General features: G+C 69.7%; 41 protein-coding genes and 1 pseudogene. 28 read left to right on the forward strand and 14 right to left on the reverse strand.

Annotated elements, in window-relative coordinates; genetic code table 11:
- Together D8Y23_RS08030 and D8Y23_RS08035 are read left to right on the forward strand one after the other, a co-directional pair.
- Nucleotides 1–1,470: pseudogene (locus D8Y23_RS08030) on the forward strand (DNA-directed RNA polymerase subunit beta'); the annotation flags it as partial.
- A 173-nt stretch (nucleotides 1,471–1,643) separates the two neighbouring features.
- Nucleotides 1,644–2,243 (forward strand): hypothetical protein, encoded by a 600-nt coding sequence (locus tag D8Y23_RS08035; protein ID WP_128217636.1) that lies wholly within the window; start codon nucleotides 1,644–1,646, stop codon nucleotides 2,241–2,243.
- A gap of 7 nt (nucleotides 2,244–2,250) precedes the next feature.
- Here D8Y23_RS08035 and D8Y23_RS08040 read toward each other — a convergent pair whose 3' ends face one another.
- Complete coding sequence (locus D8Y23_RS08040; protein WP_128217637.1) at nucleotides 2,251–2,844, reverse strand: hypothetical protein; 594 nt, start codon at nucleotides 2,842–2,844, stop codon at nucleotides 2,251–2,253.
- 127 nt (nucleotides 2,845–2,971) lie between these two features.
- On the opposite strand from D8Y23_RS08040, the gene D8Y23_RS08045 reads away from it, so the two are divergent.
- From D8Y23_RS08045 to D8Y23_RS17205, 18 genes are all read left to right on the forward strand, one after another.
- On the forward strand, nucleotides 2,972–4,021 hold the full coding sequence (locus D8Y23_RS08045) for an ABC transporter (RefSeq protein ID WP_128217638.1): 1,050 nt from the start codon (nucleotides 2,972–2,974) through the stop codon (nucleotides 4,019–4,021).
- A gap of 11 nt (nucleotides 4,022–4,032) precedes the next feature.
- Nucleotides 4,033–4,518, forward strand: a complete 486-nt coding sequence (locus tag D8Y23_RS08050; protein ID WP_128217639.1) for a hypothetical protein — start codon at nucleotides 4,033–4,035, stop codon at nucleotides 4,516–4,518.
- Nucleotides 4,519–4,572: 54 nt separating this feature from the next.
- Nucleotides 4,573–5,235 carry a spermidine/putrescine ABC transporter substrate-binding protein gene (locus D8Y23_RS08055; RefSeq protein ID WP_128217640.1) on the forward strand — a complete coding sequence of 221 codons (663 nt, stop codon included), beginning with the start codon at nucleotides 4,573–4,575 and terminating at the stop codon, nucleotides 5,233–5,235.
- Nucleotides 5,236–5,337: 102 nt separating this feature from the next.
- A complete protein-coding gene (locus tag D8Y23_RS08060) occupies nucleotides 5,338–6,474 on the forward strand; it encodes a serine/threonine-protein kinase (RefSeq protein ID WP_128217641.1) in 1,137 nt (378 codons plus the stop codon).
- Nucleotides 6,471–12,446, forward strand: coding sequence for an Ig-like domain-containing protein (locus D8Y23_RS08065; RefSeq protein ID WP_128217642.1), 5,976 nt, complete (start codon nucleotides 6,471–6,473; stop codon nucleotides 12,444–12,446). Before D8Y23_RS08060 ends, D8Y23_RS08065 begins: the two co-directional genes overlap by 4 nt.
- A 27-nt stretch (nucleotides 12,447–12,473) precedes the next feature.
- Nucleotides 12,474–13,439: an AAA family ATPase gene (locus D8Y23_RS08070; protein ID WP_128217643.1), complete on the forward strand. Its 966-nt coding sequence runs from the start codon at nucleotides 12,474–12,476 to the stop codon at nucleotides 13,437–13,439.
- Nucleotides 13,440–13,483: 44 nt separating this feature from the next.
- Entirely contained in the window at nucleotides 13,484–14,860 is a 1,377-nt protein-coding gene (locus tag D8Y23_RS08075) for a DUF58 domain-containing protein (protein ID WP_128217644.1), read from the forward strand.
- Nucleotides 14,857–17,349 (forward strand): transglutaminase-like domain-containing protein, encoded by a 2,493-nt coding sequence (locus D8Y23_RS08080; protein ID WP_128217645.1) that lies wholly within the window; start codon nucleotides 14,857–14,859, stop codon nucleotides 17,347–17,349. The genes D8Y23_RS08075 and D8Y23_RS08080 overlap by 4 nt, the downstream gene beginning before the upstream one ends.
- Nucleotides 17,346–18,932 carry a DUF5684 domain-containing protein gene (locus tag D8Y23_RS08085; protein ID WP_128217646.1) on the forward strand — a complete coding sequence of 529 codons (1,587 nt, stop codon included), beginning with the start codon at nucleotides 17,346–17,348 and terminating at the stop codon, nucleotides 18,930–18,932. The genes D8Y23_RS08080 and D8Y23_RS08085 overlap by 4 nt, the downstream gene beginning before the upstream one ends.
- The gene (locus tag D8Y23_RS16750) at nucleotides 18,929–19,651 is read left to right on the forward strand and encodes a hypothetical protein (RefSeq protein ID WP_164878168.1); all 723 of its coding nucleotides are present in this window, start codon (nucleotides 18,929–18,931) and stop codon (nucleotides 19,649–19,651) included. Before D8Y23_RS08085 ends, D8Y23_RS16750 begins: the two co-directional genes overlap by 4 nt.
- Before the next feature lie 295 nt (nucleotides 19,652–19,946).
- Nucleotides 19,947–20,315, forward strand: coding sequence for a 30S ribosomal protein S12 (rpsL, locus tag D8Y23_RS08095; RefSeq protein ID WP_013584051.1), 369 nt, complete (start codon nucleotides 19,947–19,949; stop codon nucleotides 20,313–20,315).
- A 5-nt stretch (nucleotides 20,316–20,320) separates the two neighbouring features.
- A complete protein-coding gene (gene rpsG, locus D8Y23_RS08100) occupies nucleotides 20,321–20,791 on the forward strand; it encodes a 30S ribosomal protein S7 (protein ID WP_128217648.1) in 471 nt (156 codons plus the stop codon).
- A gap of 87 nt (nucleotides 20,792–20,878) precedes the next feature.
- Nucleotides 20,879–22,993 (forward strand): elongation factor G, encoded by a 2,115-nt coding sequence (gene fusA, locus D8Y23_RS08105; protein ID WP_128217649.1) that lies wholly within the window; start codon nucleotides 20,879–20,881, stop codon nucleotides 22,991–22,993.
- A 160-nt stretch (nucleotides 22,994–23,153) separates the two neighbouring features.
- Nucleotides 23,154–24,347, forward strand: a complete 1,194-nt coding sequence (gene tuf / locus D8Y23_RS08110; protein WP_077050668.1) for an elongation factor Tu — start codon at nucleotides 23,154–23,156, stop codon at nucleotides 24,345–24,347.
- A gap of 199 nt (nucleotides 24,348–24,546) precedes the next feature.
- Nucleotides 24,547–25,209 (forward strand): hypothetical protein, encoded by a 663-nt coding sequence (locus tag D8Y23_RS08115; protein WP_128217650.1) that lies wholly within the window; start codon nucleotides 24,547–24,549, stop codon nucleotides 25,207–25,209.
- Nucleotides 25,210–25,602: 393 nt separating this feature from the next.
- The gene (locus D8Y23_RS08120) at nucleotides 25,603–26,388 is read left to right on the forward strand and encodes a helix-turn-helix domain-containing protein (protein WP_128217651.1); all 786 of its coding nucleotides are present in this window, start codon (nucleotides 25,603–25,605) and stop codon (nucleotides 26,386–26,388) included.
- 78 nt (nucleotides 26,389–26,466) lie between these two features.
- Nucleotides 26,467–26,751 carry a hypothetical protein gene (locus D8Y23_RS08125; protein ID WP_128217652.1) on the forward strand — a complete coding sequence of 95 codons (285 nt, stop codon included), beginning with the start codon at nucleotides 26,467–26,469 and terminating at the stop codon, nucleotides 26,749–26,751.
- 71 nt (nucleotides 26,752–26,822) lie between these two features.
- Nucleotides 26,823–28,709: a DUF4012 domain-containing protein gene (locus D8Y23_RS17205; protein WP_128217653.1), complete on the forward strand. Its 1,887-nt coding sequence runs from the start codon at nucleotides 26,823–26,825 to the stop codon at nucleotides 28,707–28,709.
- Nucleotides 28,710–28,733: 24 nt separating this feature from the next.
- On the opposite strand, the gene lepB is transcribed toward D8Y23_RS17205, so the two are convergent.
- Both lepB and D8Y23_RS16755 read right to left on the reverse strand, forming a co-directional pair.
- Nucleotides 28,734–29,453, reverse strand: a complete 720-nt coding sequence (gene lepB / locus D8Y23_RS08135) for a signal peptidase I (protein ID WP_164878169.1) — start codon at nucleotides 29,451–29,453, stop codon at nucleotides 28,734–28,736.
- A complete protein-coding gene (locus D8Y23_RS16755; protein WP_164878170.1) occupies nucleotides 29,450–30,529 on the reverse strand; it encodes a hypothetical protein in 1,080 nt (359 codons plus the stop codon). The genes lepB and D8Y23_RS16755 overlap by 4 nt, the downstream gene beginning before the upstream one ends.
- Before the next feature lie 255 nt (nucleotides 30,530–30,784).
- Here D8Y23_RS16755 and D8Y23_RS08140 point away from each other — a divergent pair, with 255 nt between their 5' ends.
- Together D8Y23_RS08140 and D8Y23_RS08145 are read left to right on the forward strand one after the other, a co-directional pair.
- Nucleotides 30,785–32,980, forward strand: a complete 2,196-nt coding sequence (locus D8Y23_RS08140; protein ID WP_128217655.1) for an acyltransferase family protein — start codon at nucleotides 30,785–30,787, stop codon at nucleotides 32,978–32,980.
- Between the two features lie 144 nt (nucleotides 32,981–33,124).
- Nucleotides 33,125–34,087 (forward strand): glycosyltransferase family 2 protein, encoded by a 963-nt coding sequence (locus tag D8Y23_RS08145; protein ID WP_128217656.1) that lies wholly within the window; start codon nucleotides 33,125–33,127, stop codon nucleotides 34,085–34,087.
- Here the strand turns inward: D8Y23_RS08145 and D8Y23_RS08150 are convergent.
- Nucleotides 34,065–35,072 carry a nucleotidyltransferase family protein gene (locus tag D8Y23_RS08150; RefSeq protein ID WP_164878172.1) on the reverse strand — a complete coding sequence of 336 codons (1,008 nt, stop codon included), beginning with the start codon at nucleotides 35,070–35,072 and terminating at the stop codon, nucleotides 34,065–34,067. The genes D8Y23_RS08145 and D8Y23_RS08150 overlap by 23 nt on opposite strands.
- 263 nt (nucleotides 35,073–35,335) lie before the next feature.
- Here D8Y23_RS08150 and D8Y23_RS08155 point away from each other — a divergent pair, with 263 nt between their 5' ends.
- Complete coding sequence (locus D8Y23_RS08155) at nucleotides 35,336–35,914, forward strand: DUF1972 domain-containing protein (protein ID WP_240663831.1); 579 nt, start codon at nucleotides 35,336–35,338, stop codon at nucleotides 35,912–35,914.
- A 53-nt stretch (nucleotides 35,915–35,967) separates the two neighbouring features.
- Entirely contained in the window at nucleotides 35,968–36,105 is a 138-nt protein-coding gene (locus D8Y23_RS16760; RefSeq protein WP_164878173.1) for a hypothetical protein, read from the forward strand.
- 97 nt (nucleotides 36,106–36,202) lie between these two features.
- Here the strand turns inward: D8Y23_RS16760 and D8Y23_RS08160 are convergent, their stop codons facing one another.
- The 8 genes from D8Y23_RS08160 to D8Y23_RS08195 all read right to left on the reverse strand — a co-directional run bounded on the left by D8Y23_RS08160 (nucleotide 36,203) and on the right by D8Y23_RS08195 (nucleotide 46,748).
- Nucleotides 36,203–38,461: a hypothetical protein gene (locus D8Y23_RS08160; protein ID WP_128217658.1), complete on the reverse strand. Its 2,259-nt coding sequence runs from the start codon at nucleotides 38,459–38,461 to the stop codon at nucleotides 36,203–36,205.
- A gap of 41 nt (nucleotides 38,462–38,502) precedes the next feature.
- Nucleotides 38,503–39,966 (reverse strand): lipopolysaccharide biosynthesis protein, encoded by a 1,464-nt coding sequence (locus tag D8Y23_RS08165; protein ID WP_128217659.1) that lies wholly within the window; start codon nucleotides 39,964–39,966, stop codon nucleotides 38,503–38,505.
- Between the two features lie 28 nt (nucleotides 39,967–39,994).
- A complete protein-coding gene (locus D8Y23_RS08170; protein ID WP_128217660.1) occupies nucleotides 39,995–41,050 on the reverse strand; it encodes a polysaccharide pyruvyl transferase family protein in 1,056 nt (351 codons plus the stop codon).
- A gap of 129 nt (nucleotides 41,051–41,179) precedes the next feature.
- A complete protein-coding gene (locus tag D8Y23_RS08175) occupies nucleotides 41,180–42,466 on the reverse strand; it encodes an O-antigen ligase family protein (protein ID WP_128217661.1) in 1,287 nt (428 codons plus the stop codon).
- 1 nt (nucleotide 42,467) lies between these two features.
- Nucleotides 42,468–43,376, reverse strand: a complete 909-nt coding sequence (locus D8Y23_RS08180; protein ID WP_164878174.1) for a glycosyltransferase family 2 protein — start codon at nucleotides 43,374–43,376, stop codon at nucleotides 42,468–42,470.
- 50 nt (nucleotides 43,377–43,426) lie between these two features.
- Nucleotides 43,427–44,485 (reverse strand): glycosyltransferase, encoded by a 1,059-nt coding sequence (locus D8Y23_RS08185; RefSeq protein WP_128217663.1) that lies wholly within the window; start codon nucleotides 44,483–44,485, stop codon nucleotides 43,427–43,429.
- A complete protein-coding gene (locus tag D8Y23_RS08190) occupies nucleotides 44,482–45,627 on the reverse strand; it encodes a glycosyltransferase family 4 protein (RefSeq protein ID WP_128217664.1) in 1,146 nt (381 codons plus the stop codon). Before D8Y23_RS08190 ends, D8Y23_RS08185 begins: the two co-directional genes overlap by 4 nt.
- Nucleotides 45,624–46,748 (reverse strand): glycosyltransferase, encoded by a 1,125-nt coding sequence (locus tag D8Y23_RS08195; RefSeq protein ID WP_128217665.1) that lies wholly within the window; start codon nucleotides 46,746–46,748, stop codon nucleotides 45,624–45,626. Before D8Y23_RS08195 ends, D8Y23_RS08190 begins: the two co-directional genes overlap by 4 nt.
- Before the next feature lie 59 nt (nucleotides 46,749–46,807).
- Here D8Y23_RS08195 and D8Y23_RS08200 point away from each other — a divergent pair, with 59 nt between their 5' ends.
- On the forward strand, nucleotides 46,808–47,809 hold the full coding sequence (locus D8Y23_RS08200; protein WP_342672111.1) for a GDP-mannose 4,6-dehydratase: 1,002 nt from the start codon (nucleotides 46,808–46,810) through the stop codon (nucleotides 47,807–47,809).
- Nucleotides 47,809–48,711 (forward strand): NAD-dependent epimerase/dehydratase family protein, encoded by a 903-nt coding sequence (locus D8Y23_RS08205; protein ID WP_128217667.1) that lies wholly within the window; start codon nucleotides 47,809–47,811, stop codon nucleotides 48,709–48,711. Before D8Y23_RS08200 ends, D8Y23_RS08205 begins: the two co-directional genes overlap by 1 nt.
- Before the next feature lie 13 nt (nucleotides 48,712–48,724).
- Here the strand turns inward: D8Y23_RS08205 and D8Y23_RS16765 are convergent, their stop codons facing one another.
- A complete protein-coding gene (locus D8Y23_RS16765; RefSeq protein WP_164878175.1) occupies nucleotides 48,725–49,327 on the reverse strand; it encodes a low molecular weight phosphatase family protein in 603 nt (200 codons plus the stop codon).
- The gene (locus D8Y23_RS08215; RefSeq protein WP_128217669.1) at nucleotides 49,324–50,751 is read right to left on the reverse strand and encodes a polysaccharide biosynthesis tyrosine autokinase; all 1,428 of its coding nucleotides are present in this window, start codon (nucleotides 50,749–50,751) and stop codon (nucleotides 49,324–49,326) included. Before D8Y23_RS08215 ends, D8Y23_RS16765 begins: the two co-directional genes overlap by 4 nt.
- Nucleotides 50,752–50,908: 157 nt before the next feature.
- Here D8Y23_RS08215 and D8Y23_RS16960 point away from each other — a divergent pair, with 157 nt between their 5' ends.
- Together D8Y23_RS16960 and D8Y23_RS08225 are read left to right on the forward strand one after the other, a co-directional pair.
- Entirely contained in the window at nucleotides 50,909–52,294 is a 1,386-nt protein-coding gene (locus D8Y23_RS16960; protein ID WP_205796950.1) for a hypothetical protein, read from the forward strand.
- A gap of 171 nt (nucleotides 52,295–52,465) precedes the next feature.
- On the forward strand, nucleotides 52,466–53,344 hold the full coding sequence (locus D8Y23_RS08225; RefSeq protein WP_164878176.1) for an AraC family transcriptional regulator: 879 nt from the start codon (nucleotides 52,466–52,468) through the stop codon (nucleotides 53,342–53,344).
- Nucleotides 53,345–53,494: the final 150 nt, after the last annotated feature.

The following is a 53,494-nucleotide window of genomic DNA, read 5'->3' on the forward strand; positions in this document are numbered from 1 at the left end:
ATGCGAGGGCTCGTGAACAACCCCAAGGGTGAGATCATCCCGCGTCCGATCATCTCCTCGTACCGCGAGGGTCTGTCGGTCGCCGAGTACTTCATCGCGACGCACGGTGCCCGTAAGGGTCTGGCCGACACGGCTCTGCGTACGGCCGACTCGGGGTACCTCACGCGTCGTCTGGTGGACGTCTCGCAGGACGTCATCATCCGCGAGGAGGACTGCGGTACGTCGAAGGGCCTCGAGCTCCCGATCGCCGCGGTGGACACGACCGGCACCCTGGTCAAGGACGCCAACGTCGAGAACTCGGTCTTCGCTCGCACGCTCGCCACGGCGGTCGTCGACGCGCAGGGCACGGTTCTGGCCGAGGCGGGCGACGACGTGGGCGACGTGCTCATCGACAAGCTGGTCGCCGGTGGCGTCGAGACCATCAAGGTCCGCTCGGTCCTCACGTGCGACTCGGCCGTCGGTGTCTGCGCGAAGTGCTACGGCCGTTCGCTCGCGACCGGAAAGATCGTCGACATCGGCGAGGCCGTCGGCATCATCGCGGCCCAGTCGATCGGTGAGCCCGGTACCCAGCTGACGATGCGTACCTTCCACACCGGTGGTTCCGCGTCGGCCGACGACATCACGCAGGGTCTGCCCCGCGTGCAGGAGCTGTTCGAGGCGCGTACCCCCAAGGGTGCCTCGCCGATCGCCGAGGCCGACGGCCGCATCACGATCGACGAGACCGAGAAGGCCAAGAAGGTCATCCTCACGCCCGACAACGGTGACGAGCCGGTCGTGTACCCGGTCCTGAAGCGTGCGACCCTCCTCGTCGAGGACGGCCAGCACGTCAAGGTCGGCGAGCCCCTCCAGGTCGGAACGCTCGACCCCAAGGAGGTCATGCGCGTGCAGGGTGCCCGCGAGGTGCAGAAGTACCTCGTGAACGGCGTCCAGGGCGTGTACCGCTCGCAGGGTGTGCCGATCCACGACAAGCACATCGAGGTCATTGTTCGCCAGATGCTGCGCAAGGTCACCGTCGTCGACCACGGCGACACCGACCTCCTGCCCGGGGAGCTGGTGGACTTCAAGCGCTACCAGACCATCAACCGCGAGGCGGTCGGCGAGGGCAAGCGTCCCGCGTCGGGTCGTCCCGAGCTGATGGGTATCACCAAGGCGTCGCTGGCGACCGAGTCGTGGCTGTCGGCCGCGTCCTTCCAGGAGACCACCCGCGTCCTGACGCAGGCGGCCATGGAAGGCAAGAGCGACCCGCTGGTCGGCCTCAAGGAGAACGTCATCATCGGAAAGCTCATCCCCGCCGGAACGGGACTTGCGAAGTACCGCAACGTCACCGTCGAGGCGACGGAGGAGGCCAAGAGCGAGCGGTACCCCAACCGCATCTTCGCCTCGGACGGCGCGTACAGCGACGCCGACCTGAGCTACGTCGATTTCGACAGCTTCTCGACGGACGACTTCACGCCCGGCACATATAACTGATCGAGGGATGCCGCACCCCGGTGCGGCATCCTGATCTCCCGAAGGCCCCCGGCTCGCGCCGGGGGCCTTCGTCGGTTCCCGGCGGGTTTCGAGTCCGTGACGTCTCGCGAGCCCGGCGTGTCGCCGCGCCGACGCGCGGGGGCGGGTCGCCTACCGTGGTCGGGGAGGAACGGATGGCTCGAGTCGCGGGACGCAGCGTCTGGATCGCGTGGCCGGTCGGCGTGCTGTGCGCCGCCGTGATCGCCGGTCTCGCCGTGCTCGCTGCGCCAGGACTCCCCGGTGCGGTGACCTTCGTCGGTGACACACTGCGGGCCGGTTCGACGACGGCCCCGTGGACGGACGCGCCGCGCGTGCCGGGGCCGGCGACGACGTGCCGCGATCTGTACACCCAGCCGATGTGGTCGACGCTGGTGTGGTCGCCCGAGGCGCTGCTCACGCAGCGTCGAACCGGAGCACTCTCGACTCCCGAGGCGGTCGCGGCCGCCGGGTCCACGCCCGTCGTCACCTGCCACTGGCGCGGGGAGTCCGGGCGGTGGCTCGAGACCAGCGTCGCGACGGTGTCGGCCGAGGGGGCGGCCGCCGTCGCGGCGACCCTGACGGGGCAGGGCTTCGCGTGTGCGGCCGACGGCGATGCCACGCACTGCGAGCGCACCGCCGGCGACGTCGTCGAGGTGCATGACCTCCGTGGCGACCGGTGGGTGTCGTCGATGTTCGCGGGATGGATGCCGGACGGTTACGCCGCGATCGTGGCATCCCGCGCCGTCGGCGAGTAGCCCGCTGTCAGCCGAAGATCGCGGCGATGATGCTCGCGGTGTACCCCGTGGGGGCGAGGTTGGAGTACTGGGTGTCGACGAGCACGTCATCGCGCCAGAACAGTGTGCGGCCGTCGTTGACCGGGTAGGTGTCGTTGATCCAGGTCTTCTCGCAGCGTGTGCCCTCGTCGGGGGTGTAGCAACTGAAACCCTGGGTGTTCACGAGGTCGTTGAGCATGTCGAGCGCGGGCCCCCGGTCCTTGCGGGCGATGACCGTCACGAGCCCCGTCGTGTCGGCACGCGGGTCGCGCCAGATGCACACCAGCGATCCGTCGGGCTGAACGCCTGACGGGCCCAGAGCCGGGTCGTTGAGGGGGGTGGATCCGAGCTGCGACAACACATCGGGCGTGAGGATGGCGCGGCAGTCGGTGGGGATGGCCGCGGGGGCGGTCGTGGGGGTGAGCGTGGGGATCGGAGTGCCGTCGGGCGTCCGCGACTCGATGGGCGACGGCGCGCTGGGCGCGGAGTCGGAGCCCCCGTCCGGGGCGCACGCGCTGAGGGCGAGGACGGCGGCGACCGCGAGAACCGCGGCGCGGGCCGCTGCAGGAGGTCGTCCGGTCATGCCGCCCACCCTAGGCGGAGCCGCCGACACGGTCGAGACCGACACACGACGGCACGCCTCCACGACGGGGACCGCGGCGCGGGTTAGCCTGGCCCGGCACCATATCTGCGCGCGTGAGGAGACCCCGATGAGCGACCCCCAGTCGTACGGCGACCCCGTCGACGAGCCCAAGGAGGAGGCGCACGACGTTGTCGGGCGCGCCCACGAGGGACTCGCCGACGCCGAGGCCGCCCGCCGCGACGCGGTCGACCCGGAGGCCGCAGCCGCGGCCTGGGACGAGCGCGAGTCCGATCGTGACGCGGCGACGCCCGCGGCCACGACCACCGTGCACGACGCCTCGCCGGTGGAGCCGCAGAGCCAGACCCCCGTCTCCGCTCCCGCCGCGCCTCGATCCGTCGACATCGACGACGAGGACGCCCGCTGGGCGGCCTACGCCGCATCGGCCGAGCCCGAGACGGGCGACGCGCCTGCCGCCGCGCAGCCGACCGCCGAGCCGGAGCGCCGCTACGATGTCGCCACACCCGCGGTCGCGGGCGCGACGGCCGCCGGCGCCGCAACGGCGACCACCGCCTACGCATACGCGGACGAGACGCGCCCCGTCGGCGCCGCGCAGCCGATCTTCGTCCAGGCTCCCGAAGCTCCGCGCCCGCGCGGCAACCGGGGTGCCGCGGGTGCGATCGGGCTTCTCGCCACCCTCGTGTTCGCCGTGCTCTTCCTCGCCGCGACCCTGGGCCTCGGGCTCCTCCTCGGCACGATCCAGACGGCCGACCTCGCGGACGCGGCCCTCACGGCGCTCACGACATGGACGCTGTGGGTGCCCACGGTCGCGTTCTTCGTCGGCTTCTGGTTCCTCGGCGCGATCATCAACCGCGGCGGCTGGGGCCACTGGGTCGTCTGGGGTCTGCTCGTCGGCGTGATCTCGTGGGGCGGCTACCTGCTCGGCGCTCTCTTCCAGGCTCCGTTCTGGATGCTCACGGCCCGCCAGGGCGTGGACGTCCTCGAGCAGAGCGTCCTCGCCCCGCTGGCGATCGTGGCGTTCGTCCTCGGTCGGGAGCTGACGATCTGGTTCGGCGCCTGGGTCGCGAAGCGCGGCCGCCGCGTCACCGAACTGAACGACGAGGCGCAGCGCGAGTACGAGCGCACGCTCGAGGCCGGCCCGCAGCTCTCCCAGCGCTGAGATCGGATGCCATGACCGATACGCCGCGACCGGCGGGGGTGACCCCGCCGGTCGCCGTCGTTTTCGCGACGGTGACGTTCCTCGCTCTGGCCATCGGTGGGCTGGGGGTCGCCAGCCTCGCGCTGGACGCCGACGTGATCCCCGTGCGCGGCCTCGGGCCCCTGCCCGGGGTGGCGGGGATGGTTCTGGCTCTCGCCGTGTTCGCCGGGGTTCTGCTCTGGGGTCTGCGCGCCGACCCGCCCGGTTACCTGACCGCGGTCCCCTGCGCGATCGGTGCCTACGTGGGCGAGACGCTCGGCATCGCCGTCGGTGCCGCGCTGACCGGGGGCGACGCCGCCGGTGGTCTCGCCGCCGCGGGCGCGGTGGCGCTGGGATGGCCGGGTGCCGTGATCGCGGCAGCGGCGCTCCTCGCCGGCCTGTTCGGCGTCCTGCTGGTGCGCAGCCGCCGCGAGCGCCCGCAGTGGGGCTGGGAGCGCGACGGCGAGGACGACCGCTGATCCCCCGGCCGTGGCATCCCTGCGCATGCCGGGTTGTCGCACTAGCGTAGGACTGTGGAGCGGTCGCTCGAGACGCAGGTCGGCCAGGCGGTGGACGCCTGGCTCGCGTGGCTGCCCCGGTGGGAGCCGGCGAACCACCGTGGACGCATCGCTCCGTGCCGCCGCTGCTTCGGCTCGCCGGTGCTGTCGGCCGCCGGACTCGGTTCCGATGTGCCGCACGGGGTGCAACACGGGCTGTCGACGCGGGTGAAGACGATCGTCGACCACGCCGTCGCGGAGTACACCTCGCGAAACCTTCCGATGCTGCAGACCGAGCTCGATCAGCAGGCCACGCGCAACCGCCGCCGCTCGTACCGCCCGGCGGAAGGGCTGGAACCCGAGTTCGAGGGGATGCCACTGGACCCCGAGCCGGAGCCCGGGGCGCCGTTCCTGTTCACGCTGTCGGGTCTGGCCGCCGAAGAGGATGCCGCGATCCCGGCCCTTCCCCCTCTCTCGGATGCCGCCAAGGCGGCGCTGCGCCAGGAGGTCGGACTCGCCGACGACTACGCGAACATGATCGGGCGCGAGGTGTGCGCCGTCCTGCTGCACCATCGGCTGCGCATCCAGGCGGCCGTCGCCGAGTACGTCGAACCGCAGGTTGCGGCGATGCTCGACGACCTGTCGCGCTCGCTCGACGCCCCGTTCGATCCGCGCGACCCGGGTCCATTGGCATCCTGAGTCCCGTCCACAAGGCCGCCGACCCCGGCGGAGGGCTTTGTTAGAGTTGCCGGGTTGTCCGCGCGAGAGGTGAGCGGGCGCGAGTTCCGGGGAGGGGGCACCATGCCGCAGCGCCTGCCCTCGTCGCCCCCGATCCTGCCGGGCCTGGCGTACATCCGTCCCCTCGGGTCGGGCGGTTTCGCCGACGTCTTCCTCTACGGGCAGGACATGCCGCGTCGTGACGTCGCCGTGAAGGTGCTGCCGAGCGATGTGCGCGATCCCGACCTGCTGCGCATGTTCAACGCCGAGGCCGACGTGCTCGCCCACCTCTCGGCGCACCCGTCGATCGTGACGGTCTACCAGGCGGGGATCTCGGCCGACGGCCGCCCCTACATCGTGATGGAGTACTGCCCCGGCTCGCTCGCGCAGCGGTACCGGGTCGAGCGGATGCCGGTGGCCGAGGTTCTGTCCATCGGCGTACGCATGTCCGGAGCGCTGGAGTCGGCGCACCACGCCGGACTCGTGCACCGTGACGTGAAGCCCAGCAACATCCTCGTGACGACCTTCGGCGCTCCCGTGCTGGCGGACTTCGGCATCTCCTCGTCGCTCCTGCGGCAGAGCGCCGACGAGATGCTCGCGATGAGCGTCCCGTGGAGCGCACCGGAGGTGGTCGCCGAGCAGACGGCCGGCACCGTCTCGAGCGAGGTCTGGAGCCTCGGAGCAACCGTCTACTCGCTGCTCGCCGGGCACAGTCCGTTCGAACGGCGCGAGCGCGGGCAGAACTCGCGCGAACAGTTGCGCCGTCGCATCGCCCGCGCGTCCTACACCGAGATCGCCCGCACCGACGTGCCGCCGTCGCTGCAGGCGGTGCTCGCTCGGACGATGTCGCGCAATCCCTCGGATCGGTTCGCGAGCGCGCGCGAGGTGGGGGAGGCGCTGCAGAAGGTGCAGGCCGAGCTCGGGCTCCCCGCCACCCCGCTCGAGGTGCCGGCGGCGGAGTGGGCACCCACCGCGCGCGCGGTCGATTTCGCGGACGGGAGCCTCCGCGGCCCCGCCCGTTCCCGCATCGAGCGCGACTCCGTTCGCAAGTCGAGCGCTCCCTCGGGCGTCGCCGGTCTCGCGCGCGACGAGGACACCGACATTTCGGCTCCGAGGCGGTCGCGGCGTCGGTTCCTGCCGTGGGCGCTGGCGGCCGCCACCCTGGTCGCCGCCGCCGCGGTCGTCGTCGCGGCGCTGCTGGCCACCGGGGTGGTGCGATGAAGCGCCGGAGAATCGCGGGGCTGACGTCCGGCGTCGTCGCCGCGGTGCTCGTGGTCACGGCCAGCATCGTCTGGCCCGGTCTCGACGCGCAGGAGACCCCCGAGGTCGACACGTCGGTGTGGGCGCTGCAGACCGGCGACGGTCAGCGCTACGCGCGCGTCAACACCACCGTCGGCGAGCTCGACACCGTGCGGACCGCCGGGAACCCGAGCCAGGTCGCGCAGGGACCGGACGGCGCGTACCTCTTCACCGACAGTTACAGCAAACTCGCGCGCATCGACGAGGCGCAGCCCATCGACCTGCAGGAGGAGCAGCTCGAGTCCGCCCCGGACACCCCACCGGGCACCACGTCGGTCGCCACGGCGGGCGACTACGTCGTCTACCGCACCGACACCGGTGCGCTCTACGCCAGCCGGCTCAGCCGGGCGGGGCAGTCGGTGACCGAGCTCGACCCGTTCGGGACGGCGGGCGACGACGATGCGCGCACCTACACCGCCGATGCCGTGGCCGTCGACGAGAGCGGCATGCTGTTCGCCTACTCCGCGGTCGACGGTTCCGTCATCCGGTACGACATCGATGCCGATGAGCTCCGCGGCCGCGACGCCCTCGCGGTCGACGTCGCGTCGCCCGTGCTCACCGCCGCGGGGGAGCAGTGGGTGCTCGTCGACGCCGAGGAGGGGCGCGCCTGGGTCCGCGGTCGCGAGGAGCTCGACCTCGGCACCGCCGATCAGCTGGTCGTCGGCGATCCCGATCCGGCCGCGCGCACCGTGTACCTGGCCGACGAGCAGTCGCTGTGGAGCATCCCGGTCGACGGGAGCGAACCGCGCCGAGAGGTGGGCGCGGGTGGCAACGTCCTGGGCCAGCCGGCCAAGCCCGTCACGCATTCCGGCATCACCTACGCGGCGTGGCTCCTGCCCGGCGACGCGCGCGGAACGCTCTGGCGGTCCGACGCGGGCGAGACCGACCTCGACTACGGCGGGGCGACGATGCCCGACCAACGACGGCCGGTGTTCGTCGCTACCGACCACGCCGTCATCCTGAACGAGACACGCACCGGCTGGGTCTGGACGGTTCCCGACGGCGCGCTCGTCGCCTCGAGCCAGAGCTGGACGCTCGACGACCGCACCGAGGAGGCCGCGGTGCAGAGCGAGGAGCAGCTCAGCGTCGTGCTCGATCCGAAGCCCCCCATCGCCGAGCCGGACGCGTTCGGCGTGCGCGCGGGCCGCCTGGTCACGCTGCCTGTTCTGCTGAACGACCACGACCCGAACGAGGACGTCCTCAGCATCGTCGGAGAGAGCGTCACGGGCCTCGACCCCGGCTTCGGAAGCCTTTCCGTGACCGACGACGGTCAGCGGCTCGCGGTCCGCGTCTCACCGGATGCCACGGGTGCGGCGACCTTCTCGTACGCGGTGACCGACGGGACCACCGCCGACGGTCTCACCTCCGCGTCGACCACCGTGACGCTCACCGTGACGCCCGACACGGCGAACGCGGCCCCCGTCTGGTGCGGCGTCGAGAAGTGCCTGCAGCCGTGGCCTGCGCCCGAGGTCGCGCGCGGCGGCACCATCACGGTCCCCGTCCTCCCCGGCTGGGTCGACCCCGACGGCGACCCCCTGCTGCTGCTGTCGGTCGAGAATCCGAGCGGCGTGGGCAGCGTGGCATCCACCCCCGCCGGTGACGTCGTGTACCAGCACGCCGACGACGGGTCGGGCGGTGAGCAGACCGTCCAGCTCGACGTCACCGTGGCCGACACCGCAGGGGCGACGACGACGAAGCCGCTGCTGATCCGCGTGGCCCCCGATCCGGCGCTCGCGGTGCAGTCGTTTGCGATCGTGGACACGGCCGGCTCGGCGCTGACCGTCGATGTCGCCCCGCACGTCACGGGGACCGCCGGCGATGTGACGATCGGGGCGGTGCGGGTCCTCGACGACGCGGCCGCGACGGCGACGGTCGTCGGCGGGACGACGACGTTCGATTTCACCGCCGCGCAGCCGGGCGTCTACCGCGTCGACTTCACCGTGACCGGGGCCGGACGCGACGCCACCGGCACGGCACGGATCACCCTGCTCCCGGCCGACGCCCCGGCGCAGCTGTCGACGGCCCCGGTGGTGGCCTTCGTCCGCCCGCAGGAGGATGCCACGCTCGACGTGTTCGCCGCGGTCTCCAACCCGACGGGGCGCGTGCTGTTGCTGAGCGATGTCGTCGCGGCCGCGGAGGAGGGTGCTGCGCTCGCCGTCGACACGGTCGGACAGAACGATCTCCGCGTCTCCGGGACGACGGCCGACGGCGGCGCCGGGCTCCTGGGCACCGTGGCGTACACGGTCAGCGACGGCACGGACGACGATGGGTCCCGCGTGGTCGGCGAGGCGACGGTGTATCTCCTACCGCCCGCGCCCGAGATCGCCCCGATCGCGGTCGACGACACCGTGACCGTCCGCGCGGGAGCGCAGGCCGACATCCCGGTGCTCGACAACGACGTGTCCCCGGCCGGGGGACGCCCCACCCTCGACCCGGCATCCGTGCAGGTGAGCCCGTCCGCCGACGGTCTGGCGTTCGCCTCGGGCGGGGTCCTGCGCTACCTCGCGCCCACCGCCGCGGGATCGTACGAGGTGACCTACCGCGTCTACACGACGGGCACGCCGTCGCTGTGGGACGAGGCGACCGTGCGAATCACCGTCCTCGGTCCCGAGGCCAACCGCGCGCCCGTCCCCGACACCCTGCAGGGTCGCGTCCTCAGCGGCGGGACGACGACCGTGCCGTTCCGCAGCTTCGGGGCCGACCCCGACGGAGACGCGGTGGTGCTCGATCGCATCGTGACGCAGCCCGACCGGGGCACGGCCTCGATCTCGGCCGACGGCTCGGCGATCGTGTACTCCTCGGTTCCCGGCGACCGCGGCCAGGTGTCGTTCCGCTACCGCGTCGCCGACCCCTCGGGCGCGACGGGCGAGGGCACGGTCCGCATCGGAGTCCTGGATGCCGAGGCCAACCCGAGCCCCATCACGTTCACCGACTACGTGCAGGTGCAAGCGGGTGCCGACAGCCGGATCCGCGTGAGCCCGCTCGCCAACGACATCGATCCCACGCAGGGGCGGCTCACGCTCACCGGTGTACGCCCGGACCTCCCGGAGAGGCTCGTCGACGGCGACGACAACCCCGAGTACGCGCGACTGGAGGCGCTCGTGGAGAGCGTGTCGGCGACGGGCGTCGTCATCCGCGCGGGCGAGGCCCCCGCCACGATGTCGTTCCTCTACGACGTCGAGTCGGACTCGGGGAACACCGGACGCGGTCTCGTCGTGGTCAAGGTCGTGCGCGAGAGCGTGCCCGACTACCCGGTGGTCTCGGACACCGTCCTCACCGTCGAGGACCGCGACGAGTTCCTCTCCGGCGTCGACGTGCTCGGCGGCCGCGTGACCTGGTCGGGCGGCGACACCGGCGACCTGCGCGTGTCGCTGTGGGGCGAGCCCGCCGATGTGCGGGTCGCGGGCAGCCTCATCTCCGGAGAGCTGCCCGCGACCCGACGCATCATCCCCTTCGCGGTGACCGGCACCGTCGGCGACCAGGAGGTCACGACGTACGCGTTCGTGCGGATCCCGGGCGACGACGATCTCACATTGGCCCTCCGCCCGGGGGCGGCGCAGCGCGTCGACGAACTGGCATCCGTGGACTTCGACATGGCCGCTCTCGTCGCGGTCCCGCGGCGGGCGACCCTGGAGGTCGGCGCGGACGTGTCCACGACCGGCGTGCGCGCCGACGGGCGCTGCAGCGTGAGCGGCACCGTGGTCCGCTACGACGCGGGCACGGGTTCGCCGTGGACCGACGCCTGCCGTGTCCCCGTGCGCGTCGCCGGCACCGAGGAGTGGACCGTGCTGTCGGTGCCCATCGGCATCGTGGCCCGTGAACCCCAGCCCGAACTCCGCCCGGGCTCGCTCACCGTCGGACCGGGTGAGACCGCGACCTTCGACCTGCGCAACATGACGAGCTGGCAATTGGGCCGTGAGGATTGGGCCGGCATCCGTTACACCGTCGAGTACGCGGGCTCGGCGTTCTCGTCCGTGACTCTGGACGGCTCGGTCGTGACGGTCACGGGCGCCGATCGCGCGGTGCCCGGCAGCGAGAACGCCGCGATCGTCTCGGTCACCAGCCACACCGCGGTCGCCCCGGCGCGGCTGTTGCTGCGGGTCGGAGCCGCGCCCTCGACGCTGCCCCAGGGCGGCACGACGACGCTGCAGTGCTCCCAGGCGTCGGGCTCGAGCTGCACGATCGACGCGGTCGGACTCCCCGGCGAGGTCAATCCGCTCCCGCGCACTCCGCTCGAAGTCGTGAGCGTCCGCCCGACGAGTGCGTGCACCGGAGTCGGCTTCGACGTCGCCTCGTCATCGAGCGTGCGGGCGTCGTGGACCGCCGATGCGCCGGGTGCGACGTGCGCCGCGAGCGTGACGCTCCGGGACGCCCAGAGCCGCTCGACCGCCGGGACCCGCGACGCCCGCGTGGTCCTCGACCTGCAGGGCTTCCCGCGCGCACCGGCGAGCGTGCGCCAGACGGCGTACGCCGACGGATCGCTCACGCTGCGCGTGGACGCGGGCGAGGCGCGACGCGCCTACCCGGCGCTCACCGGCTTCCGGGTGCGCTTCGGCGCGCAGGTCGTCGCGGACTGCGGCGCCGACGGATCATGCCCCGCGATCGCCGCCCCCAACGGCGAGAAGCGCGAATACGTCGTCACCGCGGTGAACGGCGTCGGCGAATCGCGCGGCTCGGTGCGCACGACCGCCTGGGCCTACGACCCGCCGGCTCGGCCGAAGTCGGGCGATTTCACCCCGGTCGTCACGCGCGACGGCGAGGGCAATGTCGCCGATCTTGTCATCCGGGGCGTGGAGTCGTCCGAGACCGGCCAGCTCGAGGTCCGCAGCAGCGCGGGCGAGACGCGCACGATCGGCGTCGGGCGCAACGACACCGACGTGCGCATCAGCGGCTTCCGCGTCGGCAGCAACTCCCAGAGCGAGATCACGGTGACCCCCACCTCGCGTTTCGAGGTGCCGACGGGGCTCGGGGGCTCCGCGCAGGGTGGGGCGCTCACATTCTCGGCGCACGGGGTCGGGGCGCCTCTCGAGCCGAACATCACGATCACCTCGCGCTCGACGGGGGACGGGATGTCGACCGTCACGGTCGAGGGCACGGCGCGGCAGAACGGCACCGACTCCCGACTCCGCTACGGCATCGCCGAGGGCACCGCGTGCCGCGTCGGCGACGGCGGTCCGCGTCGCGAGTTCCCGAACAAGGAGGACGGCGTCGCCTACACGTTCACCTTCTGCGTGGAGTCCGACTTCGGCGGCACCTCTTACGGGACGAGGAGCGTGACGCAGGAGGACTACCGCGTCGCGCAGGACACCGCCGCTCCGCGCGGGTACACCTTCACCGTCGGGGCCGAGCCCGGGACCGCCGTCGAGGACGGCCGTCCGGTCGCTCGCTGGCGGGTCTCCGACCTCACGGCGGGGAGCAAGCCGCCGCGCTTCAACAAGGCCGTCTACACCAACTTCGACGGCGACCGGTCGTCGGTGTTCGGCTCGGATCCGAACATCGGCGTCTACTTCCAGCACGAGATCTGGGGTACGACCTCCGAGACCGGACGAGTCGCGCCCGCTTCCGGCAGCGCGCCGTATCAGGTGCAGGCAACCATGCGGGTGGCATCCTGCGTGGGTGGCGAGCGGCTGGACGTGGCGACGAACTCGAGCAACGACCTGGCCGCGATGACCCTCGACCGCGACGCGATCCGGTACACCGACAAGAACGGCACCGTGCTGCCGACGGGGGGCTCGAACCTCGTCCCCGTCGGCGCCACCCGAGTCGAGAACGTCCGGGTGACCGTGGACTGGTCGGCGCGCGGGTGGGGCCTGGACTCCGTCGTCCTGGAAACCCAGGGTCCGTGCAAGCCCGGCACGCCCGACCGCGAGCCCGAAGCCGACCCCGAACCCTGATCCCCCCACCGAAAGAGACCTGCTGCCATGACGATCACCCAGGAACAGGCGACCTGGTACGCCCAGACCTTCGCGCAGATCGCCGACAACGTCGAACGCGCCGTGCTCGGTAAGCGGCACGTCGTCGAACTCGTGCTCACCGCCATGCTCAGTGACGGGCACGTGCTGCTGGAGGACGTACCGGGTACGGGGAAGACGTCGCTCGCCCGCGCCGTCGCGCAGTCGGTTCAGGGTACGAACACCCGCATCCAGTTCACCCCCGACCTGCTGCCGGGCGACATCACCGGCATCACGGTGTACGACCAGAAAGAGGGGACGTTCGAGTTCCACGCCGGTCCGATCTTCGCCAACATCGTCCTCGCCGACGAGATCAACCGCGCGAGCCCGAAGACGCAGTCCGCCCTGCTGGAGGTCATGGAGGAGGGCCGGGTGACCATCGACGGCGTCTCCCGCGAGGTCGGCGTTCCCTTCCTCGTCCTGGCCACGCAGAACCCCGTCGAGCAGGCCGGCACGTACCGGTTGCCCGAGGCGCAGCTCGACCGCTTCCTGCTGCGCACCTCGCTCGGCTACCCCGATCACGCGGCCACCGTGCGCATCCTCGACGGTGCCCCGGTCGCCACCGCGGATCTCCGTCCGATCATCACGCCGCAGGCGCTCGTCGGCATGGCCGACCTCGCCGCGAGCGTGTACGTCGACGCGCTCGTGCTCGATTACATCGCCCGGATCGTGGATGCCACCCGCTCGGCCGACGAGGTCCGGCTCGGCGTCAGCATCCGCGGCGCCCTGGCGTTGACGCGCGCGACCCGCGCGCGAGCCGCAGCACAGGGGCGCACGTACGCCACCCCCGACGACGTCAAGGCGCTCGCGGTCGCGGTGCTCTCGCACCGGTTGATCCTGCACCCCGAGGCGGAGTTCGACGGGGTGACGCAGGAGGCCGTCGTCGGTCAGGTGCTTCTGGACACCGTGCCGCCCACCCAGCGCGAGAGCGCCTGAGCCGTGGCCGTCCCCCCGCTCCTCCTCGCGCGAAGGGTGCCGCCGTGCCCGACGTGAACCTCACCGAGTCGCGGCTGACGCGCACCTCGGCGGGGACCGTCGGCACGGGTTCGCGCACGTCGATCACCTCGACGTCGACCCGGCGCACGCGCCGCCTCGTCCGAGCGGCCGTCCGCGCGGCCGAGATCGGGCGCACGCTGGCCGACGGGGTCGGCTCCGCGGTGCGGTGGGCCGGCCGCACGGTGCGACCCGCGGGTGCGGTCGTCGCGAGCGCGGCGACGGTCGGGCTGGTGCTGGGGCTCGCGTTCGGCTGGGTCGAGTGGATGATCGCCGGGTCCGTCGCGCTGCTTCTGCTGATCATGAGTGTCCCGTTCCTCTTCGGGGCGCGCGCCTACGACGTCGACCTGACGCTCACGCACGAGCGGGTCGTCGCCGGCCACGGGGTCACGGGCGAGATCGCCGTCCGCAACGACAGTGCGCGTCCCGCCCTGCCCGGTCGCCTCGACATCCCGGTGGGGCGAGGGCTGGTGGAGTTCGCCGTTCCGCTGCTGCGGCCGGGGCACGGCGTGACCGAACCGCTCGAGATCCCGCCCCTGCCGCGGGGAGTCGTGCGCATCGGGCCCGTGACGACGGTGCGGAGCGACCCCGTGGGGCTCCTGCGGCGCGAGCACGCGTTCGACGACGTCCACGATCTCTTCGTCCATCCGCGCACGGTCGCGCTCCCGTCGACGAGCGCCGGACTCGTGCGCGACCTCGAGGGCAACGCGACGCGTCGGCTCGTCGACGCCGACATGTCCTTCCACGCGATCCGCGAGTACGTCGCGGGCGACTCGCGCCGTCAGGTGCACTGGAAATCCACCGCGAAGACCGGGCGCCTGATGGTGCGCCAGTACGAGGAGTCGCGCCGGTCGCGCATGGCCGTCGTCCTCGCCGCTGCGACCCAGGAATACGCGGATGCCGACGAGTACGAGCTCGCGGTCTCGGCCGCCGCTTCGCTCGGCCTGCGTGCCGTGCGGGACGCGCGCGACATCGACGTGGTGACCGGATCGGAGATCCCCCGCGTCGTCCGCGGACGTCTGCGCGCCATCCGGCATGTGCCCGCGGTGACGCCCCGAGCGATGCTCGACGGGTTCAGCGCGATCGCCCACCACGAGAACACCATGCCCGTCGAGGACGTCTGCCGACTGGCATCCGAGGCGAACGAGAGGTTGTCCATCGCGTTCGTCGTCGTGGGGTCGGTCGTGTCGATCGCGCGTCTGCGGCAGGCCGCCCTCGCCTTCCCCGCGGACACCGCGGTCGCGGCCGTCGTGTGCGACGAACGTGCCCACCCGCGCATGCGCAGCGTCGCCGGGCTCACCGTCCTGACCATCGGCACGCTCGATGACCTCGCCGGCCTGCTCGTGCGGGGGGCCACCTCGTGAGCGCCCCCGCCCGGCAGGCCGACTCCGCCCGCCGTTCGCGGGCCGTCGCCGCGGGGCTGTTCACCGCGTTCTCCGTCGGCCTGGCGGCGGTGGCCGCGTGGCCCGTGTACGCCTCGTGGGCTTTCGTGGTGCTCGTGGCCGTGGCGGCACCGGTGGCGGCGGGGGTCGTGACGCTGGCTGCGTGGCGCCGCTGGTCCGGGTGGGTCACCGTCGCGCTGATCGCGGGCGCTTTCGCGCTCCTCTCGGTGCCGGTGGCGGTCCCGTCGCGCCTCGGTGGGCCGCTGGAGATCCTCCGCGGTCTCGGCGAGGCGTTCTCCGGCGTCATCCTGGGGTGGAAAGACCTGGTCACGGTCGAACTGCCGGTCGGCGACTACCGCAACCTGCTCGTTCCCGCTCTCGTGGTGTTCCTCGTCGGGACGGCGGCGACGCTGGCGCTCGCACTCCGCGCCGATCGACTCGCCCCCGTCGCCGTCGTGAGCGGTCTTGCGATGAGCGGCTTCGGGCTCTTCTTCGGCCGCACGTCGACGAGCGCGCCGCTGATGCTCGGCCCGCTCACGTTCGCGGCCCCGGTCGAGACCGGGATCGGTGTGGCCGCGATCCTGTCGGCCGTGCTGTGGCTGGCGTGGCGCACCCGTGATGAACGGACGCGGGCGCTGCGTCGGGCGAGCGAGAGCGGTGCCATGGTGCTCCCGCGACGTCGCTCCCGCACCGATCAGCGGCGCACTGCTCTGGGTGCCGCGATGATCGTGGTGGCCGTCGTCGCCGCCGTCGCGATCGTGCCGTGGGCGGCGAAGGATGCCGATCGCCGGGTGCTCCGGTCGGCGGCGGGGCCGGAACGCCAGATCGCCGAGGCGGTGAGCCCGCTGTCCGAGTACCGGACGATGTTCTCGGACGCGCGCGCCGACGACGTCCTGTTCCGCGTCGACAGCGCCGCGACGGCTCCGGAGCGCATCCGGGTCGCGACGCTCGACGCCTACGACGGCGAAGTCTTCCGCTCTTCCGGGTCGCGGCAGGGCACCTTCGTGAGGGTGCCGTCGAGTCTCCCCCGGGTGGACGGGCGCGAGGTCGAGGCCGGCATCCGGATCGATGCTCTCGACGGGATCTGGATGCCGACGGCCGGACGGCTCCTCTCGGCGACGTTCGAGGGCGACCGGCAGAACGTGCTCGCCGACCGGTTCTACTACAGCGTGGACGCCGAGGCGGGCGTTCAGATCGCCGACGGAGGATGGGCGTCCGGCGACCGTTACGCGATCTCGGCGGTCGAGCCGACCGACGCCGACCCCGCGACGTTCGTCCCACCCGGCGCGGACGGCGTCGTCGGCGGCGACAACCTGCGGCGATGGGTGGACGAACACGCCACCGGGGAGTCCGGTGCGGATCTGGTCGCCCTCGTCCGGTTGCTGCGCGACCGCGGCTATCTCAGCCACGGGCTCGCACCCGCCGCCGGTGCGCCCGCGCCGGCGTGGACGGACGACCTTCCCGGGTATCAGCTCCAGCCGAGCGCCTCGGGCCACTCGCTCGCGCGCATCGACACGATGTTCCAGCGGTTGCTGGAGCGCGAGGACGACCCGCGCGCCCAGTCGTCGGGCAATTTCGTCGCCGCGGTCGGCGACGACGAGCAGTTCGCCGTGGCCGCGGCGTTGATCGCGCGGGAGCTCGGATTCCCGGCCCGCGTCGTCGTGGGCACGCGTCTGACCTCGAGCGACTCCGGCGTCGCCGTCTGCGCGGAGGGGGAGTGCCGCGCGCGCGATCTCAGCGCGTGGACCGAAGTGCAGGATGCCGACGGCCGGTGGGCGGCGATCGACGTGACCCCGCAGTGGGAGCTCTCGCCCAGCCTCGAGGTGACGCAGCAGCGCGATCCCGAGAACGTGACCGAGGTGCGGCCGAACACGGTCGACGAGGTCGTCCCGCCCGACCCGGTGCAGGAGGACAACGCCCGCACCGACGACGAGGCGAACGACGATGGCCTAGATCTCGCCTGGCTGTGGCCGATCCTGCGGGTCGTCGGGATCGCTCTCCTGGCGGTCCTCGTCCTCTTCGGACCCTTCCTCGTCGTCGTCGTCGCGAAGGCCATGCGGCGCCGCGGCCGCCGGCGCGACCCCGACCCCCGCGTCGCGATCGCGGGAGGGTGGGACGAGTACGTGGATGCCGGGGTGGATGCCGGCCGCGATCCGCGTCGGTCCGCGACGCGCCGCGAGATGGCCGAGGCGTTCGACACCCCGTCCGGGCTCCGTCTGGCTGACGACGCCGATCGGGCGGTCTTCTCCGCGCGGACGGTCACCGCCGACGAGGCATCCCAGTTCTGGCGGATCGTCGACGAGGAGCGCCGCGCGCTGACCCGTCAGCGCGGCTGGTGGCAGCGCGTGCGTGCGGCCGTATCGTTGAAATCGTTCCTGCGGTTCTTCGCCCCGCGCCCCACGCGCCGACGGCCGCCGCACCGCGACGAGAGGGGGAAGCGCCCGCCCGCAGGGCGGCGCGAGACGACATGAATGATTCCACGGGTGTGATCCTGGGGGCGCTGACCCTGCTCCTGTTCGTCATCGTCTACGTCTGGTACGCGCTGGCGTTGGCCGCGGTCTTCGCCAAAGCCGGCGAGGCGACGTGGAAGGCGTGGGTTCCGGTCGTGAACGTCGCGACGATCCTCGCGCTCGGTGGCTTCTCACCGTGGCTCGTGCTGCTGAACCTCATTCCCCTCTTCGGTACCGTGGCCTTCGCCGTCGTCCTCATCGTCGCGATCCACCGCGTGAACCTCGGATTCGGTCGCGGCGCCGGCATGACCGTCCTCGGCGCGTTCCTCGGCGTCGTGTGGGCCAGCGTTCTGGGATTCGGCTCGGCGCGATGGCGGAACGGGACCCCGGGTGCGCGTCGTTCCGGTGGCATGGACGAGAACTCCGCCCCCGTGCGGCGCGGGCAGGACTTCGCCGGGCCCTACGTGCCCCTCGTCGGCGGGTGGACTCCCGAGCCGGCGTCGCGGGCCGACGCGGGCGAGGACGCGCCGGTGCCGGGCCCCGCGTCCGAGGCCATCGTGCTGCCGTACGCCGCTGTGTCTCCCTCTCTCGCCGACGCGCCGCCGCCTCCCACCGACTGGGCTCCGCGCGGACCCGCCGACGCGCCCGACTTCGCACCTCCCGCCGGTGACGCCCGCGCTCCGCTGCCGTTCTCCGAGCGCCCGGTGGTCGCCGATGACGCACGGGCGTCCGTCTCGGAGGCGCTTGCGGCCTTGCGCGCGCCGACCGACGGCGATGTCGCCCGCGACGAGCGCGCGCGCACCGCGGAGCACGACGAGCAGGGCGAAGGCGAGCCCGATGTCTGGAGCGCCGGTCCCCTCACCCCTGCCGTCCCCTCGCGCTCGCGGACGTCGGCCGAGACGCCGGCGGTGACCGGCGCCCCCGAGGAGGCCCCCGCCGACGACGCGGCACCGCGTCCGGAGCCGTGGCGCGCCCCGTCGCCGGCTGAGGGGGATGACGCCGGCCCGACGACCGATGAGTCGCTGACGCGACCCGCGCCCGTCGCCGGGCAGGTCTGGCCCGCCCCCGCGCGCACGGATGAGGGCCCGGGGGAGGAGTTCCCCGAACTCTCGGAGGCCGTCTCGGCGGTCTCCGACGCTCCGCAGGCGGGCGCACCCCGATCGGCGCGCACCTCCGTGTCGGCGCTCTACACCCAGCCGGAGTTCCCCGCCGAACCGGACGACGCCGAGTTCGACGCCCTCGACCGCACCGTCGTCACCCGTCGACGCCGGATCCCGTGGGCCCTCGTGCCCCCGAGCGGCGCACCCGTCGACCTGACCTCCGACGTGGTGATCCTCGGACGTCGGCCGGCTCCGGATGCCGCACACCCGGATGCCCAGCTCGTGGCGATCTCCGACGAGACGCGCACCGTCTCGAAGACGCACGCGCGCCTGCAACTGCGGGGCGACGTCTGGTTCGTCACGGATCTGGACTCGACCAACGGTGTGCTCTTCGCCACGCTGATGGGAACCGAGGTCGAGGCACCCCCCGGCGAGGAGATCGAGGCCGGGGAACGGTTCTTCCTCGGCGACGCGGAGGTGCGTCTGACGCGGAGGGAGCCGTGAGCGGTCCCTTCGACGTTCCCGATGACGCGGACGACGTCACGCTCTGGGCCGGGCGCCTGCGTGCGTGGCCGACCCCGCCCGTCGAGTCCGCAGCCACGGACGACCCGGACGATGTCGACGACGACACCGCGGTATCGCCCCGCAACGCTCCGGCGGACGACACGGTGCGGGTGCTACGCGACGCTCCGGCGGACGACACGGTGCGTGTGCCACGTCCGCAGCCGGTGCCCCCCGCGCCCGAGGTCGTCGACGACGAGACGGTCCGCGTTTCGCCCCCGGCTTCGTCGCGTGGTCCCGTCGAGAGCGGAATCGTCGACGAGACGACCATTCCCGGTCGGCGGCGTGGTGTCGCCCCCGACGACGAGGCATCCACGGACCCCGACGACGAGGCATCCATGGGCAACACCGCGGCCGGCACCCGCCGCGCTCGATCCCGTCCCCGCGTCGAGGAGCCCGAGATCCCGTCCGGCGATCCCGTGCCGACGCCCCGGGGTGCGCGGATCCCGACCACCGATCACGAGCTCTACCGGCCCCGCGCCGACCAGGCGATCCGCGTGACCCGCACGGCCGTGCCCGCTCGGTCGACCGATGCTCCGGATGCCGCCGCGGTGCGCCCGCGGGAGGCTCGGGGTACTCGGGGGCGCGGAGCGCTGCTCGTGGCGGCGGCCGTGCTCGTCCTCGCGGTGGCGGCCGTCGTCGTGTTCCTGGTGATGGGCTGAGCCTCACCCCGCGCACGTTTGCCCGCACCCTCCCGGGCGCGTATCATTGAGCGGGTGTGCGTTCACGCGCGCCGTGCGTCATGCCCTCGGGTCTGCGGCACGGAACAACGCTCGCACCATCTCAGGGAACGGCCTGCGAACAGGCCACCCCCACGGCATATCCACCACAACCACGCCCGATCATTCTGGCGCGCGGTGGATCACACGTGAGCCCGACACGTCACGAATCGCAAGATCCGCGCCGAGTCGGGGGAGACACGACGCTGTCACCGTGCAGCACAATCAAGGAGAGAACGTGCCAACCATTCAGCAGTTGGTTCGCAAGGGCCGCTCGCCGAAGGTCTCGAAGACCAAGGCTCCCGCGCTGAAGTCGAACCCCCAGCAGGCCGGCGTGTGCACCCGCGTGTACACGACGACGCCCAAGAAGCCGAACTCGGCGATGCGCAAGGTCGCCCGTGTGAAGCTGCGCAACGGTACCGAGGTCACCGCCTACATCCCCGGCGAGGGCCACAACCTGCAGGAGCACTCGCTCGTGCTCGTCCGTGGCGGTCGTGTGAAGGACCTCCCCGGTGTCCGTTACAAGATCGTCCGCGGTGCGCTCGACACCCAGGCTGTCAAGAACCGTAAGCAGGCTCGCAGCCGCTACGGCGCGAAGAAGGGCTGAGAACCATGCCTCGTAAGGGTCCCGCCCCGAAGCGTCCCGTCGTCAACGACCCGGTGTACGGCGCTCCCGTCGTCACGCAGCTGGTCAACAAGATCCTGGTCGACGGCAAGAAGTCTCTTGCCGAGTCGATCGTCTACGACGCCCTCAAGGGTGTCGAGGCGAAGAACAGCCAGGATGCCGTCGCCACCCTCAAGAAGGCGCTCGACAACGTTCGCCCCACCCTCGAGGTCAAGAGCCGCCGCGTCGGTGGCTCGACCTACCAGGTTCCGGTCGAGGTCAAGCCGCACCGCGCGAACACCCTCGCGCTGCGCTGGCTCGTGAGCTACGCCAAGGGTCGTCGTGAGAAGACGATGACCGAGCGTCTGCAGAACGAGATCCTCGACGCCTCGAACGGCCTCGGTGCCGCGGTCAAGCGCCGCGAGGACACCCACAAGATGGCCGAGTCGAACCGCGCCTTCGCGCACTACCGCTGGTAACACCCGCGGAGGGTCCGTGACCGAACCCCGGTCACGGACCCCCCGATGGGCCCGGCATCAACCTCCCAACAGGTAAGGAAGACACCCGTGGCACAAGACGTGCTCACCGACCTCCACAAGGTCCGCAACATCGGCATCATGGCGCACATCGATGCCGGCAAGACGACGACGACCGAGCGCATCCTGTTCTACACGGGCGTCAACCACAAGATCGGTGAGACGCACGACGGTGCGGCGACCACCGACTGGATGGAGCAGGAGCAGGAGCGTGGCATCACGATCACCTCCGCCGCCGTCACCTGCTTCTGGGAAAAGAACCAGATCAACATCATCGACACCCCCGGTCACGTCGACTTCACGGTCGAGGTCGAGCGTTCGCTCCGCGTGCTCGACGGTGCCGTCGCCGTCTTCGACGGCAAGGAGGGCGTCGAGCCCCAGTCCGAGACGGTGTGGCGTCAGGCCGACAAGTACGACGTCCCCCGCATCTGCTTCGTCAACAAGATGGACAAGCTGGGCGCCGACTTTTACTTCACGGTCGACACGATCGTCAACCGCCTGAAGGCCAAGCCGCTCGTCATCCAGCTCCCCATCGGTGCCGAGAACGACTTCGTCGGCGTCATCGACCTCGTCTACATGCGTGCCCTCGTCTGGCCCGGCGACGCCAAGGGTGATGTCACCATGGGCGCCAAGTACGAGATCCAGGAGATCCCGTCCGACCTCGTCGAGAAGGCGAACGAGTACCGCGAGAAGCTGCTCGAGACCGTCGCCGAGTCCGACGACGCCCTGCTCGAGAAGTACTTCGGCGGCGAAGAGCTCACGCACGACGAGATCAAGGGCGCCATCCGCAAGATGACGATCGCCAGCGAGATCTACCCCGTGCTGTGCGGTTCGGCGTTCAAGAACCGCGGCGTGCAGCCCATGCTCGACGCGGTCGTCGACTACCTCCCCTCGCCCCTGGACGTGCCCGCCATAGAGGCGCACGACCCCAAGGACGAAGAGGTCGTCATCGAGCGCCACGCCGACCGTGACGAGCCCTTCGCGGCCCTCGCGTTCAAGATCGTGACGCACCCCTTCTTCGGTCGTCTGACCTACATCCGCGTGTACTCGGGTCACCTCGACTCCGGTGCCCAGGTGGTCAACGCGACCAAGGGCAAGAAGGAGCGCATCGGCAAGATCTTCCAGATGCACGCCAACAAGGAGATGCCCGTCGACTCGGTGACCGCCGGTCACATCTACGCGGTCATCGGCCTGAAGGACACCACCACCGGCGACACGCTGTGCGACCCGGCGAACCAGGTCGTGCTCGAGTCGATGACGTTCCCCGAGCCGGTCATCGAGGTCGCCATCGAGCCCAAGACCAAGGCCGACCAGGAGAAGCTGGGTGTCGCCATCCAGAAGCTCGCCGAGGAAGACCCGACGTTCCGCGTCGAGCAGAACGCCGAGACCGGCCAGACGGTCATCAAGGGCATGGGCGAGCTGCACCTCGACATCCTCGTGGACCGCATGAAGCGCGAGTTCAAGGTCGAGGCCAACGTCGGAAAGCCGCAGGTCGCGTACCGCGAGACCATCCGCAAGTCGGTCGAGCGTCACGACTACACGCACAAGAAGCAGACCGGTGGTTCGGGTCAGTTCGCGAAGATCCAGTTCGCGCTCGAGCCCCTCGAGGTCACGGCCGAGAAGACCTACGAGTTCGAGAACAAGGTCACCGGTGGTCGTATCCCGCGCGAGTACATCTCGCCGACCGACCAGGGCTTCCAGGACGCCATGAACGTCGGCGTGCTCGCCGGCTACCCCATGGTGGGCGTGAAGGCGATCCTCCTCGACGGCGCCTCGCACGATGTCGACTCGTCGGAAATGGCGTTCAAGATCGCCGGTTCGATGGGCTTCAAGGAGGCCGTCCGCAAGGCGAACCCGACCATCCTCGAGCCCATCATGGCCGTCGAGGTGCGTACTCCCGAGGAGTACATGGGTGACGTCATCGGTGACCTGAACTCCCGTCGTGGACAGATCCAGTCGATGGAGGACGCCGCGGGCGTCAAGGTCGTCCGGGCCAACGTCCCGCTGTCGGAGATGTTCGGCTACATCGGCGACCTGCGCTCGAAGACCTCGGGCCGTGCCGTCTACTCGATGGAGTTCGACAGCTACGCCGACGTCCCGAAGGCCGTTGCCGACGAGATCGTCCAGAAGAACAAGGGCGAGTAACTCCGCTCTCGTGGATGCCGGGACCCCGCGCCCCGGCCGGGTTCCCGGCATCCGCTCAAACTCAATACCGACTCTCTAGTAACCTGAGAACCATCCCCGTAGAGAACCGGTCGCAATCCAGCGCCCGTCACTCTGCATTGAACGTCCTGAGGAGGACCCAGTGGCTAAGGCCAAGTTCGAGCGGACCAAGCCGCACGTGAACATCGGAACGATCGGTCACGTCGACCACGGCAAGACCACGCTCACCGCTGCCATCTCGAAGGTGCTCGCCGACAAGTTCCCGTCGGCCACCAACGTCCAGCGTGACTTCGCGTCGATCGACTCGGCGCCGGAAGAGCGCCAGCGCGGTATCACCATCAACATCTCGCACGTCGAGTACGAGACCCCCAAGCGTCACTACGCTCACGTCGACGCCCCGGGTCACGCCGACTACATCAAGAACATGATCACCGGTGCCGCTCAGATGGACGGCGCGATCCTCGTGGTCGCGGCGACCGACGGCCCGATGGCCCAGACGCGTGAGCACGTGCTGCTCGCCAAGCAGGTCGGCGTCCCCTACCTGCTGGTCGCGCTCAACAAGGCCGACATGGTCGACGACGAGGAGATCCTGGAGCTCGTCGAGCTCGAGGTTCGCGAGCTCCTCTCCTCGCAGGACTTCGATGGCGACAACGCCCCCGTCGTGCGCGTCTCGGGCCTCAAGGCTCTCGAGGGCGACGAGCAGTGGGTCAACTCGATCGTCGAGCTCATGGAGGCCGTCGACGAGTCGATCCCCGACCCGGTGCGTGACAAGGACAAGCCGTTCCTCATGCCCATCGAGGACGTCTTCACCATCACCGGTCGTGGAACGGTCGTCACGGGTCGCGCCGAGCGCGGTACCCTCGCGATCAACTCCGAGGTCGAGATCGTCGGCATCCGCCCGACGCAGAAGACCACGGTCACGGGTATCGAGATGTTCCACAAGCAGCTCGACGAGGCCTGGGCCGGCGAGAACTGTGGTCTGCTCCTGCGCGGCACCAAGCGTGACGACGTCGAGCGCGGCCAGGTCGTCGTCAAGCCCGGTTCGGTCACCCCGCACACCAACTTCGAGGGCACGGCGTACATCCTGTCCAAGGAAGAGGGCGGCCGTCACAACCCGTTCTTCACGAACTACCGCCCGCAGTTCTACTTCCGTACCACGGACGTGACCGGCGTCATCACGCTGCCCGAGGGCACCGAGATGGTCATGCCCGGTGACACCACCGAGATGTCGGTCGAGCTCATCCAGCCGATCGCCATGGAAGAGGGCCTCGGCTACGCGATCCGTGAGGGTGGCCGCACCGTCGGTGCCGGTACCGTCACCAAGATCCTCAAGTAAGTCCCCTTCGGACTGACCGGCAAGGGCCGGGCCTTCGGGCCCGGCCCTTCGTCGTTCGTCCCGGGGTCTGCGTCGGGGGACAGAATCCGACCTCATCCGGTCACCGACCGACCTGGCGGCTGAGGGGCGCCTCTGCCGGTCGCCATCATCGCGGGAGTGCCGTCGAACGGACGGTGGGATCCAGGATGTGGGGACGCAGATGTCGGAAGAAAAGCTTGGTGCCGGGGTGTCGGAGCGGGCCGGTCGCGGCATCGATCGTCGCACGGTGCTGCGCGGGGCGGCGTGGTCGGTTCCGGTGGTGACGCTCGCGGTCGCCGCCCCGAGTGCGGCGGCATCCGTCAACAACGCCGATCTGCAGCTGACGGGACTGGATGCCAACCTGCTCAGCATCCAGGTTCTGGACTCGCCGACCGTGGCCACGGCCGCCGTGGCACTGACCGTGCCGACGCAGCTCGCGGTCGTCAACGGAGCCGGCGCGCTGACGGGGTCGGCGACGGTCAGCATCCGGGTGGGACGGCCGTCGGGGATCGCCCTGACACTCGGGCGCGCGCGCGGCTTCGGCGTCCACCGTTTCGACGGCGCGACGACCACGTCAGGCCAGCGCACCACGGTCTACGAGACCAACGCCCTCGGCAGCCAGATCGGGTTCCCGGTCACGACCTTCACCACCACGACGAACCTCAACGTGGCTTCCGGTCAGACGCTGAACATCCCGCTGGTGTGGGGTCTGGCCGGTTCTCGGTCCGGGGTCGCGGTGAACGCTCTCGCGACGTTCCCGGTGACGGCCACCGTCACCGTGGGTGGGCGGACCCTGTCCGCGGCCAGCAGCATCATCGTGCCGCTGAACGCCGGCGTGCTGTAACGGAGGCAGGACCGCCGCGCAACGGTGTGGCGTCGATCGCGTCGGTCGCGTCCGATTGCGATCGACGTACCTCACGAACCCTGGTCGGAGTTCGCGAGGAGGCCGGGAAGCCGGTCGGGTGTCGACTGCGTTCGGTGGGTCCGGGTCGTCCGAGGGGGGCGGCGAGGACCCACCGAACGTCTCTTCACGACCGGGGTCGTGCTGTGCGCGGCAACCCGGGAGAGCATTAGATGACCCCCTCGGGCCACGCATCGTGGCGCTTCTCACGAGGGGGCAGCTATGGGGAGTCAGGCCCACGCTCGACATGCGCAGACACCGCGTAGACGAGCCTCGGCACCGCCGTTGCGGGCGCTTCTTCACGCTGGTCTGCAGACGTCGGGCCGTCCGCACCCGGTGACGGCCATCGCGGCGGGCCGGGCCTCGGTGACCCTTCATGCCATCGACGATGGCGATGAGTGGGAATGGGATCCCGACGAGCGCACCGGCTATTTCGGCGTGGTCTTCCCCGTCGACGACGCGCGCGGCTCGATCCCCTGTGACGACTCCGCGGAGCAGGACCCGCGGGCCCCCATCCTGCTGCGCCCGTGCGGAGGGGGCGCCCGGTTGCGCTGGACCCGCGGGGGCGCGGCGACGGTCTGGCTTCCTACTACCACGATCGGCGAACTCGGGGTCGACCTGTCGCTCGTGCAGGACCGCCCGGCGCTGACGACGGCGGCGCTGGCAGCCCGGTCCTATGTGACGACCGTCGCCACCACGCGGCCGGGGCTCGGCGTCGTGGAAGAGCTGGTGATGGAACGGGCGCTCATCGACATGACCGCGGGAGTCTTCTTCGCGTCCGGCGAGCGCCACGTCGTCGCCGACAACCGGGTGTCGACGTTCACACGCGCGCGACTGCTGTTCGAGTCCCGCTTCAGCGACGCGGCGTTCGGTGTGCGGGGGGCCGCCGAGGAGCTGCACCTCTCGGAGCGCCACCTGGAGCGTCTTTTTCGTTCGCAGGGGATGTCGCCCTCGAGCTACCTGCGCTCCCTTCGCACGGACTACGCGCAGGTCCTTCTGGCATCCCGACACGAGACGGGCATGACGATGCGGACGATCGCCGATCTGAGCGGGTTCGGCTCCGTTCGCAGTCTGCGTCGCGCGCTGTCCGCCTGGGCGGACGACGAACGCGCGACCGCATGAGGGCGGACGACGCGGGCGGCCGGGTCGCACGCTTCGGCGGATGCGGAGGACGAAGCGGCCGCCGGTAGAGTCGCTGGGGTGAAGCCGCTCTCTCGTGTCCTGGGCACACTCGCGCTCGTGTCGGCGATCGTCGCGGTGAGCGTCCCCGCCGTGGGGGCCGTCCTGCTGCTCCGGGCGGATTCCCCGACGGTGATCGATCGGGCGGCTCTGCTCGGGCTCGGCACTGCGGCGGTGGGGTTCGTGCTCGCTGTCGTCGGCTACCTCACCGGTCGACGCGTCGGTGCGACGGCGATGCCCGTGATCGGAGGCCTCAGCGCGCTGATGGTCGCCGTCGGCTTCGCGATCGCGCCCCTGTTCGTGTGAGGCGCCCGCCCGTGCTCGCACGGGTCGGGGCCTCAGAAGTCGCTCAGACGATCTGACCTAGGATTCAGCACATGGGTGACAACCTCCGCCGGGATGCCAGGAATCGTGCGCCGCGTGATGAGACCGCGGACACGGCATCCTCGAGGTCCGGGGACGGCCGCGCTGTGCGCCGGGGCCGCGTGTGGCCGTGGGTCCTCGGGGGTGTGCTCGGTGTGGTCGGTGGGGCCGCCGCGGTGGCGGGGATCCTCGGCGCCACGCTCGCGGCTCAGGCCGTGGAGGTGCGCGACGACCTTCTCGCCGCCCGTGCCACGCTCGGCGACCTCCCCGGGCTCGTCGAGGCGAAGGATGAGGCGGGTCTGCAGGCGGCGGCGAACGACGTCAGCGCCCGCGCGGCCCGCGCGGCCGCGACGGTCCAGAGCCCCCTCTGGGAGAGGGCTGCCGAGGTCCCGGTCGTCGGAGCCAACATCGACGCCGTGTCCCGTGTCACGCGCGCCGTGGACATTCTCGTCCGTGACGCGTTGCCCCCGGGGATGCAGCTGATCACCGACCTCGACATCAAGAAGCTCGCGCTCGAGGGCGGCGGCTTCGACCTGGCGCCCTTCCGACAGGCGCAGGCGTCGATCCCGGTGGTGTCGCAGGCTTTCACCGCCGCGAAGGCCGAGACCGATGGCATCCAGTCCGATCAGTTGATGGAGGCCGTGGCGGGGCCGGTCAGCGAGATCCGCGACGTGATCGATCGGACGGCGCCCACTCTCGACGTCGTCAACCGTTACCTGCCCACCCTCCTCGGCATGGCCGGCGGCGAGGGGAGCAAGACCTATCTCATCGTCTTCCAGAACAATGCGGAGATCCGCGCGACCGGCGGTAACCCGGCCGCGAGCATCATCATGAGGGTCGATCAGGGCAAGTTCGAGCTGCTCGACCAGGCGAGCTCGGCCACGTTCTACGAGGAGGGCACGGCGGGGGAGCAGTTCAGCGACATCCCCGCGGAGACCCTCGCGCTGTACCCCTCAACGTTTGCGCGGTATTCGCAGGACTACACGATGACGCCGAACTTCCCCACGACGGTTCAGCTCTTCCAGGATGTGTGGCAGCGCACCAACGGCGAGCGTTTCGACGGCGTCATCTCGATCGACCCCGTCGTCCTGTCGCACATGCTCGCCGTTGCCGGCCCGGTGGATGTGGCGGGGGAGCAGATCTCGAGCGAGAACGCCGTGCAGCTGCTGCTCAGCGACTCGTACGAGCGCTTCCCGTCGGGAACGGATTCGGACCGGTTCTTCTCCGAGGTCTCGCGCGCGGTGTTCGCTCACCTCACGGCGGGGAAGTGGGATCCCGCCGAGATGCTGGACGCCCTGACGCAGTCGGCGGACGAACAGCGGCTCTTCCTGTCGTTCACGGACGAGGCCGCCCAGGGGCTCGCCACCGAGCTCGGGCTGGACGGCGAGCTGCGTGCCGACAACACCACGGCGACGCAGGTGGGCACGTACCTCAACGACTACTCCGTCGGGAAGCTGGAATACCACCTGGCGCAATCCGTCGCCGCGACGTGCGACGCGGCGGCGCGGACGATCACGACGACGACGACGCTGACCAACTCGATTCCCGACGACATCCGCAGCAATTACACCCTCGGCGCGCGCAACGGGAACTTCGGTCTGCCGCGGACGTCGATGATGCTGGATGTCCTGTTCTTCGCTCCCCCGGGCGGTCAGATCATCGCGACCGATCCGGCTCAGAGCGAGGAGGGGGGCTTCGACCGCTCCGGCTCGCAGAACGGCAATACGGCGGTCAGCCGCCTGGCGGTGGTCGCACAGGGCGAGACCCGAACGCTCTCGTCGACCGTGCAGCTTCCCGAGGGTCCCCTGGGCCCGCTGCAGCTGCGTCACACCCCGACGGCCTCGGATACGCCTGTGACCATCGACCCGTCGTGCGACGCTCTGTTCGCGGCGGCCGGCTGACGCGTACCTCTCGGGGGTGGGGGGTCAGTCCCCGTCGGCGGACACGCGGGCGCGGTCGATGGGCCAGATCGTGGCGACGACCTTGCCGATGACGTCCGACCGGGAGACGAAACGCGCGCAGCTCGGCGACGGTGAGGCGACCCCTCGACAGGCGACGACCGAATCGGCGGAGTTCGCCCGGTTGTCGCCTAAGACGAGATAGCTGTCGTCGGGAACCACCACGGGTCCGAAACACCGAGCGGATGCCGGCGTCGTCGAGCAATCATTCACACCCGGGGTGAAGGGGAGGTCGTTCACGACGTACTCCTCGGTGAGGACCACTCCATCCACCTCGACCTGACCCTGATCGGAGCAGCACCGGACCGTGGACCCGGGTCCACCGATGATCCGCTTGACGAGAGCGTCCTGGTTGCTCGGTCCGAAGCCGACGATGTCGCCCACCCACCCGATCGCGGTGCGAAGCGCCCCGCGATCCGGACGGGGGCCCCACGTGTCGGGACGGGCGAAAACCGCCACGTCCCCCTGGCCGGGCGCCGATGCCGTGTAAGCGATACGGCTCGCGACGATCCGGTCCCCGGTCTCGAGCGTCGGCGCCATCGACTCGGACGGAACCTGGAACGCCTTGATGACGAACCCTTGAACAAGGGCGAGCACGACGATGGCCAGCGCGAGATGCGTCAGCGGCGATCGGCGGACGCGCTGCCAGCGGGTCCGACGGGCTGCCTCGGCGGCGGGAGCGCTCATCGCGTCGAGAGGAGCCCGTGGGCGCGGAGTTCGTCGATGGTCTGCTCGATCAGTGCGCGGGCGGACGCGTGTGCCGGGGTGCCGAACGCCGCGACCGCGGCATCCGTGATCTCCGTGACCGTGGCGCCTTCTCGGTACTTCACCCAGACCAGGCATCCGCGCTCGTCGAGGGCGGTGACCGTACCGTCCTGCAGGATGCAGGCGCGCCCGTCGACGAGGATCGCGTCGTCGACGGGCGACACCTCCCACGGACCGGCCGGGGACGCCGGCGGCGCAGCCGACCAGGACTGCGCCGCCGGAGCCGGCGCGGCGAACATCTCGGTGATCAGATCGGGGAGGTCGGTGGCATCCCGATAAATGAGACGGGTGACCGCTCCGAGGCGGTCGACGATGCGCGCGACGTACTGCAACGGATTCGGCAGCTCGGGGAGGTAGCTGATCTGGGGTGTCATCTCGCAGATCGCGTCGATGAGGTCGACGTGTTGCGCGCCCGGGCTGGTGGTCGCGGGGTCGCGGTCGAGAAGAGTGATCCCGGAGAGGTGCAGCGGGGCGTCGGGGAGGGGGAGGAGTCCGAGGTCGCTCGGCGCGATCTGCTGCTTCACCGATTTGCCCTCGACGATCACGGAGAGGGGCTTCCGGTACGGCCACACGGTGAGGTTCGCATCGACGGCGACGCTCTCGTCGCTCACGTATCCGAATCTTCGCCCCGCGTGCCGGGATGCCGTGGTCTTCCCGCGTCCGGAGGGACCGACCATGGCGAGCACGCGCCCGTCGGGTGCGGCGACACCGGCGGCGTGGAGGAGCAGGCGCGTGCCGCGCAGCGCGTCGAGCGCCTCCAGCGTCACCCGGGTCGACAGATCCGAGAGGCCCTGCTCGAGGTCGCGGAACATCTCGGCGGGAAGCTCGAGCCGTCGCGACGCGGTCTCCGCGGAGGTGTCGCAATCCCGCCACGCGTGCGTGATCGCCGTGAGCACCTGGTCGGGCGTCGAGGCCTCGACGTCGGCGTCGATCGCGACGCCGAGTGCTTCGATGGCAATGTCCGACCTGCGGAGCACGGCCTCTTCCTTCATGGCCATCGGTCTCCTCACGTCGTTCTCCCACGGCGGTCCCGAAGGCGCGATCATCCTATCCGTGCGTTTCGGCGTCGCTGTCATGGCCCCACCAGCCCCGACATGGGTCGCCGACGGGCGGAGTACGCCCGGGGCGGGTCGCCCGGTGCCGGGCGGCGTACGCGGGTCGTGCGGGGTCTCGTCGCATCTAGGACACGCCTGCGTAACCAGAACGGACATTGTCGTCCCTAGAGTCTCGCCCACCGGGGGAAAGGGGGAGCCATGGCGTCAGGAAGTGTCTCCAATCGAGGGTGGCTCACGAAACACGTGACCAACCCCACGTCGAGACGGAACATACGACCGGATATCCAAGGTCTCCGGATGGTGGCCGTCGTGGCGGTGGTCTTGGACCATTCGCTGCACTGGCCGAGCGGCGGCTTCGTCGGCGTCGACGTCTTCTTCGTGATCTCCGGGTTCCTCATCACGGGAATCCTGCTGCGCGAGCACGAGAAGACCGGACACATCTCTTTCGTGGGCTTCTACAAACGGCGCATCCGGCGAATCGTTCCCGCCGCCACCGTCGTCCTCGTCGCGACCGTCGTCGCCGCCTATTTCATCTTCAACAAGGCGCGCTTCGCTCAAACGGGATGGGACGCATTCTGGGCGTTCTTCTTCGGGGCGAACTGGCGGTTCGCCATCGCGGGAACGGACTATTTCCAGGCGACGGGCCCCGTCTCGCCGTTGCAGCATTTCTGGTCGCTCTCCGTCGAGGAACAGTTCTATTTCGTCTGGCCGTGGGTCATGCTCGGGGTCTTGGCACTCGCCGCGCTTCGTGGTGACATCGTTCGCCGCCGCACCGTCACCGGCATCGTGATGGTGGTCTTCGTCGCTGTCTCGCTGTGGTGGGCTTTCGTCCAGTCGACGGGGGATCCCACGATCGCGTACTTCTCGACCCTTACGCGCGCCTGGGAACTCGGCGTCGGTGCCCTGGTGGCGATCGCCGCCCCGTGGTGGGCTGCGATCCCTCGCGCGATGCGCCCGATCCTCGGATGGATGGGTCTGCTCGCGATCCTCGCCTCCTACGTCGTGATCGACGACACGTCGCCGTTCCCTGCCCCGTGGGCTTTGCTGCCCGTGCTCGCGACGGCGCTCGTGATCGTGGCGGGAACGGGCGGCGAGCAGCGGTTCCTCTTTCCGCTCACTAATCCTCTGAGCTTCTACATCGGTAACATCTCGTATTCGCTGTACCTATGGCACTTCCCGGTGATCATTTTCATCGGCGTGTTGATTCCCGACGAGGGGACCGCGCTCCTGGTGTCGCTTACTCTCGCCGTGCTGCTGTCCGTCGCCTCCTACCACCTGATCGAGACGCCGGTGCAGAACTCGCCCTGGCTTGCCCCCCGTGATCCGGAGCTCTCGCCTCGGGCGCGTCGCCGAGTGGCGAAGCACGCGTGGGACCAGTGGTGGGAGGACCATCGACCCCGTTACGCGTACGGTCTGCTCGCAGGGTCCGCCGCGGCGCTGATCCTCGTGGTGATGTCGACCAACGTTCCGGCGCGCACATCCGTCGCAGCGGATCGCCCCACCGTCGTTCCCACGACGTCTGCGTCACCGACCCCCGGAGTCACGACGGTGCCGCTGTCCGCGGCTCAGTCGGACATCCAGGGACAGATCATCACGTCACTCAACGCCACGACGTGGCCGGAGCTCGATCCTTCGATGGACTCGGTGATCGGGGGTCCACAGACACCGTCCGACGTAGCCGCCTGCGGGCAGGTCGAATCGCTCCCCATCGAGCAATGCACCTGGGGGGACGAGGGTGCGGGCACCTCGGTCATGCTGGTCGGCGACTCCGTCTCCCTGGCCTACACGGAGGCATTCCGAAAGCTGAGCGGTGAGGCGGGGTGGACGATCTCGACGCGTGGGATGTTCGGGTGCCCATTCGTCGACATCGCGATCAGCAACGCCAAACAGGAGATCGTTGATGCGTGCGGCACGCATAATCTCGACACCATCTCGATGATCAAGGAGAGAAAGCCGACCTACGTCGTGGTGACGGCGACCTACGAGGTCCGGGTCACGGACGACTCCGATGAGAAGATCGAGCCGGGGCGCTGGAAGGACGGCCTTCTCCGCTACCTCGATCAGATCAAGGACGATACCAAGATCGTCTTGCTCGCCCCGCCACCGTCGTCTGTCAACGTGCAGGACTGCTACACGCCGCAGAGCGAGCCCAGCGCGTGCGTGAGCGACATCACCGACCAGTACGAGAGCACCGCGAAGGTGGAGGCCGCAGCGGCGGAGTCGATCAACGGTGTCTACGTCGACGTCGCCGATCTGTTCTGCTACGACGGTGCGTGCCCATCCTTCATCGGTACGACGCCGGTCAAGCTCGACCTGGTCCACATCACCGAGGCGTACGCGGGAAAGGTCGCACCTGCTCTGCTGGACACCCTCCGTGCCGACGGTGTCACGTGACATGATCGCGTTGCAGGCACTCGCCCAAGAATTCAGGGGTCGGAATGACCGGGATGACACCGGAGTGAGGCGGCCGTCACGAGCCGCATTTCCTGCCCCCTGTATCATCGGCCACGAATCCCAAGCCGGAAGGGCCTGAACTTCATGCCGGACACCGAAGTGCAGCTCTCGGTCCTGATCGTCTCGTACAACAGCGCTCACCTGCTCGCGGAATGCATCGAGCCTCTTCGCGCCGTCGCCGGCCGTGAAGTGGAGGTCATCGTGGTGGACAACGCTTCGGCCGATGACCCGCGTTCTGCGCTCGAGGCCACGGGTATTCCGCACATCTTCCTGGAATCAGGGCGCAACGGCGGTTTCGCCTTCGCCGTGAACATCGCCGCGAAGGCCGCCAGCGGTCGTTACCTGGTGCTGCTGAATCCCGATGTCTCGTTCGGTTCGGACGTCCTTCCGCACCTGCTGCGTCGGATGGAGATGGATCCCGAGATCGCAGCGATCGCGCCGTTGCTGCTGACCGAGGGCGTGCAGACGGCGAACGGTGGACGTCTTCCGACTGCGACCGCGATGTTCGCCCATGCGTCCGGCCTGGCCCGATTCCTGGGGGCCAGGAAGACGGCGATCGGGCACTACGCGTACGCCGCCCCGTCATCGGGAGACGTCGCCGTGGAGTGGCTCTCGGGTGGGTTCCTCGTCATCCGGCGGTCAGCAGCGGCATCCGATCGGCTGCTGTCCGAGCGGTGGTTCATGTACGCGGAAGACATCGACCTCTCGGTGTACCTCGCGCGCAGCGGTCGCCTCATCCTGGACACGGACGTGTCGGCGTACCACGCGATCGGCGGAAGCTCGGGCGGCGACGAGAAGCCGCGGACGATGTGGGTGGCCGCGATCCAGGATTTCCACCGCGAGGTCCTGTCGCGTACCGCGATCGCCCGTGCAGCCTGGAACGCGGCGTTCGCCCTCGGCTTCGCTGCGAGGGCGCTGGTGTTCCTGGCCACACGCGACGGCAGAAGGGCTCGCGTGATGTCCGTCTACGCCCGCGCGGGCCTCGCACCGCGCGCCGCTGATCTCGCCCGGATAGACCGATCCATCAGCCCGCTGTCGGCTCGCTGAGGCCCCGTTCGGGTCCGTTCGCGCCACGAGGTCGGCCGACGCCACCGTGCGGCGGGGTCGCACGACCGCCGGAGCGCGAGCGGACCAGAAGCCGCACCGCGGCGGGGATGCCGCCGGACAGGCGGGCCATTCGGACGCGCAGTCGCTGGCCGACGGTGGCCGTGGGACGCGTGGCATCCATCTCCAGGTCGTTGCGCGACGGCCAGAGCGCACGCGCGATGATCTGCACTCGGCGCACGCCCCTCGCCTGCCGGTAGGCGTCCAGCCAGACCCACACGGGAGTGTCCTTCGCCGACAGGCGGAGATGCCACGCTCGCAAGGCGTTCGGGTCGACCGGGGCGTGGAGCTCGCGACTCGGGGGAAGGCCCAACGGCCCGAGGTAGCCGTCGGCCGACAGCGTCGCCCCCGTCGCGGCGGCCACATCCGAGAGTCGTTGACGTTCGTCCTCCGCGAGGGTCACCTCCTCCAGAAGGTGGGCCAGTTCCCTCTGGTGCCGACTTCCGTCGGACGCCCCACGAAGACCGTGCAGCGCCATGATGAGCGCGTTCGCGGGGCGATCGCAAGTCCAGCACTCGACGTGCGCGAACGTGAGGGCGACTCGATCGGCCCAGAGGCGCTCAAAGACGATTCCGGGATCGGCGAGGAATCCGGGGTACCGCCGATGGACGTCGATATCGCACGGCCACTCCTCGTGCACGAAGGTGATCGAGTGGTCGTCGTAGAAGTCGCCGGCGTAGGCCGACGGGCGTGGCATCCATCCGCTTTCCCGGAGGAGCGCGCAGATGTCGTCGAAATCGTCCGGGCACGCGAGGATGTCGACGTCGCTGGAGATCCGGTCCGGCCGGAGACCCTGCTGCGCCAGTGCCGGACCCTTGATGAAGAGGCCACGAAGACCGGACGCCTCGAGCTGCGTGCCGCACCAGGCGTGCACGAGGACGATGGCGGCAGCCAGGGGAAGATGCGTGCGGGGTGTCGTGTCGCCCACCGCGTCCGGCGTTTCCGTCGAACTCCCGCCCGGGGCGGGGTCTGCGCGCCTGTCGCTGTGCACTATCTCCCCTTCTTCGATTCATCTACAGAATCACCCGTCGAGGACGACGGGGAGAACGCCGCAAAAACCGAAGAGGGGTGTGTTCCGATTTCATAGGCGGGAGAACCCGCTCCGCCCTGCGCTGGACACGATCTGGTAATGAACTGCCGATACTGTGATTCTGGCACGTCGGGAGATCAGACCGGGAGCGAGTGATCAGGGTGAATTCTGTAGCGATCATTGGGACTCGGGGGTATCCGAGCTACTACGGCGGTTTCGAGACAGCTGTCCGGAAGATCGCTCCCCACCTCGTCGACGAAGGGTGGGACGTCACCGTCTACGGTCGCGTCGGGGCAACGCGCGATTCCGATCCCGAGCGCGACCTCCGCGTTCGATCGGTGATGACGCACGGGGTCGAGACGAAGTCGGTCAGCACGCTGTCGTACGGGCTGACGGCCACCTTGCACGCCCTGATCCACAAGCCCGATGTCGCGCTCGTGATGAACGTCGCGAACGGCTACTTCCTCCCGCTCCTGCGCGCGCGAGGAGTGCGGACCATTGTGAACGTCGACGGGATCGAGTGGGACCGCGCGAAGTGGGGCCGCCTCGCCAAAGCCGTCTTCAAGGGCGGTGCCCGTGCCACGGCGCGCTTCGCCGACGAGCTGATCTGCGACTCCGAGGCGATCTCCGCGCGGTGGTGGCGTTCGTCGTCGGGAACGTCTACGACGGCTGGACCCTCTCGAGCACCGGAACACTCAGTGGCGGCCGCAAGACTCTCACGTTCACGCACCCGGCTCTGACGATCCCGACCGGATCGACGTCCACGTCGACCTCCTTCAGCACGGTCGTCTACATGGCGCTCGCCTCCGGTCAGCCGGGTGCTCCGATTCCCGGCGCGAGCAACACCTCGGGCCGCTTCCGCATCGGCGCGAGCTCCATCGTCGGAGGCCAGTACGCCGCCGACTCGTTCTTCCCCGCTCTGGAGGACTGAGCTCGGGTCGGCCGTGGAAGGGGTGGTCCGAGCGCGTGCGCGGTCGGGCCACCCCTTCTGGCATGTCAGCCGTGAAGACCCACGCGTCGCCCGTTCGTCACCGCAGCCGTCGCCACGACGATCCGACCCACATCAGCGAGAGCTGGTCGCCGGAGCCGAGAGCGACGGACGTATCCGGCGTGAGCGTGACCCCGTAGGCCGATCCGCTGCGAACCGTCAGAGTCGCGCCCCTGTCCGCACGGGCGACGAGGATCAGAAGGCGCTGGCCGAGCCGGCGGCCCTTCTCCAGCTTGCCCAGCTGCCGCGAGATGCCGTCGCTGAGCGTCGCAAGCAGCAGGAGGCTTTCGTCGGGTGCCCGCGTGGCTGCGCGGAGCGAACCGGTCAGGGCCGCGTTGGTGAATGTCGTCGATGCGGAGGATGACAGAGAGGCCTGGGAGTCGTCGTTGCGCGTCCAGGTGCTCCACCCGAAGGTGCACCTCGGTGAGGCGCCGAGATTTCCGGGCATGACCGGAAACGGCGTCTCCATCTCGACGAGGGCGTCGATGTCCGTGGTGGCGTCGGTCTCGAACGGTCCGACCGCGCACTGCGACGCGTAGAAGTCGCTCGCGCGCACTCGCATCCCGCGGATGTAGATCCGCGAGCCCGGCGACGGGGCGTCCACGGTGGAACGCAGGATGCGGTTGCGGTTGTTCTCGACCCGGGTGACGCCCTCGAAATCGATGGCTCCGTCGACCAGGTCCAGCTGGCTGTTCGTGTTCTGGATGAAGGCGAACTCCGGGAGGTCGGCAGCCGTGACGTCGTAATCGCTGATGCGGACGCGTGCGTTGGTGATGCGCCCGAGCCGCCGCGCTCCGCGCGCGTGCAGGCCCTTGATCGTCAGGGTCCGCTCCGTGTCCTGGACGCCGCGCTGGTCGTGCGCGCTCTCGCGGATCGAACACTGCACCACGGTGCTGCTGTCCTGGCACCGGAAGTCATCGACGGTGATGTGACGGGTGTCGCCGGTCCCCGAGCCGCCCGAGGTCTCGGTGAACACCTGCAACGCGATCGATCCGCCGATGACGGTGCAGTTGGTGATGCGGTGTCCGCTGCCGCGGATGCTGAAGCCACTGCTGGTGGTGACCTGGGCGAGGCAGTTGTCGAAGTGCACGCCGTAGGACTCCTGGTGGGTGTCGAACGCCCCGACCGAGGCGGCGATCACCTGCATCCCCATCACTCGCGGAAACAGCGTCCTCCCGTAGAACGAGGGGTACGGGCCGTTGGCGGCGACCTCCGTCGACTTGTCGCTGTACCCGTGGCGCACGTACCGCGCGACCCCACCGATGATGAGGCCGCCGTTGCTGGCGACATCGTGGATGCCATATCCGAAGATCCCCGCCGATGGATTGTCGATCGCGTGGCCGATCTCGGCGTTCTCGATGTGGTAGCCCGCGCAGGAACGCATCTGGATCGCGATGCCCACGGCGCGGATGACGCGGACGTTGATCAAACGGGGGGCACGCATGGAGTCGCACCGCAGGACGCACTCCGGTGGCGTGGTGTTCGCGTAGGCGGAGTCGCTGACGTCGAACGACAGTCCGTCGATGGTCACCGTCTTGTCGTCGAGCTTGGCCAGGCGCACGTTGGAGGTGTAGTTCTCGAACGGCCACCCGTTCAGGCGCACGGTCGTGCCGGACACCGAGTGGATGCGCATGTACTCGCCGATGCGCGGAACCGTGGCGGATCCTCCGGTTCGACGGCTGCCCGGGATCACATCGTCGGCGTAGATCTTGACGATGTCGCCGCTGAGCCAGCCGCTCGGGGCGGATCTGAGCGTCACCTGCGTGCCCCCGGTGACCTGACCGTTCTCGTTGATCTCGATGCGGCTCGGAGCGGATGCCGCGGTGATCGCCGCGGTGTGCGATCCGTAGGCGCGGAGCACGATGCCGGTGTGCCCGTCACGGACCAGGACGGCTTGACGGTGGGGTGCGGAGATCGTGATGTTGGCCGGTACCTGCAGAGGGGCGCCGAGACGATAGCGCCCCGGCGGGACGAAAAGCGTGCCGCCGGGGGCGACGGCATCCAGGGCGGCCTGGAACGCACCCGCGCACTCGGCGGCGCCGGTGGGATCGAGCCCGGGGAACCGGGCAGGGGACGCGACCGTGACGGCGGTGCGGAATTCATCGTTTGCGACGGCTCCGACATCTCCCGCGCCCAGGATGACCTCGCCCGTCTTGCCGTTGACGGACACCACCGGATCGGCCGCATGGGCCGGTCCGGGACGCGCCGTGGCGCCGGCGATGCCGGCGAAGACGCCGACCGTGCCCAGCCCGAGAAGGGTTCGGCGTCCGGGGAGAGGAGAATTGTGATCGTCGGTCATGTGCCCCACTGCCTTCGATGTTTTCTCGCGCGAATTGCGCGTTATTTCGATCTTCTCGAAATCGCCTTTCTAGCAAAAGCTCGCAAAGTGTCCAGGTCTCTGCGCACGCGGGGAATGAAAGCCCACGCGAGTCCGTACCAGACGAGTGCGACCACGAGCCCCAGGGCAAGGGGCAGGGGGGCGGGCAGACCCTCTGTCACGCGGGCGACCACGTGAGCGGCGAGCGCACCCGGGGCGGCGAAGGCCAGCAGCGCGCGGACGACGTCCACGAACATCGGGCGGACATCCAGCGACGCCACGCGGCCGACCCAGAGAAGGGATGCCGCCCAGTACAGCGCGTAGGCGACCGAGAACATCAGCGCCACGCCTTGAGCGCCCCAGGGCAGCCCGGTGAGCATCACGCCGATGAGCAGGGGTTGGGATACGACGAAATACCGCAGCTGCTGCGCGGCATATCCCTGGGACATGTAGATCCAGAAGCAGATCTGCACGAGCGAGCGGAATACGCCGCCGATGGCGAGGAGGCTCACCAAGGTGCCCGCCTGCGACCACTCGGGTCCGAGGACGAAGAAGACGATCTGCGGGCCGAGGGCCGCGAGAAGCGAGAAGATCGCCCCCGTCACATACAGCGCGACGAGCTGAGCCTGTCGCACGTACGCGGCGAGCCTTTCGGTCTCACCCTTCAATTTCGAGAGAACGGGTACCGCCACGCGCGAGAGCGGCGTGTTGATCTGATTGATCGGGAGAACCATCAGCTGATATGCGCGGTCGTACGATCCGAGCGCGGTCGGGCCCCACGCGCGGCCGATCGCGATGCTGTCGACGTTGCGCGTGGCGTAGCCGAGCACCTGTGTCGCCGCGAGGCTCACGCCGAATCTCAACAGCGTGGACATGTCCTCCCCACGGCGGGGGAGTCCGGGGAACCATCGCGCGAGCATGACGGCGAGGATCAGCCCGAAGACCGCGGTCCCGACCTGTTGCGCCACGAGCGCCCACAGTCCGAAGCCCGAAGCGGCCAGAACGATCGCCAGGGCCGTGGACAGCAGGTAGGGGCCGACATCGGTGACGGAGAGCGCGACGAAACGCAGGCCGCGGTTGATGTGGACGCGGAACTGCGTGGACGCGCCCCCGAGGAGGAAGGTGACGGACATCACCTGAACGACCGGAACGAGGTCGGGTTCGCCGTAGAACGCCGCGATCGGGTAGGCCATCGCGAAGACAGCCGCCGTCAGGATGCACCCGATCCCGAAGTTGATCCACCACAGGTTCGACTGCTGGCCGCGCGTGAGGTCACGTGCCTGCAGTGCCGCCATCGACAAGCCGAAGTCGCGGAAGATCTCGGCGACGCCGATGATCGAGGTCACCATCGCCATGAGGCCGAAGGAGGCGGGGTCGATCAGACGTGCCAGCACGACCAGAGAGCTGAACATGATGACGAGGCGGACCGCCTGGAAACCCAGGGTCACGGCGCCGCCACGCGCCGCGCTCGAGGAGAGCGTCGTCATGAGGCCGCCGGCATCCGCGTGCTCGTCATCATGAGAGCAGCTGCGCCATGTCGGAGGAGAGCGCGGTGAGTCGCGTCCGAGCCTCCGCGCACCGGGCCGCGGGATCCATCTCGAGCGCCGCCCGCAACGCCTGCACCGCGTGCTCCGCGTCTCGATACTCCGCGACGCCGGCGCACCCGCCGTCGAGGCCAGCGACCGCGAGCGTGCGACGGACCTTCTCGGGCGACCCGCCGGTGAACCCGAGCGGGACGGCCCCCTCGGTGGCTCCGATGGCGAGTGCGTGGAGCCGATCGCTGACGACTGCCCGGCTGCCGGCGAACAGCTCGCGCATCTCGCGCTCGCGGTCGGCGTGATCGCCGGAGTCCCAGGTCGACACCGGGACCCCGCCCAGCTCGGAGGCGACGTGTCGCGCGCGCTCGTTGTCACGGACGACCTGCGAAGCGACGACGACCTCGAGGTTCTCTGCCTCAACGAGACCTCGGACGGCGGAGTACCAGAGGGGTGCCGGCTCGTCGCGGTCGCCGCGCATGCTCACGACGAGGCGAGTGCGCTCTCCCGACGGACGCGCATCCGCGTCCTGCCCCAGGGAGAAGGCCCAGTCGGGCTCGACGCGCCCGACTCCGGTGATGTCGGCCGAGACCTGGTCACGCCAGGTGACCAGAGAGCAGGTGCGCAGCCCGAGGCGTACGCGGGCCGTGCGGCGCTCGGCCGCGGCCCGGACGCCGATACCCGTATGGAGGACACTGCCGCCGCGCGCGCGGGCCCACGCGAGGCGCGCCACGAGCTTCGCCCCCATGTAGGAATGCGCTTTCTCGATCCGCGCCTCGCCGGCATTGAAGACGAAATGGGTGCGCACCGATGACAGGACGGACCGGTCGAACGCCGAGAACCAGGCCGCGGAGGATTCGTACACGGTGTCGTCCGCGTGCAGACCCAGCGCGCTCCGATAGGAGGCGGAATTCCGTCCGGTCAGGACGTGCAGTCGAGCACCCGAGGAGCGCACCGCGTTGATGAGGCCACGGCGGAGGACGGAATCACCGAGGTTATCTTCCTGGCCCGTGACGGCGACGAAGACGTTCGGCATTGAACGATCGTATCGCAGGGCGAAATGTCGCCTCGCCATGTCGGCCGCCTCCGCCGTCGAATGTCGCGCATCGTCCGATGTCGCTCGCGGCGCCCCTGTGCGGGTGCCGGTGGGCGGGGCGTGCAGGGTTCACTTCTGGGCCGTGAGCGGCGGAGGGGGAGTGGCGCTGTCTGCGCGGTCCTCGTCGGGAGGGCTCGTGTCGTCAGGAGGCGGTGTCGGTGCGCGCGACGCGCACACGATCGCCAGGAGCAATGGCATCCAGTACTGAGGCTGGTTCAGGAAAGCCGCCGTGAAAGCGAACACCAGGATGCCGAACGTGATCGCGGCCGCCCACGGGTCGGCGCGGCGGCGGAGGGCAGCGATGACGACCCCGAACACGACGGTCAGGCTCAGCAGCGCCAGCCATGCGACATAGAGGATCCCGCCCTGGTACCAACCGCGCAGGAGGTAGTTGTGTACGACCGTGACCCCGTCGAACGTGCCGGCGTTGCGAGGATCGAGTCCGACGCCGACGAAGGGGCTGCTGTTGATCCAGTCCCACGCCCACGCGTAGGTGAGCTCGCGGACCTCCAGTGACGCCGCGCCGCCTCCGCTGGACTGCCCGGTGACGACTTCGACGCGGGTGAAGACCGAATCCAGAAGGTTCTGCTCCACATTGGCGAGGGCGAGCGCCCCGCCGACGAGGGCGAGGACCAGGACGCCGGTCACCGCCGTCCCGATGACCTTCCGCGCGGCGAGCAGGCCGACGGCGAGGCCGGCAGCCAAGGCGAGCATGGCGCTGAGGCTTCCGGTGCCGACCAACGCAGCGCCGTTCACGAGGATCACACCGGCGAGGACCAGGCGAGTGAAGTCCGCTGAGCGGCGCCACACCCCGAGGCAGACGAGGATGGCGATCGCGGCCATCAGGCCCAACGTGTTCGGATGCTCGGCCAGGCCCGTCGCGCGGCCGAACACGAGCCCCTCGCCGACGCTGACGCCCACGAGCTGGAGGACGCCCGCAGCGGCCGAGACCGTCTGGCCCACGAGGAACCACGTGAGGATGTGGCGGAGGGCCTGGGGGCGGTCCCTGACGAGTCTCGTCAGGACGCACACCATCGTCACGATCATGACCGTGGCGGAGACGCCGACCGCCACGGAGGCGCTGATCGAGCTGTTGGTCCCCGACATGACGGCGGCGAGCGGGATCAGACACACGGCCGCGATCCAGACTCCGGGGTGCGGCGGGCGAGCTACGTATCCCAGGGCGGCGAGGACGAGTCCGATCGCACCGAGGACGAGGGTCTGCCGCAGGACGTCCGTCCCGAACACCGTCCGGGAGGCGGGGATGCAGAGGGCGAGCACGCTCCAGAAAACGGTCAGCGGAGCACCTAGCCAGGCGTTCGGTGCCTGCCGCACGCGATTCGATCGAGCGCCCACGTCAGCTGCTCGAGGCTTCCGTGAATCCAGCGACCTCGTAGGCGGCGTTCTGGCGCCCCCGACGGAGCTTTCGGACCAGGCCGCGCGGGCCGTACAGTGCCGCCACCCAGGCGAGATGGTAGGCGCGGGCCACGGGGTTCGGTGAGCACCGTGAGCGGATCCGGTGGACGAGCTGACGAAGGACCCGGCGGTCCTCGGCCGAAAGATACGCGCGGTGCTTGGCCATGTAGAGCTCCGTGCCGCGGGCACGCGCCTCGTTCACGGCGGTCAGCTGACCGCTGCGGTGTTTGCGCTGGCGCAGCAGGCGTTCGGGAACGGCGGTGTAGGTCGAGCCCGCCCGAAGGAAGCGGGCGAAGAAGTCGGTGTCGTTGCGCACGGGCATCTCGGGGTCGAATCCGTCGACGGCCCAGAACGCCTGCCGCCGGACGAGGAAGTTGCTGCCCGTGATGCCGGGGTTCACCGAGATCACCTGGTCGGCGCGCAGACCGTCGACGATCGAATGCCCGTTCTTCTCGTGCCGATCGCTGAACTCCACGATCCAGGTGACGGCCAGGTCGGCACCCGAGCGGGGGAGGGCTGCGCGAGAGCGCTCGACGAACTCGACCTCCCAGACGTCGTCGTCGTCGAGGAATCCGATGAGATCGCCCGTCGTGAGCTTGGCGCCGTGGTTACGGGAGCCGGACGCCCCCGGGCGCCCCGCGGGGCGCTCGACGTAGCGAACGGGTATGGCGGCATCGGAGGCGATCGCGGTGCACACCTCGGCCGCGGCCGGGTCGGGGACGTCGCTCACGATCACGATCTCGCTCACGGGAGAGGTCTGCGCGAGAACGGAGCGGATGGCGTCGCCCAGGTACTCCGCGCGCTGATGCGTCGGGATGACCACCGAGACGGTAGCGCCGGTGTCGGGCATAGGGGGCCTCTCACTCGCGGGTGCGGAAAAGCTTCCGTCGACGGAACCGGTCATCGCTGCGACCGCGCTCTGCTCACCGCAGCCGACGCGGCGGAGATGTTGTCGACTGCCGAATCGATCGTCAGCCCCGCCGCGTTCATTTTGACATGCGAAGCGATACGTTCCCGCATCCGAGGGTCCGAATGTACGACGGACAACGTCCGCGTCCACGCGGCCGCATCGCCCACCGGGAGGACGCAGAGCTTCCGGAGCTCAGGGTCCGTGAAGAGCATCTCGGCGCATCCGAAGCGGTCCGAGACGATCGTCGGGATGCCGAGCATCGCGGCCTCCACCGCACTGCGGCCGAAGGCTTCCCGCGTGGAGGTTCCCACGTAGGCGATCGCGTCGGACCACAATTCCGCGCGTGGCGCCCAGCCGGCGATTCGGACGTTCGCCGGCGCGTCGTTCGCGAGCGCGTCCCGCAGCGGACCGGTGCCGTACATCGCTCCCCGGGCCTGGGGGAGCGCTCGCAAGGCATCCAGGAAGAGAGACGGGTTCTTGTCGTGGCCGTAGCGTGCGGCCCACACGAACGTCCCCGGCTCCGGGGACCGGGGAAGTGCGGATGGCGGTTGCAACCCCGGCGCGACGATCCGGCCGACGATCGAGCCGACGTCCCGCGCCAGCAGCGGGGTCGTGGCCCAGACCTCACGGGCACGGCCGAGCGCGAGACGTTCGAGTCCACGCCAGACGGCCGTTTTCGCCCTCGAGGATTCACCGCGAGCGGGCCAGGGGAGTCCACGCAGGTACGCGATCCAGGGAAGCGAGGTCAGGCTCAACGCCATGTCGCTCTGCGGGATCATCGAGATGATCACGTCCGCTTCACGCACCTGCGGCAAGGACTTCAGTCGCCCCGCGAGATCGCGGACACCGCCGAGGCCGCGCGGCTCGAGGGTGAGCTCGGTCACCCCGTCGGCATCCGTGGGGCTTCCGGATGCCTCGCCGGCGACACCGATCACCGCTGTCCAAGGGAGCCCGCGCGCGCGAGCGGCTGTCACCGCCTCGACCGTGGAGTTGTACACGCCGCTGCGGGCGACGAGCGGGGCGGCGACGAAGCAGACGCGGCCGCTCATGCCGTGGTGTCCACGACGCGAGTGAGGAAGGCCCGCATGCGGGCGGCCACCTCGCTGTCGGTCTCGAGACCCGCGGTGGCGGCAGCCGCCCGGGCCAGACGCGCGCGCAGGTCGGGCTCCTCGGCAAGACGCCGGAGGCAGGATGCCAGCGAGTCGACGTCGCGCGCCCGGAACGTCAGCCCGTTCTCACCGTCCGTCACCCACTCCACCGGTCCTCCTTCGTCGGCGACCACGGTCGGCTTGCCCGCGGCGAGGTACTGCAGGACGTTCTGCCCGAGCGGCTCTGGGCGGATGGAGCACTGCACGCACACGTCGAGACCGTCGATCGCTCCGGCGACGTCATCGACGTGACCGGCGAACACCACCCGGTCCGCGACCCCGGACTCGGTCGCCAGAGCCTGCAGTTGCTCCAGATACTCCTCGGTCCCGAAGGCCGTCGCGCCGTAGAAGACGAGCCGTGTCGGTGCGGTCGGGAACGCCTGGGCGAAGGCGCGCAGCAGGAGCTCCTGACCCTTCCACGGGTCGATGCGAGCGACGAGACCGATCGATTCCACGGTGTCTCGAACGACGGGGTCCGCGCGACGGGCGATGCCCGACGGACTCGCGATCACGGCCGTCTGACATCGCGGTCCGACGTGAGGGGCGACCGTGGCGAGCGAGGCGTGCGAATTCGCGACCACGCCGGCGGCCCGCGGGAGGACGAATCGGCGCAACAACGCCGTGGCCAGGCCCCCGATCGCCTCGGGCTCGACGAGGTCGCGGATGTGGACGACGACCGGCGTGCGGGTGAGAACTCCGGCCGCGGCCACGTACACGCTCGACCGCGAGGTGTTCGCGATGAGGACGTCGGCGCGGCGGATCGCGGGCGACGTCAGGACCGAAGCGAGCGAACGCACCATGCCCCAGGCCAGCCGCAGGGCACCGAGCGCAGCCGGACCGCTCGCCGCCCGCGCGCGGTGCACCGGGCCACGTCGCTCGACGGCAACGGTGGGCGGCAGATCGGCGTACGCGTCGGTCGTCGGGGAGGGAGGGCACACCAGGGTGGGCCGCCAGTCCACATCGGCCAGGAGCAGGCGGCGCAGGGCCAGCTCCGCGCCGCCGCGCTCGGACGTATGGTCGACGAAGACGGGCCGGAGTGTCATCGGTTCGGCGACGTCTCGTCGAGCGACGTATGACGTTGGATCTCCTCACGAAGGCGCCGCGCGAAGCTCTCCTCGCTGAAGGTCTCCGCGTGCGCCCTCAGGCGTTCCGGATCCCACTCGATCGCTTCGTGCGCGCGGACGGCATCGACGATGGCACCACGATCGGGTTGATCGAAGTAGACACCCGTCTCCCCTTCGAGGATGGTGTCGAGGAACCCGCCCCAGCGCAGCACGATCGCGGACTTGCCGAAGGTCGCGGCCTCGATGGGGGTGAGTCCGAAGTCTTCGAAGCTCGCCGAGACGAGCGCCCTGCTGCGTGAGTACAACCACCGGATCTGGTCGTCGCTGATGTTCTTCACCATGCGCACGTTGTCGGGCGCCATCTCGGCCAGACGGCGTTCCTCCGGGCCTGATCCGACCACGACGAGCGGCTTCCCGAGCTCGCGGAAGGCGTCGATGACCTTGTCGACGTTCTTGTACGGCAGGAGTCTCGAGATGCAGAGGTAGAAGCCCTCATCCACGAAATCGTCCAGGACCACCGGTTCCTTCGGAGCCTCGGGGTCGACGGAGTGGGGGGCGGGGAGCACTTCCGCCTCGATGCCGTAGGTGTCGCGGATCCGCTCCTGAACGACGGTGGAGATCGCGAAGTAGGTCGTCGCCGTCTTCGACTTCGCGCGATCCCATCGGCGCATCCACGGGCGTAGGGCCAGCAGAGCGGCCCGCCGCAGACCACGGTCCTGGCCGAGGTAGGTGTCGGTCTGGTACAGCCACCGGGCGGGTGAGTAGCAGTACACGATCTTCGCGCCGGCGGTCGCGAAGCCATGGGACCACCCACTCGAGCTGGCGATGGTGCACTCAGCGGGCACCTTCACCGACTGAGCGGCGAACGGAAGAAACGGGAGCGCCAGACGATGGTTGCGGCGAAGCGCGCCCACTCGATTCAGCCAGGAGGTGTGGATCTCGACATCGGAGAATTCCGGATACGTCGTCGCCTGCTCGTACAGCGTCGTGTACAGCGGCGCGTCGGGAAATGCTCGATGGAGCGCGAGAACGACCTTCTCGGCCCCTCCTCGTTGGGTTACGTAGTCGTGAGCGATGGCCAAGGGGATGGTTGCTGTCACCCGTCGATAGTATGTCGGTCAGGGCTTGCGCACAGGCGCAACAAAGGGAGAGAGCTGACGTGACTTCGAAGTCTGCACTGATCACCGGGATCACCGGACAGGACGGCGGTCACCTCACTCGCCTCCTGCTCGACGAGGGCTACACCGTCTTCGGAATCGTCCGGGGTCAGAGCAACCCGAAGCGCGCCGCGTTCTCGCAGGAGTTCCCCGAGGTGACGCTCATCGAGGCCGACCTGCTCGACGCGTCCTCGGTCATCCGCGCGGTCGACCTCGCCGACCCGGACGAGTTCTACAACCTGGCGGCGATCAGCCACGTGGGCTACTCGTTCCGCAACCCGGTGCTCACTCTCGACACCACGGGCAAGGGAGTCCTGCACTGCCTCGAGGCGATTCGCATCACGGGCCGCGCGGAGACGACCCGCTTCTACCAGGCGTCCACATCCGAGATGTACGGCGGTCTGGACTACAACCGTCCCGGCCTCGGCTACGACGAGGATTCGCTGTTCCACCCGCGCAGCCCCTACGGGGTCGCGAAGCTCTACGCTCACTGGATCACTCGGAACTATCGCGAGAGCTACGGAATCTTCGCGTCCTGCGGCATCCTGTTCAACCATGAAGGAGAGCGGCGGGGCGTCGAGTTCGTCACTCGCAAGATCTCCGACGCGGTCGCCCGCATCTCCCTCGGTCTCGCCGACGATGTCCAACTCGGCGACCTGTGGCCCAAGCGCGACTGGGGCTACGCCGGCGACTACGTCCGCGGGATGTGGCAGATGCTCCAGCACTCGGAGCCCGATGACTTCGTGCTGGCCACGGGGGAGACCCACTCGATCGAAGAATTCCTCGACCGGGCGTTCGCCGAGGTCGGAATCGATGACTGGCACCCCTACGTCGTGCGCAACGAGTCCTTCACCCGGCCGGCCGAGGTCGACATCCTCCTCGGCAACCCGGCGAAAGCCGAGCGAGTGCTGGGGTGGCGCCGCGAAGTCGACTTCGAAGGCCTCGTGCGGCGCATGGTCACCCACGACGTCGAGCTCCTCCGCGGCCAGTCAGTCCGTTCCTGATGCCCGCTCTGACGGGGCGCCACGTTCTGGTCACCGGTGTCACGGGTTTCGTCGGCCGTATCCTCGCGGCGCAGCTGATCGAGCGCGGCGCGAAGGTGACGGGCGTGGCCACGCAGGTGGAGAGCGTCCCGGGCGTGGATGTGCGCGCGCACGACCTCGCCTCCCTGCCCATCGATCCCGACGGCATCGATGACGTCATCCATCTGGCAGGCCTCGCAGCCGTCGGGCCGTCCTTCGACGACCCTCAGCGCTACCTGAGCGCGAACAGCGCCATGATGACGAACGTCGCGGAGCCGCTCTTGCGCAGCGGGCGCGAGTGCCGCGTCGTCGTCGTCAGCTCGGGCGCCGTCTACGGCGCCGGAGACGGGATGCCTCTGACGGAGGACTCCCCGATGGTCTTCGGCTCTCCGTATGCCGTCTCGAAGGTCCTCGTTGAGAATCAAGCGGCGTATTACCGCAGCCGGGGCCTTTCCACCGTCGTCGCACGACCGTTCAACCACATCGGTCCGGGCCAGCGCACGGGGTTCATCGTCCCCGACCTCGCGCTGCGCCTGCGCGAGCTCCCGGCCGGCGCGGTACTCCGGGCCGGCAACCTGGACGCCCGACGCGACTACACCGACGTCCGGGACGTCGCGGCCGCGTACGTTCGTCTCCTCGAAGCGGACGAGCCCGCCCACGCGGTCTACAACGTGGCGAGCGGCGTCTCACGCAGCGGATGGGACGTGCTCGATCACCTGATCGTGGCGCTGGGGGTGAACCGGCCCGAGGTCGAAACCGCGGTGTCCCGCGCATTCGACCCCTCGGTCGTGGTCGGCGACGCAGGGCGGCTCCGTGAGGAGACCGGCTGGGCGCCGACCGTGTCGTTCGAGAAGTCGATCGCGGACTACGTCGCCTCTCGCTGACGCGCCCCCTGGGTCACCGTGAGGCGAGGCGCGCGGCTGTGGTGAGGAATGCCGCCACCCGCTCGGCGGCGGGAAGCAACTCGGCGAAGGAACGACGGTAGACTTCGTCGCTCTGCCGGTAGGGATCGATGATGTCGAACATCTGCGGGTCGGCCGGGGGTGGCACTGTTCCGCGCAGCGACGCAGCCAGGGCGACCGCGGCCCGCATCCCTTCCTCGGGCGTGGTCGCGCCGGAATTCGCGAGCGCTTCCGGCAGCTGTGCTTCGATGCCGTCGGCGACGCGCGCCAACTCACGCAGAGTGAAACTGCGACGCATGGCGGCGGGCACCGTTTCGACAATCGCCCGGCGATGATCACGCGCCATCGCCAGGACGAGATCGGCGCCGCGGATGAGAGCGCTGTCGATCTGACGAGCCACGTGGTGCGACGCGTCGATGTCCTCTTCGGCCGCGATGCGGCGAGCGGGTTCCGGTACCCCCGCACCCACCAGGGCCGCCACTCCCGCGCTCTCGACACTGACTTCGGCGATCGGGGAGAGGGCGTCCGCCAAAGCCATCTCGGCGATGGGCGAGCGGCAGACGTTCCCCGTGCAGACGGACAGAATCGTGAAGGTCACTTCGACGAGCCCTCCTGTCCATCCTTTCGGCGATCCGAGCGGAGCGCCGGCTTCGACTCGGTCTGGGTGTTCGCATAGGAGTATGCGCCGTAGCCGTAGCTGTCCGGGCCCTTCGACGGAAGCATCGTCACGATCACTCCGAACAGTCGGCTTCCGATGGCGTCGAGTTTCTCGACCGCCGCCGTCAGTTGCGGCTTCTTCGTCGTTCCCGAAGCAGCGACCATCAACGCACCACTGGTGAAGCGCGAGACAACGGCGGCGTCGGTCACGAGGAGGAGGGGCGGAGCGTCGACCAGGACGTAATCGAAGGCACTCGCGAGAGCCTCCAGCGTGCGCTGCATGGACTGGCTTCCCAGCAGCTCCGAGGGGTTGGGAGGCGTGCGGCCGGAGGGGAGCACGAAGAGCTTTCCGGTTCCCCACTGCTGCAAGACATCGACCAACTCGGCCTGGCCGATGAGCACGTCGGTCAGGCCCACGCCGCCCTCGATGCCCATGTAATCGGCAATGCGCGGAAGGCGCAGATCACCGTCGACGAGCGCGACCCGGGCACCCGTCTCCGCCAGCGCGATGGCCAGATTGACGATCGTGGTCGACTTGCCCTCGCCTGGCCCGGCACTGGAGACGACGAAGGAACGGGAATCCCCGTCGACGTCGATGAACTGCAGGTTGGTGCGAAGGCTGCGGAACGACTCCGCACGGGGATTGCGGGGATCGGCATGCACGATGAGCGGACGCTTCTTGGCCTCGGGGTCCAGCGCGATACCGCCGAGGACGGGAGCGTCGGTCGTGGCTTCGATGTCGTGCAGCGAGTGGATGCGGGTGTCCAGCACGGACCTCAGGACGGCGATACCCAGGCCGAGCGCGAGACCGATCACGACGCCGACGATGACGTTCAGCGGGATGTGGGGAGAAGCGGGTGAGGTCGGAACCAGCGCTGGGGCGATGGTCTCGACGCGGACGAGGCTCGGGGCCTCGCCGTCGGGCTTCTCCAGCCGGTTCACGACCACATCGGCGAAATTCGAACCGACGGAATTGGCGATGGCGGCCGCCTGATCCGCAGTGGTGTTCGACACCTTGATCGAGATGATGACCGAGTTGGTGGGCGACGAGGCGTCGATGGTTCGCGCGAGTTCCTGCGCGGAGACGTCGAGGTCGAGGTCGTTGATGACGCGGTCGAGGACCAGCGCGCTGTCCACGACGTCGACGAAGCTCACCACGGCCTGACGGGCGAAGCTCGTACCCTGGACGAGCTCGCTGACCCCGGAGCTGTCCGATCGGACCGAGACGTACAGCTGTGTACTCGCCTCGTACGTCGGTGTTTGCAACAGCGACCATCCGTACGCGCCGGCACCGCCGAGGATGGTGAGAGAAAGCACCAGAATCCAGTTGCGATGAAGGATCCGAAGGTAGTCGCGCAGTTCCAAGCTTCTTCCATTCGCAGATAAAATCGATTGAACAAGTTATGCGCGATAGCGCCAGCACCTCAGGTAATCTTCGCGAGATGCTTGCGCCGCGAACGGCGCCCCTTCCCCAACCTTACGTCAAACAGAGAATCACCTCATCGCGCCCCCGGGAGACTGAATGAACAACCTCGAGGTGCTGTTCCGGCATCCGGATCGCTCCGAGGACGAAGCCGGCGGCACCGTGCGCGTCGATGAGCTCCAAGCTCTCGTGGGCCCGGCCGTGGTGCAGAAGCCTGCCCGAGCCCGAGCTGCGCACACAGAGCTCTCAGCGGTCGTGGGGGAACGGCAGCACACGTCCCGTCCCGCGTCGGTCGACCTCGCCGACCTCACCGGGGAACGGTCGACGTCGGCTGCTGCGGAACGGGGAGCCGATCTCGCGACCCTGGTGGGCTCGCCCACGACCCGAACGCGCGTCGACGCCGGCTGGATGGCGCCGGAGGACGCGCAGGTGGGAAGACGTCCGCTGTTCGGCGGTCGGCGTAAGGCCGGCGCGGTGAACATCCTGAGCGTGGTCGCCGCCACGATCGCCGTTCTGGCTCTCGTGGGGACGGCCTCGTTCGCCGTCTTCCAGCGTGCGACCGCCAATCCTGCCGACGACGCGATGGTGAGCCTGCGCGAACGCGAAGCCGAGCTGCAGAACGACCTGCAAGCGTTGCAGACCGCCGACGATCTCTACTCGACGTCCGTCGCCGACGCGCAGAGTCGTGCCGAGTCGGCCGGAGGTGTTCTGTCGGGCCTGACCGGTCGCGTCGCGGCGGAGGCCGTGGGCGCCGCCGAGTCTGCGCGAACGACCCTCCTCGCCACGCTGGCGGAGACGGCTGAGATCCCCGTTCCCCAGTACAACCGCGCTCCCCTCGACGAGGAGTCGTTCGAGGATGTGGGCAGTGCCATCGACGACGTCCGCGAGGCGCGGGACGAGGTGCCGCCACTCATGGCGAGCGTGCGCGCCGCCCGCGCGACCGTCGTGTCCGCCGTCGCAGCTTTCGACCTGCAACTGCGCAACCTGGGTGCTGCCATCGAGACCGGGGCAGCGCAGGAGGTCGTGCGCAACACGGCGGCACCGGACGACCTGCGCGCCGCCGTGACGGACGCGGCCGCACGCGTACGAGCCGCCCAGTCGACCGGATCGGACGGACTGTCGGAGATGCCGGGCTACGCCACCGCCGTGGACGCGCTCCGCGCGGAGAACGAGCGCGTGCTCGCACTGCGCCGCGCCGAGGCGGAGGAGCGTGCGCCGGTCCGCGTCCCCGCGCCCGTGACGCCACCTTCTTCGGGTGGCACGGGAAGTCCGCCGTCCGACGGTCAGACGGGCGGAGACACCGGTGGTCAGACCGGCGGTGACACCGGTGGCGGCACGGGTGGCGAGACCGGCGGCGGGACCGGCACAGAGCCCGGCGGCGGCACGGGTGGGGGGACCGGGGAACAGCCCGGTGACGGCACGGGTGGCGACACCGGTGGCGACACCGGTGGCGGTGTGCCGGGCGGCGGTACGCCCACACCCTGAGCTCGGCCCTCAACGAGCGCCCGAGGCGCCGGTCTCGTGGTCGGTGTCGGCCTTCGGTGCCCGGTGTCTCGGCCTCGAGAGCCCCTCTCGCACCCTGGTTCTGTGTCGGGAGGGTGAATGGAGGGGTGACGCAGAGAGTCCGGCCGTGGACCTGGTTGCAGGATGGGCCGGGTGACTCCGCACCCGTACCGTCCCTCGTGGGCCAGGACGGTCGCCGGTGTGGGATCCGTCCGGATTCTGGTGGGCGCGACGGTGATCGGGGAGACACCACGAGTCGCGATCGCCGAGGGTGAGGTTGCTCTCCTCATCAGTACGTCAGCGTTGCCGACGGCCCGGCCCGAGCGTCGCCGCTGCGCGGCCTTTCTGGTCTCGGAATCGGGGCGGACGCATACGCTGCCTCCCGGGCGCTTCCTCATGGTCGTCGCCTTCCCCGCCGCGGCGCTGGAGGGCGTGGGGCTGCCCCGCGGGGCTCGTCTGCCTGTCGACGGGGCGTCCGCCCTCTTCTGGCCGTTTTTCGCCTTCGCCTGGACTGTCGCCATGGAGACCGCTCCTCAGACCGGCCTATCGATGTACTTCACCGAGAGGCTGCTGCAAGAGATGCTGACGGGTGTCATCGTCGCATCCATACGCGTGCAGGACGGCTTGCCCGGGCACCAGCCCTACGTGGCCGCGATGTCCATGATCACCGCGCAGGCGGGAGACCCGATGCTGACTCCGTCGTCCATCGCCGAAGAGCTGAACCTCTCCCTGCGCACCCTCCAGCGGCATTTCTCCGCGCAGAACACGACGATCGAGGCGCGCATCCGATCGGTGCGGGTGGAGCAAGCGGTACGGCTTTTGGAAGACCGGGTCTACGACTCGCTCAGTGTCGAGCGGATCGCTCAGGCGTGCGGCTTCTCCAATGGGTCGAGTCTGGCGCGGGCGTTCGCATCCGAGGGCCGGTTGTCGCCGACAGTCGTCCGCGAGTCGTCACGCTATCGAACCGTCGCGGTCGGGGAGCGAGAACGCCGGCAGCCCGGATCCTCGTCGCTCGCCGCCACGGCAGGGTGAGGTGAACGCTCCCGACGAGCGGATGTGGCCGGGTCGTTGCTTCCTCGGCCCGATCACTCGGTCAGGTACCGACGGAGTCCTTCTGCGCCGGAGGGTGCGGACACGTCGTGGGTGTCGCCGAGGTCGAGGACGCTGTTTCGGGGGCGGGGG

The sequence above is a fragment of the Microbacterium enclense genome, from assembly GCF_004022425.1.
Taxonomy (GTDB): Bacteria; Actinomycetota; Actinomycetes; order Actinomycetales; family Microbacteriaceae; genus Microbacterium; species Microbacterium enclense_A.

What these genes read in the sequence shown, in the direction of transcription:
- D8Y23_RS08035 (WP_128217636.1), top strand. Translation starts at nt 1,644, where the DNA reads ATGGCTCGAGTCGCGGGACGCAGCGTCTGGATCGCGTGGCCGGTCGGC.
- D8Y23_RS08040 (WP_128217637.1), bottom strand. Translation starts at nt 2,844, where the DNA reads ATGACCGGACGACCTCCTGCAGCGGCCCGCGCCGCGGTTCTCGCGGTC.
- D8Y23_RS08045 (WP_128217638.1), top strand. Translation starts at nt 2,972, where the DNA reads ATGAGCGACCCCCAGTCGTACGGCGACCCCGTCGACGAGCCCAAGGAG.
- D8Y23_RS08050 (WP_128217639.1), top strand. Translation starts at nt 4,033, where the DNA reads ATGACCGATACGCCGCGACCGGCGGGGGTGACCCCGCCGGTCGCCGTC.
- D8Y23_RS08060 (WP_128217641.1), top strand. Translation starts at nt 5,338, where the DNA reads ATGCCGCAGCGCCTGCCCTCGTCGCCCCCGATCCTGCCGGGCCTGGCG.
- D8Y23_RS08065 (WP_128217642.1), top strand. Translation starts at nt 6,471, where the DNA reads ATGAAGCGCCGGAGAATCGCGGGGCTGACGTCCGGCGTCGTCGCCGCG.
- D8Y23_RS08070 (WP_128217643.1), top strand. Translation starts at nt 12,474, where the DNA reads ATGACGATCACCCAGGAACAGGCGACCTGGTACGCCCAGACCTTCGCG.
- D8Y23_RS08085 (WP_128217646.1), top strand. Translation starts at nt 17,346, where the DNA reads ATGAATGATTCCACGGGTGTGATCCTGGGGGCGCTGACCCTGCTCCTG.
- rpsG (WP_128217648.1), top strand. Translation starts at nt 20,321, where the DNA reads ATGCCTCGTAAGGGTCCCGCCCCGAAGCGTCCCGTCGTCAACGACCCG.
- D8Y23_RS08115 (WP_128217650.1), top strand. Translation starts at nt 24,547, where the DNA reads ATGTCGGAAGAAAAGCTTGGTGCCGGGGTGTCGGAGCGGGCCGGTCGC.
- D8Y23_RS17205 (WP_128217653.1), top strand. Translation starts at nt 26,823, where the DNA reads ATGGGTGACAACCTCCGCCGGGATGCCAGGAATCGTGCGCCGCGTGAT.
- lepB (WP_164878169.1), bottom strand. Translation starts at nt 29,453, where the DNA reads ATGAGCGCTCCCGCCGCCGAGGCAGCCCGTCGGACCCGCTGGCAGCGC.
- D8Y23_RS16755 (WP_164878170.1), bottom strand. Translation starts at nt 30,529, where the DNA reads ATGGCCATGAAGGAAGAGGCCGTGCTCCGCAGGTCGGACATTGCCATC.
- D8Y23_RS08140 (WP_128217655.1), top strand. Translation starts at nt 30,785, where the DNA reads ATGGCGTCAGGAAGTGTCTCCAATCGAGGGTGGCTCACGAAACACGTG.
- D8Y23_RS08145 (WP_128217656.1), top strand. Translation starts at nt 33,125, where the DNA reads ATGCCGGACACCGAAGTGCAGCTCTCGGTCCTGATCGTCTCGTACAAC.
- D8Y23_RS16760 (WP_164878173.1), top strand. Translation starts at nt 35,968, where the DNA reads ATGGCGCTCGCCTCCGGTCAGCCGGGTGCTCCGATTCCCGGCGCGAGC.
- D8Y23_RS08160 (WP_128217658.1), bottom strand. Translation starts at nt 38,461, where the DNA reads ATGACCGACGATCACAATTCTCCTCTCCCCGGACGCCGAACCCTTCTC.
- D8Y23_RS08165 (WP_128217659.1), bottom strand. Translation starts at nt 39,966, where the DNA reads ATGACGACGCTCTCCTCGAGCGCGGCGCGTGGCGGCGCCGTGACCCTG.
- D8Y23_RS08170 (WP_128217660.1), bottom strand. Translation starts at nt 41,050, where the DNA reads ATGCCGAACGTCTTCGTCGCCGTCACGGGCCAGGAAGATAACCTCGGT.
- D8Y23_RS08180 (WP_164878174.1), bottom strand. Translation starts at nt 43,376, where the DNA reads ATGCCCGACACCGGCGCTACCGTCTCGGTGGTCATCCCGACGCATCAG.
- D8Y23_RS08185 (WP_128217663.1), bottom strand. Translation starts at nt 44,485, where the DNA reads ATGAGCGGCCGCGTCTGCTTCGTCGCCGCCCCGCTCGTCGCCCGCAGC.
- D8Y23_RS08190 (WP_128217664.1), bottom strand. Translation starts at nt 45,627, where the DNA reads ATGACACTCCGGCCCGTCTTCGTCGACCATACGTCCGAGCGCGGCGGC.
- D8Y23_RS08205 (WP_128217667.1), top strand. Translation starts at nt 47,809, where the DNA reads ATGCCCGCTCTGACGGGGCGCCACGTTCTGGTCACCGGTGTCACGGGT.
- D8Y23_RS16960 (WP_205796950.1), top strand. Translation starts at nt 50,909, where the DNA reads ATGAACAACCTCGAGGTGCTGTTCCGGCATCCGGATCGCTCCGAGGAC.